A 56810-nucleotide genomic window follows, 5' to 3' on the forward strand; every position below is an offset into this window, starting at 1 on the left:
GCGGTCACGTGGGTACACCGGCGGCCGCCGGGGGTCACCGCGTCCGGTGGGCATGGTCGACCTGGAACTCGTCCGCCCTGAGCTGCCGGCCCTGACTCTGGCCCTGGGTCGGACTCTGGCCCTGACTCTGGCTGTGGCTGTGGCCCGGACTCCGGCCCTGGCCCTGCTGATGGTTCGGCTGGGCGTGGGCCCGCCGGTCCGCGCCGGAGAGGTGGTGGCTGCGGGACACCGCCGCCATTGCGTCCGCCAGTCGGTCGAGTACCGCGGTGACCTGCTCATCGGTGATCGTCAGGGGCGGAAGCAGTCGTACGACGCTGGCGTGGCGTCCGCCGAGTTCGACGATCAGGCCCCGTCGCAGACACTCTCGTCGGACGGCGGCGGCCAGCACGGGAGCGGCGGGGCAGGGGGCGTGCCCGGGGGCCGAACGTGGCGGCCTGTGGGGCGTGGCCTCGAGGGCGTCGACACCGTCGGCCCACGACGCGCCTGGCCCGTCACCGGCACGGGCGGAGACGGGCGGGGCGTCGTTCCCGCCGACCGGGTTTTCCGCCTCGGGGTCCACCATCTCGACCCCGATCATCAGCCCGCGGCCCCGCACGTCCCCCATGCACGGGAAGTCCTCGGCGAGACGGCGGAGTTGGCCGAGCATGCGGCCTCCCAGGGCGGCCGAGCGTTCGGCGAGGCCGTTCTCGCGGACGTAGGCGAGGGTGGCCGTGCCGGCGGCCATGGCGAGTTGGTTGCCGCGGAACGTGCCCGCGTGGGCCCCGGGCTGCCAGACGTCGAGGGCGTCACGGTAGACGACGACAGCGAGCGGCAGGCTGCCTCCGATGGCCTTGGACAGGACCATCACGTCGGGGACGACCCCACTGTGCTCCACCGCCCAGAAGGCACCGGTCCGGCCCACGCCCGTCTGGACCTCGTCGGCGATCAGCGGGATCGAGCGCTCGGCCGTGATCTGCCGCATACGGCGCATCCAGGCGTCCGGCGCCGGGATGACTCCGCCCTCGCCCTGGACCGGCTCGAGGATCATCCCGGCGGGACGCCTCACCCCCGACTTGGGATCGTCGAGGACGGACTCGGTCCAGCGCGCGGCGAGTTCGGCGCCCCGTTCGCCGCCCATGCCGAACGGACAGCGGTAGTCCTGCGGATAGGGCAGCCGAGCCACCCGTACGTCGAAGGCGCCCCCGGAGGCTTCGAGCGATCCGGCGGTCATCCCGTGGTACGCACCCGTGAAGGCCAGCACACCCGTGCGGCCGGTGGCGGCCCGGACCAGCTTGAGGGCGGCCTCCACGGCGTCCGTACCGGCCGGTCCGCAGAACTGCACACGCGCGTGGTCGGCGAGACCGGGTGGCAGGGTGCGGAACAGTTCGGTGATGAAGGCATCCTTGACGGGAGTGGCGAGGTCGAGGACTTGCAGGGGCGCCCCCGAGTCGAGGACCTTGCGGATGGCCTCAAGGACGACGGGATGGTTGTGGCCGAGCGCGAGGGTGCCGGCGCCGGAGAGACAGTCGAGATAGCGGCGGCCGTCCGCGCCCTCGATGGTCAGCCCACGTGCCCGGACCGGCACGATCGGCAGGGCACGCGCGTATGTGCGGGCCGCAGACTCACGAGCCGACTGACGCCGCAGGATCCCCTCGTACGCGGTCCGGCCGCCCGTCCGGCTCGCCGCGTCGGCCGTTCCGGCACCGTGGAATCCCGCGTCGGAAGGCGCGCCGCCGGAGGCTTCGTGGGAGCGAGTTGCGGCGGCATGCCCGGAGGACGTCTCCTCGGGTACTGGCTCGGTCGCGGCCACGGATACCCCTGTCCTCCCGCCGGTCGGAGGGGGCGTACACACCACAGCCCCCATCGCTACCAACACCGGACGGCCGTGCCGGTTACGGGTCGTCACGAGATTGCCCGTGCGCGGCGCTCCGCTCCCGGACCGCCGCCGTCCCGTCGCGCCGAAGGTCTGTGGCGGAACGGTTGCCATTTGGTCGGGAGTCCCCCGCCGCGACCGCATATCGTGTGGTGGCATCACACACGGCCGTGAGACCCGCTTGAACTCGGTGTGAGTTCACCCTGAGTTCCGTACCGCGGGGGCCGGCCGGTGCTTCAAGTTCGTTGACAGCAGGGGGAGTCAGACCATGCGATCCATACGTCCGTCGTTCACCGCTCGCCGGGGGAGGAACGCGCGCCGCAGAACCTCCCCCGTACTGGGCGCCATGGCCCTCGCCTCGGTGCTCGCGCTCACCGCGACCGCGTGTGACTCGGGCGACACCGATGCGGACAGCCAGGCCGGCGCGTCGGCGTCGACCGGCGCCGACGGCAAGATCACGATCCCGGACGACATCAAGGACAGGCTCAAAGAGCAGGGGATCGACCTCGACAAGTGGAAGAACGGCGCCTGGAAGAACTGGGACAAGGACGACTGGCTGCGTGAGGCGCAGGACTACATCAACCCGATCATCAAGGGGCTGTGGGACCCGGACCGGATGCGGGAGGCCGACGACCCGGACCGGAGCGTCGACGAGAACGACCTTTCCGGCGACCAGGGCGTGACCGATCCGACGCCGCAGGCGGTGGACGCGAAGGCCGTCCCGCCCTCGTACCACGCGAACGCCGCCGAGGCGGGCAAGGTGTTCTTCGACTCCCCCGAGGGCACGATGGTCTGCTCGGCGACGGTCGTGAAGGACCCGGCTCACCCCGGAAAGTCCAACCTGGTGTGGACGGCGGGCCACTGCGTGCACGCCGGCAAGGGCGGCGGCTGGTACCGCAACATCGCGTTCGTGCCGTCGTACAACGACTCGGGCAAGTCGGCCGAGCAGTTGGAGACGGCGACCAAGGAGGAGGCGGCTCCCTACGGCGTGTGGTGGGGTGACTGGACGAAGACCTCCGACCAGTGGATCGCGCAGGGCGGCCAGACCGGCGGCGACGGCGCCTCGTACGACTACGCCGTCATCCATGTGACGCCGGAGGAGGGCGGTTCGGGCAAGTCCCTCGAGGAGACGGTCGGTTCGGCTCTCCCCGTGGACTTCAACGCGCCGGCCGTGCCGAAGGTGAGCAGCATCACCGCGACCGGCTACCCGGCGGCGGCACCGTACGACGGGCAGAAGCTCTACCAGTGCGAGGACAAGCCGGGGCGGTTCTCGCTCAGTTCCTCGGACCCGACGATGTACCGCATCGGCTGCACGATGACCGGTGGTTCGTCCGGCGGCGGCTGGGTCGCGACGGGGTCGGGCGGTAAGCCGGCGCTGGTGTCCAACACCTCGATCGGCCCGGTGAACGCTGGTTGGCTCGCGGGACCGCGGCTGGGTGAGGTGGCCAAGGCTGTGTACGACTCGGTGAGCGACAAGTTCGCCGGTCAGTAGCCTGATCGGCGGTGGGGTGCCTGTCGGGAACCTTCACCATCCCACCGCCGTTCGTCCCGAATTCCAGGTGCATAGTGGGGTGTTGCCTGTCGGCGGTCATCGCGGGGATCCGACGGTTTACCTGTCAGGCGCATGACATTCCAGGTACGTCTCATGTTCAACGATCCACACGCTTCACGGGGGACATCGCACCATGCGTTTCACACGTACGCCCTTTGCGTACCCGCACGGCCGACGCCGCACCCTGCTCGCGGTCGCCGTCACCGCCCTGGCTCTGACGGCGACCGCCTGCAACGGCTCCGACGACACCAAGGCCGACGCCGCCGCCTCCCGCACCGCCACGGGTTCCGGTGACAGCAAGGTCCAGGTCCCGGCCGACATCGCCGACAAGCTCGAGGAGCACGGCGTCGACGTCGACAGGTGGGCCGACGGGGGCTGGCAGGACTGGGACAAGGACAAGTGGCTCAGCGCGGCCAAGGACTTCGTCAACCCGGTCATCGAGGGACTGTGGAAGCCCGGGCGGATGCAGGCGGCTAAGGAGGCGGACAAGACCGTCACGACGAAGGACGCCGCCGCCGACCAGGGCGTCAGCGACCCGGATCCGACGGCCGTGGAGGCGGAGGCCGAGAAGACGCCGTACCACGAGAACGCGGCCCCGGTCGGCAAGGTCTTCTTCGACTCGCCGGAGGGCACGATGGTCTGCTCCGGCACGGTCGTCAAGGACGTGAACCACCCGGGCAGGTCCAACCTCGTGTGGACGGCCGGGCACTGCGTGCACGCCGGTGGCAGCGGTGGCTGGTACCGCAACCTCGTCTTCGTCCCGGCCTACAACGACCTCGGCAGGACCGAGGCGCAGCTCGGCGATGCCACGGCATCGCAGATCGCCCCCTACGGCAACTGGTGGGCCGACTGGGCGTCGACGTCGGACGAGTGGATCGCCGGCGGGTCGCGGACGGGTGGCGCGGGCGCCGCATACGACTACGCCGTGCTGCACGTGACGCCGGAGCAGGGTTCCAAGTCGCTGGAGGAGACCGTCGGCGGGGCGCTGGACGTGGACTTCTCCGCACCGTCCGCCACCGAGGTCGCCGCGATGGGCGCCTGGGGCTATCCGGCGGCACCGCCCTACAACGGGCTGAAGATGTTCAAGTGCGTCGACCGGCCGGGGCGCTTCTCACTCGGCTCGTCACTGCCGACCATGTACCGCATCGGCTGCACGATGACCGGTGGTTCCTCCGGCGGCGGCTGGTTCCGGGTGGTGGGCGGAAAGACCGAGCTGGTCTCCAACACCTCGATCGGCCCGGCCGACAACAGCTGGCTGGCGGGACCCCGGCTCGGCCCGGAGGCCGAGGCGCTCTACGAGAACATGAGCAGGACGTACGGCGGTCGGTGAACCGCACCACGCCCGAAGGCCCGCCCCCTGCTTGCAGGGGGCGGGCCTTCGGGCGTTCAGCAGACGGTGCCGGCTCAGGCGAGCGGAGCCGGCACGTACGGCGCGAGGTCCGCCGCCAGCTCCTCGTGCACCCGCGCCTTCAGCAGGGTGCCCTCCGCCGTGTGCTCCGCGGAGATCACCTCGCCCTCGGTGTGGGCGCGGGCGACCAGACCGCCGTGGGTGTACGGCACGAGTGCCTCCACCTCGACCGACGGCCGCGGCAGCTCGTCGTCGATCAGCGCGAGCAGTTCGTCGATGCCCTGGCCGGTACGGGCCGAGACCGCGATGGAACGCTTCTCGATCCGCATGAGCCGCTGGAGCGTCAGCGGGTCGGCCGCGTCCGCCTTGTTGATCACGACGATCTCGGGCACGCCCGTGGCGCCGACGTCACGGACCACCTCGCGCACGGCGGCCAACTGCTCCTCCGGGTCGGGGTGCGAGCCGTCCACCACGTGCAGGATCAGGTCGGACTCGCCGACCTCTTCCATGGTGGAACGGAACGCCTCGACGAGGTGGTGCGGCAGGTGCCGGACGAAGCCGACCGTGTCCGCCAGGGTGTAGAGCCGGCCGCTCGGGGTCTCCGCCCGGCGCACGGTCGGGTCCAGGGTCGCGAACAGGGAGTTCTCGACCAGGACTCCGGCGCCCGTGAGGCGGTTGAGCAGGGACGACTTGCCGGCGTTGGTGTAGCCCGCGATGGCGACGGACGGCACCTTGTGGCGCTTGCGCTCCTGGCGCTTGATCTCGCGGCCGGTCTTCATCTCCGCGATCTCCCGGCGCATCTTCGCCATCTTCTCGCGGATCCGGCGCCGGTCCGTCTCGATCTTGGTCTCACCGGGGCCACGGGTGGCGAGGCCGCCGCCCTTGCCGCCGCCCATCTGCCGGGACAGCGACTGACCCCAGCCGCGCAGCCTCGGCAGCATGTACTGCATCTGCGCGAGCGCGACCTGCGCCTTGCCCTCTCGGGACTTGGCGTGCTGGGCGAAGATGTCGAGGATCAGGGCCGTACGGTCGATGACCTTGACCTTGACGACGTCCTCGAGGTGGATGAGCTGGCCCGGGCTGAGCTCACCGTCGCAGATGACGGTGTCCGCGCCCGTTTCGAGCACGATGTCGCGCAGCTCCTGGGCCTTGCCGGAGCCGATGTAGGTGGCCGCGTCGGGCTTGTCCCGGCGCTGGATCACGCCGTCGAGGACCAGCGCGCCGGCCGTTTCCGCGAGGGCGGCCAGCTCCGCCAGGGAGTTGTCCGCGTCCTGTGCCGTCCCGGTGGTCCAGACGCCGACGAGCACGACCCGCTCCAGGCGGAGCTGTCGGTACTCGACCTCGGTGACGTCCTCGAGCTCGGTGGAGAGACCCGCCACGCGGCGCAGGGCCGCGCGCTCGGAGCGATCGAACTGGTCGCCGTCCCTGTCTCCGTCGATCTCGTGGCTCCAGGCGACGTCCTCTTCCATCAGGGCATCGGCCCGGAGACCGTCGGGGTAGGCGTGCGCAACGCGCTGGGTGTCCTGGGAAGGGGAAGAAGAGGAGGTCATTGGGTCCTTACGTCGTTGGATGCCGATACGGCTGCCTTCATGGTGGACAACGCACGGGTACCCCGGGAGATTCCCGTGTCCCCTGCGGCGCCGACCTCACGATGGTCGCACGGTACGGCCCGTCTCGTCACGGCCTTATTTCGCGGGCCGCGGGGCCGTCGGGACGGCCTTCGGTTCGCCCTTCGCGACCGGTGACGCCTGCTTCCAGTCCGGGTGGCCGGGCATCGGCGGGGTCTTCTCGCCGTACAGCCAGTCCTTGAAGAACCGGGCCAGATCGCGCCCGGAGACCTCCTGGGCGAGGCGCTCGAAGTCGGCCGTGGTCGCCGTGGCGTCGCGGTGGTTGTGGACCCAGGCGCGCTCCAGGTGCTCGAACGCGGTCCGTCCGATCTCCTGGCGCAGGGCGTACAGGACGAGGGCCGCGCCGTCGTAGACGTTGGGCCGGAAGATGCTGATCTTCTGGCCGGGGTTGGGGGCCTCGGGCAGCGCCGGCGGGCCTCCCGAGCCGCGCCAGCGGTCGGAGGCCCCGTACGCCGCCTTCATGCGCGCCTCAAGCGTGTGCCCCGACTTCTCCTCGGCGTACAGCGCCTCGTACCAGGTGGCGTGTCCCTCGTTGAGCCACAGGTCGGACCAGGTGCGCGGGCTGACGCTGTCGCCGAACCACTGGTGGGACAGCTCGTGCACCATGATCGACTCGACGTACCACTTGGGATAGCCGGGCTCGGTGAAGAGGTCCCTCTCGAAGAGGGAGAGGGTCTGCGTCTCCAGTTCGAACCCGGTGGAGGCCTCGGCCATGAGCAGGCCGTACGTCTCGAAGGGGTAGGGGCCGACCTTCTCCTCCATCCAGGCGATCTGGTCGGGGGTCTTCTTCAACCAGGGTTCCAGGAGTTCGCGGTCCTTGGTGGGCACGACGTCCCGTACGGGCAGTGCGTGCGGTCCCTGGCGGTGCACGACCGTGGACCGGCCGATGGACACCTGGGCGAGTTCGGTGGCCATGGGGTGTTGGGTGCGATAGGTCCAGGTGGTCGACTCGCCGGCCCGTTCGACCCCGGTCGGCAGCCCGCCCGCGACGGCGGTGTAGCCGTTGGGCGCGGTGATCCGGATGGTGAACATCGCCTTGTCGGACGGGTGGTCGTTGCAGGGGAAGACCAGGTGCGCGGCGTCCGCCTGGTTGGCCATGGCGAGGCCGTCCGCGGTCCTCACCCAACCGCCGTCCCGGCCGTCGGTGCTCACGGGATCGCTGGTGTGCCGCACGGTGATCCGCACCCAGCTGCCCGCCGACAACGGCTTCTCCGGGGTGACCACCAGATCGTCGTCGACGCCGGCGAAGGCCGCGGACGCGCCGTCGACCTCGACGGATTCGACCTTGCCGTGGGCGAAGTCGAGGTTGATCCGGTCCAGGGCTGTGGTGGTCCAGGCGTCGATGGTGGTGACCGCCTGGAGGGGCTTGGTGTTGGAGCCGGGATAGGTGAGGGCCAGGTCGTACGAGGCGACGTCGTACCCGGGGTTGCCCAGGTACGGGAAGAGACGGTCGCCGAGGCCGAGCGGGGCCGCCGGGGCGCTCGCCGCGACGAGGCAGACGGACACTGCCGAGGCGAGGAGCGCGGATTTCAGCCGGGCGCGAGGGGTGAGCAGCATGGACCACCGCTACCAGCGCCCACCTCCCCCGCGTCGGCGACGCGCGCCCGGCCCACCCGAACGGGTTGCGCACGCGTGTGTGCGTGACGCCCGAAAGTACCCCGGCGCGCGATGCGCACGCGCGCGTGCCGGCGGCTACGCCGGCCCTGGGAAGGCCGGCTAGCCCGCACGCGGGGGTGCGTGACGCGCGAAGGAAACCCCCGCGCGCCTCACCCGCGCGTGGGCGGCGGCTACGCCGACCCAGGGGAAGCCGGGGCGTGATGCTGCGCGCGGCCCACGTCGTAGACGCCCGGCACGTTCCGCATGGCGCGCATGAGGGCGGGCAGGTGACCGGCGTCCGGGAGTTGCACGGTGTACGTGTGGCGGACCTGCTGCTGATTCGGCGGCTCGACGGTCGCGGAGACGATCTCGGCGCCTTCCAGGGCCATGGCCTCGGTGAGGTCGGCGAGCAGATGGGGGCGGCCGAACGATTCGGCGACCAGGGTGACGCGGCACCCCGTGGTGTCGCCCCAGCGCACGTCGACCTCCTCGCGCCCCGCGTCCGCCATGCGCGCCACGGCGGCGCACTCGGCGCGGTGCACGGTCACCACTCCCCCGCGCACCGCGAAACCGGTCACCTCGTCGAGGGGCACGGGCGTGCAGCACCCGGCGAGCCGGACGCTCGCGTCGGGCCGGCCGGCGACGGTGATCGCGGCGCCCGGCCGCGAGGCGGGCGCGCCCGTCGTGGACGGCTCGGCAGCGGACCGTGCGGTCTCCTCGGCGGCCTTGGCCGCCCCGGAGTCCTCCGCCGGCCCGGGGCCCTCGTGCTCGGCCGGGGCCGGGTGCGTCGCCAGCCACCGCTGGATGGCGATGCGCGCGGCGGGGGTGTGGGCGTGCTCCAGCCACTCCCTCGAAGGCTCCGAGGCGGGATCCTGGCCCATGAGGAGCTGAACGGTGTCGCCGTCCCGCAGAACGGTGCTCAGGGTCGCCAGGCGGCCGTTCACCCGAGCGCCGATGCAGGCGTGGGCGTCTTCGCCGTACTGCGCGTACGCGGCGTCGACGCAGGTGGCTCCCTCGGGCAGGCCGAGCGTGCCGCCGTCGGGGCGGAAGACGGTGATCTCGCGGTCCTGGGCGAGGTCCTCGCGCAGGGTGGACCAGAACGTGTCGGGGTCGGGCGCGGCTTCCTGCCAGTCCAGGAGGCGGGAGAGCCAGCCGGGCCGGGTGGGGTCGACGCGCTCCTCGTCGGCCGAGGCTCTCCCTCGTGCCTGGTCCTCCGCGGGACCCGTGTAGGGGTTTCCTAGGGCGATGACGCCGGCCTCGGCGACCTTGTGCATCTGGTGCGTGCGGATGAGGACTTCGGCGACCTGGCCGTCCTCACGGGCCACGGCGGTGTGCAGCGACTGGTACAGGTTGAACTTGGGGACGGCGATGAAGTCCTTGAACTCCGAGACGACCGGCGTCATACAGGTGTGCAGTTCGCCCAGGACGGCGTAACAGTCCGCGTCCTCGTTCACCAGCACCAGCAGACGGCCGAAGTCGGCGCCCCGCATCCGGCCGCGCTTGCGGGAGGCGCGGTGCACGGAGACGAAGTGCCGCGGCCTGATGAGGACTTCGGCCTGGATGTCGGCGTCGCGCAGGACCGTGCGCATCGCCTCGGCGAACTCCGCGAGGGGGTCGTCCGCGCGGGAGGCGTTGTCGACGATCAGCTCGCGGGTGTGCTCGTACTCCTCGGGGTGGAGGATCGCGAAGACGAGATCTTCCAGTTCGGTCTTGAGGGCCTGGACACCGAGGCGTTCGGCGAGCGGGATGAGGACGTCACGCGTGACCTTGGCGATGCGTTCCTGCTTCTCGGGGCGCATCACCCCGAGGGTGCGCATGTTGTGCAGCCGGTCGGCGAGTTTGATCGACATCACGCGGACGTCGTTGCCGGTGGCGACCAGCATCTTGCGGAAGGTCTCGGGCTCGGCCGCCGCGCCGTAGTCGACCTTCTCCAACTTCGTGACGCCGTCGACGAGATAGCGCACCTCCGCGCCGAACTCCTCGCCGACCTGATCGAGCGTCACATCGGTGTCCTCGACCGTGTCGTGCAGCAGCGAGGCCGTCAACGCCGTGGTCTCCGCGCCGAGTTCGGCAAGGATCAGGGTCACGGCGAGCGGGTGGGTGATGTAGGGCTCCCCGCTCTTGCGCATCTGGCCGCGGTGCGAGGACTCGGCGAGCACATAGGCCCGGTGCAGCGGTTCCAGGTCGGCGTCGGGGTGGTGGGCGCGATGGGCCTCGACCACATGGCCGATCGCGTCGGGCAGCCGGCCGCGCGAGGCCGGGCCGAGCAGCGCGGCCCGGCCCAGGCGGCGCAGATCGATCCGGGGGCGACTGCGCCTGCGGGGCGCTGAAGGCACTACCGGGCCTGGGGTCGCGGGGTTCGTGGCCTCCGCACTCATGGGCACCTCCGGCTGCGTGGACCGGCGGACGGGGTGTCCCAAGGCGGACACGGCTCAGGGGACTGGCGAACGGTTCCCCGTCCGGGCCGGTGCTTGATGCTACCGAGCCCATCACGTGCGACTGACCGCCTCTCGCCGAGCGTGAAACGGATCACCCATTCGAGCGACGGATCCAAGGGTTTACGGTTTTGAGACGCCTGAACCGAGGCCGATCGTGAATCCGAACCCACGACCGGCTCCCGAGCACCACTCCTTCGCGGTGCCAGGCCGCTCCCGCCTCCGATGCCAAGCCCCGACGGGGTCAGCGGGCGAATGTTTCCAGCCATCCGGATTCGATCTCGCCTGTGGCCACGATCACTGCGGGTCCGGTCATCTCGATCTCGCCGTCGGGCCGCTCGGTGATGACAAGGCGTCCGCCGGGGACGTCCACCACATAGGTCGCGGGCAGTCCGGTCACCGTCGGGTCGGCGCCGTCCCGGCGCGCTGCCGCAACGGCCACGGCGCACGCGCCCGTGCCGCACGAGCGGGTCTCACCGGACCCTCGCTCGTGCACGCGCAGGGCCACGTGCCGCGGGCCCCGGTCCACGACGAACTCGACGTTCACCCCGTCCGGGTAGGCCGAGGCGGGACCGACCGGCGGCGGCACGAACAGGTCGCCCGCGTGCGCGAGGTCCGCCACGAAGGCGACGGCGTGCGGGTTGCCCATGTTCACGTTCCGCGCGGGCCAGCTGCGCTCGCCGACCCTCACCGTGACCTCTCCTTCGGGCAGGCGGGCACTGCCCATGCCGACGGTGACGTCACCCTCCTTGGACAGGTGCACGCTCTTCACGCCCCCGCGCGTGGCGACCGCGAGGTCGCCCTCGGTGACGAGCCCGGCGTGCTGGAGGTAGCGCGCGAACACACGGACGCCGTTGCCGCACATCTCCGCGACGGAGCCGTCGCCGTTGCGGTAGTCCATGAACCACTCCGCCTCGGCCGCCATGTCCTTCGCCTCGGGGTGGGCGGCGGACCGCACGACGTGCAGCAGACCGTCACCGCCGATGCCCGCGCGGCGGTCGCACAGGGCGGCGACGGCGGCCGGGGGGAGGTCGATGGCGTTCTCGGGGTCCGGGACGATCAGGAAGTCGTTCTCGGTGCCGTGCCCCTTGAGGAAGGCGATCCGCGTGCTCATTCCTCGATCGTACGGGGTGGGTACGACACCTCGTCCCGCACGCGCGTGTGCGGCTCAGCGCAGCCGGGCGACCCGCCAGACGGCCAGGGCCACCACCGCGGCGACCATCACGACGTACGCGAGAACGACCCGCCAGTCGGGACGGCGTCCGGAGCCGCGCTGGGGCAGGCCGGGCCACGTGTAACCGACGCGGCGCGCGGCCATCATCCCCCAGCCGGCCGCACAGGAGCAGATCAGCAGACCGAGCATGGCGATCATGGCGCCGCTGTCCCCGAAGTCGAAGGCGAGCGGGAAGGCGAACATCAGGGAGCCGCCCGCGGCCAGCGCCACGATGGGCGCCAGCTGCCAGATCCGGAGCCGACGCTGCGGGCGCAGCTCGACCTCGACCTCGGGGCCGCTCGCGAACATCTCCTCGGGCTCGGGCCCGTCGTCGCTCACGCCGCCCGGGGTGTCGTCGTCCGGCCCGTCGGGGCTCAGACGGCTCTCCTCGGGCTCCGGTTCACCACGCCCGGTGGTGAGGTGTTCGGTGCCTTCTGCGGTGTCGCGAGGGCCGGCCTCCATCGCCACGCGCCCTCCCAACTCGGACTCCACTTGGTCGATCGAAGCTCGATGATGGCACGGCACCGGATGCCCGGATGACGGCCTGGGCGTCCCGATGCCATGACGTGATCAGGCTGTGACCGGTCGCTCCACCAACGCCAGCGCGAGCTCCGGAAGTTCTGTGAGGTCGGCCGCGGCCCCACTCAACCAGTGCACCCGCGGATCGCGCCTGAACCACGAATCCTGGCGGCGCGCGAAGCGCTTGGTGGCACGGACCGTCTCGGCGCGCGCCTCGTCCTCGGTGCACTCGCCGACCAGCGCCGCGAGGACCTGCTGGTAGCCGAGCGCGCGAGCGGCCGTGCGCCCCTCGCGCAGGCCTCGCGCCTCCAGCTCGCGGACCTCGTCCACGAGCCCCGCGTCCCACATCCGGTCGACGCGGCGTGCGATGCGCTCGTCCAGTTCGGGGCGCGCCACGTCGACCCCGATCTGGACGGTGTCGTAGACCGAGTCGTGACCGGGCAGGTTGGCGGTGAAGGGCTTCCCGGTGATCTCGATCACCTCGAGGGCCCGGACGATACGGCGGCCGTTGCCGGGCAGGATCGCGTGCGCCGCCTCGGGGTCGGCGGCGGCCAGCCGCGCGTGCAGCGCACCCGAGCCGCGGAGCGTGAGCTCCTCCTCCAGCCGGGCGCGGACCTCGGGATCGGTGCCGGGGAACTCCAGGTTGTCGACGGCGCCACGGACGTACAGCCCGGAGCCGCCGACGAGAACCGGCCAACGGCCCTCGGCGAGCAGGGCGTCGATCCTTTCGCGGGCCAGCCTCTGGTACTCGGCGACGGAGGCGGTCTCCGTGACGTCCCAGACGTCCAAGAGGTGGTGGGGGACGCCGCCGCGTTCCTCGGGCGTCAGCTTGGCGGTGCCGATGTCCATCCCTCGGTAGAGCTGCATGGAGTCGGCGTTGACGACCTCGCCGCCGAGCCGCTGGGCCAGAAAGACGCCCAAATCGGACTTTCCGGCCGCGGTCGGTCCGACGACGGCGATGACGCGGGGGGCGGGGGGTGCGCTGCTCACAGCACCAGTCTCGCAAACCTCGGCCCCCGCCCTCGAACGAGTTACGTGACGACGCCGGTGCGACCTCGTTGCCCGTTGGAAGATTCCCGTCACCCTTCGCGGGGGCGGTGACCCCGGTGACGCAAACGGACGCACCGGCCGACGCGGGATTTCGCCCGCACGAGTACCGTAAGGAGCGGATATGGGCGTTTTGGCGCGACTTTTCCGGAGGTCGAAGGCAACCGAGGAGACGGTGGCGGAGGCGCAGGCCACGAGCGTCGACGAGGCACCGGCCGGCACACCGCCGGACGGAGCCGAGGCGGAGCCGACCGGCGCGCCCGCGTCGGCGCGGGAACCGGCCGAGACCGACGAGGCCGACGAGGCCGCCGGGCCGGAGACGGAGACGGCCGCGCAGGAGACGACGGAACCGGTCGCCGTAGCCGCCACCGACGGGGTCGAGATTCCCCGGCAGCAGTCCGCCGAGGAGGCGGCCGACAGCGAAGCGGGCGAGGGCGCCCGCGCGTAGAGGAACCCTCGAGGAAGGTGACCCATGGGTCTCTTGGGCAGTTTGAAGGCCAGACTCACCCCGGCCAAGGGCAAGGTCTCAGGCCTCGCGCAACAGCACGGGGACAAGGTCCAGCACGGTCTGGACAAGGCCGCGAAAGTCGTCGACGAGAAGACCAAGGGCAAGTACAGCGACAGGATCCAGTCGGGCACCGGTAAGGCCAAGGGCGCCATGGACCGGCTCGCGCACAAGGACGAACCCGCCGGGGGCGGAGACACCTTCACCCCGCCGAACACTCCCCCGCCCGCCTCCTGAACACTTCCTCGCGCCGGCCCATCGATCGGCGGACGGCCGCGCAGCGGAAACGCTCGCGGCCGTCCGCCGTTCCACCGGCCGGTGCCGCTCCTCGGCGGCCGGTACGACGGCGCCGTCCGGCCGTCTAGGACCAGGTCGCGACCACGTACCCCACCCCGTAGGGCGCGTCTTCGTACAGCAGCGCGCCCGTCAGGCCGGCGTGCTCGGCAGCGCCCGCGAGCACCTGCCAGGGGGCCCGGCCCGACGCCTTGAGTTCGTACGCCAGTTCGGCGTCCAGTGCCTTGAGGGCGGCGATGTCCGCCGCACCGAGCGCCCGTGCGATCTCGGCGTCGAAGGGTGCCGCGCGCTCGTCGAGATAGCCCGGCGCCTTCAGCGTCCGGCACGCGCTGGCGTCGCCCATCACCAGCAGCGCGACCCGCTCCGCCGCCGTGCCGATGCCCCGGCCGACTTCGACGCAGCGATCGGCCTCGAGCGGTTCGCCCACGCCGAGTCCCTCGACCGGGGCGGCCGACCACCCGGTCCGCTCCAGCAGCCAGGCGGCGACGGCGAGGGACGGTGGCAGTTCGCGCGCGGACGGCGTGTCCGCGCCGTTTCGGCCCAGCCGTACGTCGAGATCCACTCCGAAGCCGCGGAACGACCCGTGTCCGCCCTCCGAGTGAGGGCCGCGCCCGGACTGCTCGGCCGGTCCGACGACCACGAGCCGGTCCGGCCGGGCGGCCGCCAGCACGGCCAGCGCGTCCGAGCAGGCGGCACGCGCGCCGTCCAGCTCGGACGCGGCACCCGCGGCGACCTCGGGCACCAGGAGGGGCGGACAGGGGCAGACTGCGGCGGCGACAAGCATGATCGGCAGGGTAGCCCCGTACGCGATCCGCCGGGCCGCCGGCCGGGTGTCGCGCCGGCCGTCAGTCGCAGCCGCAGCCGCTGCCCGTGGCCACCGGCAGCGGCGCGGGCACGCCGACCCTGGGCAGACCGAGCAGGACGCCGGCCGGCTTCGCCGCCTTCTCGGCGGTGCGCTTCTCCCAGGCGTCTCCCGCGCGCGTGCGGCGCACCTCCAGGACGGGGCCCTCGGCCAGCAGGTGGTGCGGCGCCGCGTACGTCACCTCGACGGTCACGACGTCACCGGGGCGCACCTCCCGCTCCGGCTTGGTGAAGTGGACCAGGCGGTTGTCGGGGGCGCGACCGGAGAGACGGTGGGTGGCACCGTCCTTGCGGCCCTCGCCCTCGGCCACCATCAGCTCCAGGGTGCGGCCGACCTGCTTCTTGTTCTCCGCCCAGGAGATCTCCTCCTGGAGGGCGACGAGACGCTCGTAGCGCGCCTGCACGACCTCCTTGGGGATCTGGTTCTCCATGGTCGCGGCCGGGGTGCCGGGACGCTTGGAGTACTGGAACGTGAACGCCTGCGCGAACCGGGCCTCGGCAACCGCGTGCAGGGTCTGCTCGAAGTCCTCCTCGGTCTCGCCGGGGAAGCCCACGATGATGTCGGTGGTGATCGCCGCGTGCGGGATGGCGGCACGGACCTTCTCGATGATCCCGAGGTAACGCTCCTGCCGGTACGACCGGCGCATCGCCTTCAGGACCGTGTCCGAGCCGGACTGCATGGGCATGTGCAGCTGCGGCATCACGTTGGGCGTCTCGGCCATGGCCGCGATGACGTCGTCGGTGAAGTCGCGCGGGTGCGGGGAGGTGAAGCGGACGCGCTCCAGGCCCTCGATCGCGCCACACGCGCGCAGCAGCTTGCTGAAGGCCTCGCGGTCGCCGATGTCGGAGCCGTAGGCGTTGACGTTCTGGCCGAGCAGGGTGATCTCGCAGACGCCCTCGGCGACCAGCGCCTCGATCTCGGCGAGGATGTCGCCGGTGCGGCGGTCCTTCTCCTTGCCGCGCAGGGCCGGGACGATGCAGAAGGTACAGGTGTTGTTGCAGCCGACGGAGATCGAGACCCAGGCCGCGTAGGCGCTCTCGCGCCGTGTCGGCAGGGTCGAGGGGAAGGCCTCGAGCGACTCGGCGATCTCGACCTGGGCCTCTTCCTGCACCCGCGCGCGTTCCAGGAGCACCGGCAGCTTGCCGATGTTGTGCGTGCCGAAGACGACGTCCACCCAGGGCGCCTTCTTCACGATGGTGTCGCGGTCCTTCTGCGCGAGGCAGCCGCCGACCGCGATCTGCATCCCGGGCCGGCTCGCCTTCCGCGGCGCGAGTCGGCCGAGGTTGCCGTAGAGCCGGTTGTCGGCGTTCTCACGCACCGCGCAGGTGTTGAAGACGACGACGTCCGCGTCGCCGTCCGACCCCTCGGGGGCGCGCACGTACCCGGCCTCTTCGAGCAGCCCGGACAATCGCTCGGAGTCATGGACGTTCATCTGGCACCCGTAGGTGCGGATCTCGTAGCTCTTGGGGGTTTGAACGTCCACTGCGAGGCTCCGGTCGCTGCTGCTGGTCATGGCTCAAGGGTAGGCGCTCCCCGAAGAACACCCGTCTGCCGCCCGTACGCCCCTCCGTCCCGGACGGATGCCACCGCCGACGGGCTCGCGGCCGCACGGCGGCGGCTCCTTCGGCACCTCGGGCGCGGACGCGCTCTTCGGCACGGCGATCGACGAGTGCCGCGCACCCCTGCCAGGGCAGTGCGTCAGGGGTCGATGAGGCCGGCGCGGATCGCGTAGCGGGTGAGCTCCAGGCGGTCCCGCATGCCCAGCTTCTGCAGGAGATTGGCGCGGTGCCGTTCCACCGTCTTGGCGCTGATGAACAGCAGTGCGCCGATCTCCCGGGAGGTGTGCCCCTCGGCGACGAGCTTGAGGATCTCCTCCTCGCGCTCCGTGATGGGCCGTTCGGGCAGGCCGTCGACGCCGCGGTGCAGCCGGTCCAGGTAGGAGCGGACGAGGGCCCGCTCCGCGCCCGGGTAGATGAACGGCTCGTCCCGCACCACGGCGCGACACGCCTCGACCAGGTCCCGGTCGGCGACCGACTTCAGGACATAGCCGCCGGCTCCGGCCTTGAGCGCCTCGAAGAAGTACTGCTCGTTGTCGTACATGGTCAGGATGAGGATGCGCAGGGCCGGGAGGCGGCGGGAGAGTTCACGGGCCGCCTGGAGCCCCGTCATCCTGGGCATGGCCACATCCAGGACGGCCAGGTCGATGTCCCCGGTCCGGGCGCGCTCGACCGCCTCGGCCCCGTCCCCGGCCTCGGCGACCACCGTCAGACCGGGCTCGCCGTCCAGGATGAGCCGAACTCCCCGGCGGACGAGTGTGTGGTCGTCGGCGAGCAGGACGCGGGTCGGTGAGGGCGCCGACGCGGTCGAGACCGAGACACCTCGTATGTCCGGTACCGTGCCGTCCGCCATCAGTGGCCCCCGAGTGAGGCCACGGCGTCCGCCCGGCCGACTTCCGCACCGGCACCGGTTCCGACTCCGGTTCCAGCACCGGCTCCGGCTCCGACTTCCGCACCGGCGCCAGCTGCCGCACCCGCGCCCGCCCGCAGTCGTATCTCCGTCCCGTGACCACCACCATCGCCGTCGCTGGTCCCCGAGGACACCGTGAGGATCGCGCCGATCAACAGGGCCCGCTCCCGCATCCCCCGGATGCCTGCGCCTTCCCCGGCCGCCGCGTCCAGACCCCTGCCGTTGTCCCGTACGAGGAGTTCGACGCCGTCGGTGACCGGGCGCAGGCGGAGTTCCGCACGGTCGGCGCCGGCGTGCCGGGCGGTGTTGGTGAGGGCTTCCTGGGCCACGCGATAGAGCACGAGTTCCGTCTCCTCGGTCAGCGAGGGCAGACCGGTGCGGAGGTCGTGGCGCACCGTCAGTCCATGGGTGGTGAACTCGGCCGCGAGCGAGCGCAGCGCGCTGAGCAGTCCGAGCTCGTCGAGTACGCCGGGGCGCAGCCGCCGGGCGATTCGGCGGATCTCGTCGAGGCCGGACCGGGTGGCCTCCTGCGCCTGGCCCAGTTCCTCTCGCAGGTCCTTCGGGGCCCGGTCGGCGACGCGCTTGAGCTGGAGCAGCACGGCGGTCAGGGTCTGGCCGACCTCGTCGTGGAGTTCACGGGCGATGCGGTGGCGCTCGCGTTCCTGGGCGGACAGCGCTCCGGCCGCGCTGGCGGCCCGCTCTGCCTCCAGCCGGTCCAGCATGGCGTTGTACGTCGTGATCAGCTCGGCCGTCTCGACCGGCCCCGAGACCACGGCACGGCCCCCGGGGTGCAGCAGGTCGGCGTCGGCCATGGCACGTCCCAACCGCCCCAGCGGGGCCAGTCCGACGCGGAGCACGACCGCGTTGACGGTCAGCAGCGCGGCCAGACCCGCGACCACGACGAGCACCTCGCCCGGCAGTATGGGCGTGGATACGGTGACCGGGCCCAGCAGCAGTGCGGCCGCCGCGACCAGACCGACGGCGTCGAGCACGAAGATCCGCCAGAACAGCGACATGTGCGTGACTCCTCCTCGTCCGTCCCGTCCGTCTCGTCCGTCTGGTCTGCCTGGTCCGACTCGTGCCGCTCGTACTGCGCGTGCTGCTTTCCCGGCCTCTCCGGCCGCGCCTGCTCCTCCGGCCCCTCCCGCTGCTCCGGCCGCTCCGGTCCCCGCACCTTGCCGGCCTCCGGCACGGCCCCGGCCCTCTTTCCATGGCACCGCCGTGACCAGCCTCTCCGCCCAGCGTCGGCCCTGTCCATCCGTCACGACACCCATGTCTTCACCGTACGGGGGGATGGCAGCATGGCGGCTTTGGGCACTCGTCCCAGACGTCACAGCTACGACGACCGGCAGCGACCGGCTACGACCAGCAAGGGGAAGAAACGTGTCTGCTCCACGCCTCCGGACGACACCGCTGCCAGGCATCGGAGTCCAGTACGACCTCGTGACGCGGGAGCAGCGCCACCTGTCCGTGGTCGCCCATCGCGACGGCACCCGTACGGTCAACCTGTACCGGGCCGACGACCCCGACTCCTGCGCCCAGTCCCTGCGGCTGACCGGCGCCGAGGCGGGCTCGCTGATCGACGCGCTGATGCCGTCCCACCACAGCGCGAGCCTGCTCTACACGACGGACCTGGGGCTGGTCGCCGAGCGCGTCGAGGTGGCGGCCACCTCGCGCTGGAACGGGCGGCTGCTGGGCGACACACGGATGCGCACGGAGACCGGTTCCTCCATCGTGGCAGTGCTGCGGCGGGCCGAGGCGATCCCGTCCCCGGCGCCGGACTTCCGTCTCGCGGGCGGCGACACCCTCATCGTCATCGGCACCCGCGAAGGTGTGGACGCGGCCGCGGCCATACTCGGGCGGGAGTGATCGAGTGCACTCCGCAGTCCTGCTGATCGAGTTCGGTTCCATCATCCTCGGCCTCGGCCTGCTCGGCCGGTTCGCCGCCCGTTTCCGGTTCTCGCCGATCCCGCTCTACCTGCTGTCCGGTCTGGCCTTCGGCGAGGGCGGACTGCTGCCGCTCGGCGCGAGCGAGGAGTTCGTCGCCACCGGCGCCGAGATCGGCGTCATCCTGTTGCTGCTGATGCTCGGCCTGGAGTACACGGCGAGCGATCTGGTCTCCAACCTCAAGGCCCACTATCCGGCCGGTCTCGTCGACTGCGCCCTCAACGCCCTGCCGGGCGCGGCCGCCGCGCTGCTGCTGGGCTGGGGGCCGGTGGCGGCCGTGGTATTGGCGGGCGTCACCTGGATCTCGTCTTCCGGGGTGATCGCCAAGGTGCTGGGCGACCTGGGCCGGGTCGGCAACCGGGAGACCCCGGTGATCCTCAGCGTGCTGGTCCTCGAGGACCTGGCCATGGCGGTCTACCTGCCCATCGTCACCGCCCTGGTGGCCGGGGTCGGGCTGGCCGCCGGCAGCGTGACCCTGGCGATCGCGCTCGGCGTGGCGGGGCTCGTGCTGTTCGCGGCGGTGCGCTACGGGCGGGTCATCTCCCGGTTCGTGTCGAGCGACGACCCGGAGAAGCTGCTCCTCGTGGTGCTGGGGCTCACGATCCTGGTCGCCGGCGTGGCCCAGCAACTCCAGGTGTCGGCGGCCGTGGGGGCGTTCCTGGTGGGCATCGCGCTGTCCGGTGAGGTCGCCGAGGGCGCGCACACGCTGCTGAGCCCGCTGCGGGACCTGTTCGCCGCCGTCTTCTTCGTCTTCTTCGGGCTGCACACCGATCCCGCGAGCATCCCTCCCGTCCTGCTGCCCGCCCTCGCGCTGGCGGTCGTCACCGCCGCGACGAAGATCGCCACCGGCTACTGGGCGGCCCGACGGGCCGGGATCTCGCTCAAGGGGCGCTGGCGCGCGGGCGGTGCGCTGGTGGCGCGCGGGGAGTTCTCGATCGTCATCGCAGGACTGGCGGTCACCGCAGGAATCGAGCCGTCCCTGGGGCCGCTGGCCACGGCCTACGTCCTGATCCTGGTCATCCTGGGACCGCTCACCGCCCGCTACACGGAGCCACTGGCGACTTGGTGGGCACGACGCAGGGCGCCCCGAAACCCCGGCACTGCTGAACGGCTGCCAGAAGCCCGCACGCAGACGCCGGTGCGCGACTGAGGCTCAGCGGTGGGCCCGCCCGCGGGCTCTCGCCGTACCCCGGCGCGGACGATGGCGGCTGCCGGTCCGTCCGACGGCAGGGCCACGGGCCCCAGTGCGCGGGGACGGCGGCGGACGGTCGCGGCTGCCGGGTCCGTCCGACGGCAAGGCGACGGGCCCCAGTGCGCGGGGACGGCGGCGGCCGATGCGCGTCCGGGTGAAGCCCTGACCGCACACCGGACCGCACATCGGCCCCTCGTCGTCCCCTCGTCGGGTCGGCGCCGCGCGGTCCGGCCCGAGGGGACGTGCCCCGCGGGCCGGATCGCGCTTTTGCACCGCTGCCCCACAGCGCCGACGGTGCCCCGCATGCGTCCCGGTGACGGCCTGGCCACACGCCTGCCCCTCGCCGCAACGAAACCGCGCGTCGCCCACCATGGCCCGCCCGCGTCCCCGGTGAGGGAGTGGACCACACGCGTGCCCCTCGCCGTACCCGTGACGGAACTGCCGGCGCCCTCCCAGGGGGGCCGACCGACCCCGCGTGGCCCCGGCGGCGGCCGCTGTCGCGTCATTCCGACGTCTCGCCCACCCGGTGGCGTACGTCACAGCGCGGGGTGTCCGGATCCTGGAGTGACGATGAGGCAGCCATGGCATGCTCATGGCTTGTTACCGGCCGGTAGGCACCAACTGCCAGGCCGGTCCTCCTCTTCTCTCACCCCCACCTCCAGGACTGACCTTGCGCAGACGCACGAGGCACCTCCGTGCCCTCATGCCCGCCTTAGCCGCATCCGCCCTCCTCCTCGCCGCAGGCTGCTCCTCCCCCTCCTCGCAGGCCGACCCCCCCTCGGCGGCAGGCCGCCAGGCCGACGCGGGGACCGCCGCCTCCACCGCCGACCGCTCGCTGGCGGTGGCCGCCGCTCCCACGGGCAGCACCGCGACCGCCGCGGCCCACCCCGGTGACTCCGCCGGGCAGGCCCATCGGACGAAGCTCAGCGTCAGCTCGTACGACAGCAAGACCCGACGGGCCGTCATCTCCTCCGCCATCCCGCCCGGCGGATCCAGTGCCTCCAGTGCCTCCAACGACGGTGCGGGCGGAACGAGTTCCCCCTCGGCTTCCCCCTCGGCTTCCCCCTCGGCTTCCCCCTCCGCGCCCGCTTCGTCGGGCTCGGCCCCGGCCTCAACCTCGCCGAGCGCGTCGCACGCTCCGCACCGGGCCGCCGTCGGCGACGTCATCGCCAGTGCCCCTGCGCCCGGTGCGCCGAACGGGCTCCTCGCCGAGGTCACGAAGGTGATCGGCGAAACCGACGAGGGCACCGAGGTGCAGACCGCACCGGCCCAGCTCAACGCCCTCCTCGGGGACGACACCGCGAAGGGCAGCGTGCCGGTCGACCCGGCCGCGTTCGACATCGACAAACTGCTGCCCGACGTCGACGTCTCCTGGTCGAGGACGACCGACGTGCACGTGGGTCCGGAGGGAGCCACGGTTCCGCTGGGCAGCCTGCGGCTCGACGTGCGGGCCGACCTGCCGACGGTCGGGAACGCCTCCGCGTCGGCGGCCGCCTCCGTCTCCGGCTTCGTGCAGGTCGCCCCTCAGGTCGACTTCCGCTACGGCGGCGAGGGCGCCGACGCCGCACCCGCTTCTGCGTACCTGGGCGTGTCCGGCGACTGGACCTCCGGCTGGTCGCTCAAGGGCCGTGCGGGCGGCTCCGCCACTCCGCTGCGGATCCCGTTCGCCACGCTGCACGCCGATCCGGTCCTCCAGGTCGGCCCCGTGCCCGTCGTGGTCAACCTGGACCTGACCTGCTACATCCAGATCAGCGGCGACGGCAAAATCACCGTCGACGTGGAGCAGAGCCTCGAGGGCGACTTCAAGGCGGGCGGCACCTTCGGCCTTGGCCAGGGCTGGGCGCCCGTCAGCTCCTCGGACATGAGGAGCACCCCGGTGCGCACCTCCGTCACCACCGCCGGCAGCGTGCAGGCGGCCCTCGGCGCCCAGGCCACGGTCGGCCTGTACGGCAGCGTCGGGGTCGTCGCCGATCTGGCGCCCTACGTCCGCGGCGAGGGCACCGGCACGGTCACCGGCACCGACTCGGTGTTCAGCGCCGACGGGTCCTGGGCCGTGTACGGCGGTGTCGACCTGAACGGCACCCTGCGGCTCCAGCTGACGATCTTCGGCACGCCCGTGTTCCAGCGGGACATCCCACTGGGCGCGCTGCACCGCGAGTGGAAGCTGGCGGGCGGCGCCTTGTAACCGGCCGTTCCGGCTTCAGGCCGCGCCGCCAGGGATCCATCCCTGGCGGCGCAGCACCGCGGACACGTCCGGCGCCTCGTAGTGCTCCCCCTTGAGGACCTTGCCGTCGGCACGGCGGGCGACCTGACCGCCGGGGCCCAGCTTGGTCATGTTGGACCGGTGGATCTCGGCGAGCACCGCGTCGAGGTCCATTCCGTGCACCAGAGCCGTGCCGTAGGCGACGTAGACGACATCGGCCAGCTCGTGCGCGAGCCTGTCCAGCGGGCCGCTCACCGACACCTCGGCGACCTCCGCGGCCTCCTCGGCGAGGAGCTCTCCGCGGTGCGCGGCGAGACGGGGCGACACCTCCGTCGGTGTGCTGCGGGCGTCGAGCCCGAAGGCGCGGTGGAACTCACGGACCAGTTCGGCGGGCGAGGAACTCATGCACCGACTGTAACGACGGCCACCGACACTCCGGTCCGTAGACCGGCCCTGTGAGCCCCGCCCTGGTCAGCACCGCGCACCGGCTGGCAGGATCGCGCCCATGTCCCCGTTGTTCTCCCGTATCGGCAGGCGTCGCGCCCTCCAGGGCACAGCCGTCGGTGTCGCCGTCCTCGGCCTGCTGCTGTGGTGGCTGCTGCCGCTGGGCGAGGACCCGCCGAGCGGGTCGATCACCTTCAGCACGGGGACCACGAGCGGCGTCTACTACGAGTACGGCACCCGGCTGCGCGCCGCGCTGGCCAAGGACATGCCCGACCTGGACGTGAACCTGACGACCAGCAACGGCTCGCAGGAGAACGTCTCGCTCGTGGCGACCGGCAAGGCCGACTTCACCATCGCCGCGGCCGACGCGGTGGAGACGTACGAGACGCAGCACCCCGGTTCGGCCGCCCGGCTGCGCGGGGTGGCCCGCCTGTACGACGACTACCTCCAGCTCGTGGTGCCTCGCGACTCGGACATCCGATCCCTCGCGGACCTGCGCGGCCGGACCGTGGCGACGGGACTGCCCCGCTCAGGGGTACGGCTGATCGCCGAGCGGGTGCTCACAGCGGCGGGCCTGGACCCGGCGACGGACATCAAGGCGGTGTCGGAGGGCATCGACACCGGCCCCGAGAAACTCAAACGGGGGAAGATCGACGCGTTCTTCTGGTCCGGCGGGGTGCCGACGGCCGGGCTGGAGGGGCTCGCCGACACCTTCACGTTCCGCTTCGTGCCGATCAGCCCCGAACTCGTCGCCAGGATGCACGACCAGGACGACTCCACCGGCTACTACCGGGCCGCGAACATGCCCGAATCGGCCTACCCCACCATCCAGAACGGCTCCACGGTGGCGACGATCGCGGTGTCCAATCTGCTGATGACCCGCACGGACATGGCCCCGCGGCTCACGGAGTGGCTGACCCGGACCGTGATCAGGAGCCGGGACAGGATCGGCGCCGACGTGCACTCCGCCCAGCTGGTCGACCTGCGCACGGCCATCTACACCGACCCGCTGAAGCTGCACGACGGCGCCCGGCGCTACTACCGCTCCGTGAAGCCGTAGGACCCCCGGCTACGACGCCGGCGACCGCGGCACCGACACCGTCGCCTTCAGTCCTCCGGGCTCGTGATGGTCGTACCCGAGGGAGCCGCCGCCCGCCGCGAGCAGGGCCCTGGAGATGGACAGGCCCAGACCCGAGCCCTTGATGTTCTGATGCCGTCCGCTGCGCCAGAAACGGTCACCCACGCGCGCGAGCTCCTCGTCGGTCAGCCCCGGCCCGTGGTCGGTGACGACGACGGTCGAGGTCTCGCCGTCGGCCGCGACCGTGACCTCGACGCTCTCCCCCTCCGGGGTGAACTTCACCGCGTTGTCGATCACGGCGTCCAGGGCGCTGGACAGCGTCACCGGGTCCGCCCACGCGGTGGTGGGCGGGCAGTCGCCCACCAGTCGGACGCCCTTGGCCGCGGCGGTGGGCGCCCAGGCGGCGACACGCTCGGCGGTCAGCGCGCCGATGTCGGTGACCCGCAGGTCGGCCTCGGCGTGCTCGGCCAGAGCCAGGTCGAGCAGGTCGTCCAGGACCTGGGCCAGGCGCTTGCCCTCGTTCTGGACGGAGGCGATCTCCTCGTTGCCCTCAGGGAGTTCGTAGGCGAGCAGTTCGATGCGCAGCAGCAGGGCGGCGAGCGGGTTGCGCAGTTGGTGCGAGGCGTCGGCCACGAAGGCGCGCTGCTGCTCCAGCACGTCCTCGACGTTGTCCGCCATCTCGTTGAACGCCCCGGCCAGCCGCCGGAGTTCCGGCGGTCCGCCGGCCACCGCGACCCGGGACTTCAGGCGACCGCTCGCGATCTCGTGGGTGGTGGCGTCCAGGACGCGCACCGGCCGCAGTACCCAGCCGGTCAGCCGCAGGGCTGCGCCGATGGCCAGCAGCATCGCGGCGACCTCTCCCGCGCCGACGACCAGCCAGCCGTGCAGGATCCGCGACCGCATAGGCCCGGTGGGCGAGTCGGTGACGACGACGGCGACGACATCGCCGTCCCGGATGACCGGCGACGCCACGACGAGCCGGTTGCGCTGCCACGGCCACACCTGCCGGGGGTCGTGGCTGCGACGGCTGAGCTTCGCCTCCTCGAAGGCTTCTCGCACCTCCCCCTTTTCGGGGAGGTACCAGTCCCTCGGCGCATGAGCCATGGGGGTGTCGGTGCTGTAGAAGACACCGGCGCGAATGCCGTAGACGTCGTAGTAGCTGTCGAGCTCCCGGCCGAGCGTCTGGCGTCGCTCGTTCGTGGACGCCGACGCGGAGTCGCCCGTGCCCGACAGGACGGTGACGAACTGGGCGAGCGCCGCGAACCGCGCGGTGTCGTCGATGCGGTCGACGACCACCTTCTGCTGCTGGGCGCCCGCCACGCTGACGGCCAGCGGCACCCCGAAGGCCAGCAGCACGGCCGCCATCAGGACGATGAGCAGCGGCAGGAGACGGGTACGCAAAACCGCGGTCCCGCTACGCGGCCGGGGCGACGAGCCGGTAACCGACTCCGCGTACGGTCTCGATCAGCGCGGGCATGCGCAGCTTGGCGCGCAGCGAGGCCACGTGCACCTCCAGGGTCCGCCCGGTCCCCTCCCAGCTGGTGCGCCACACCTCACTGATGATCTGTTCCCGGCGGAAGACCACACCGGGGCGCTGGGCGAGCAACGCCAGGAGGTCGAACTCCTTGCGGGTCAGCTGGACGACCGAACCGCCCACCGTGACTCGCCGGGTGGGCAGCTCGATGTGCACGGAGCCCAGTCGCAGCGCCTCCTCCCCGCCGGCGGCGGGGTCTTCGTGAACGGTGCGGCGGCTGACGGCGTGGATGCGGGCGAGCAGCTCTCCCGTGTCGTACGGCTTCACCACGTAGTCGTCGGCGCCCAGGTTGAGGCCGTGGATGCGGGAGCGCACGTCGGAACGGGCCGTCACCATGATCACCGGTGTCGCGGTGCGCTTGCGGATCTTGCCGCAGACCTCGTAGCCGTCCTGGTCGGGAAGGCCCAGGTCGAGCAGCACGACCCCGAAGCCGGGGCCCTCCGGAACGAGCGCCTGGAGCGCCTCCTCACCACTGCGCGCATGGGTGACGTCGAAACCGTGCCGCTTCAGCACCGCGGACAGGGCGGCGGCGACGTGGTTGTCGTCCTCGACGAGCAGCAGTCTCATGCCGGCCTCCTCCGGTTCATCGTGCATACGGTCCGACTCACTACGACGGGCGTCCGGTTCTCCCGGGGGAAGAACGCGGCACACGCGTGTGTGCATCATGGCAGTCACGCTGATGGACGAGGACGCCGTCAAGCGGGTTCCGGTTGCACCCGGCTTCCGTTATGGCCCCGATACGCCCGCAGGTCACAAGTGCTACGACACGTGTCCGATTGCTATCGGATCGTGATGCTCAGATTCCCCTCAGATGTAATGACGCTGGTCGCGGCAGGTCACTACTGTCCTCCGAAACCGAGGAGGACGGAGCCCGAGAGCGATGACCGAAGTATCGGTGACCAAGGAAGACGCGGTCGCGAGCGGTGAACTGGTCGTCCTGAAGAGCGTCAACAAGCACTTCGGCGCGTTGCACGTTCTCCAGGACATCGACCTCACGATCGACCGCGGCGAGGTCGTCGTGGTCATCGGACCCTCCGGGTCCGGTAAGTCGACCCTGTGCCGCACCATCAACCGCCTGGAGACGATCGACGAGGGCGCGATCACGATCGACGGAAAGCCGCTGCCCCAGGAGGGGAAGGCGCTGGCCAGGCTGCGCGCCGATGTGGGCATGGTGTTCCAGTCGTTCAACCTGTTCGCGCACAAGACCGTGCTCGAGAACGTGGTGCTCGGCCAGGTCAAGGTCCGCAAGGCCGACAAGAAGCAGGCCGAGGAGAAGGCCCGCGCCCTCCTGGACCGGGTCGGTGTGGGCACCCAGGCCGACAAGTACCCCGCGCAGCTCTCCGGCGGCCAGCAGCAGCGCGTCGCCATCGCACGGGCGCTGGCGATGGACCCGAAGGTCATGCTCTTCGACGAGCCGACGTCGGCTCTCGACCCCGAGATGATCAACGAGGTCCTCGAAGTCATGCAGCAGCTGGCCCGGGACGGCATGACCATGATCGTCGTCACCCACGAGATGGGTTTCGCACGATCGGCTGCAAACCGCGTGGTGTTCATGGCGGACGGACGCATCGTCGAAGAGGCTGCGCCCGACCAGTTCTTCAGCAATCCGCGCAGCGACCGTGCCAAGGACTTCCTGTCGAAGATCCTGCACCACTGACCTGCAGCACTGACGGAACCCGCACCGCACGCAGTACTTCATCACTCTTCAAAGGAAGTTCCTCTCATGAAGCTTCGCAAGGTCACCGCCGCCTCCGCCGTAGCCCTCGTCCTCGCCCTGACCGCCACCGCCTGCGGCGGCGACGACAACAAGGACGACACCGGCAGCAGCAACTCCAGCGGCGGCAGCGGGGGGAAGATCAAGGTCGGCATCAAGTACGACCAGCCCGGCCTCGGTCTGAAGAAGCCCGACGGATCCTTCGCCGGCTTCGACGTGGACGTCGCCAAGTACGTCGCCAAGCAGCTCGGCTACGAGCCGGACCAGATCGAGTTCGTCGAGACCAAGAGCGCCGACCGCGAGAACGCCCTCGCGCGCGGTGACGTGAAGTTCATCGCGGCCACCTACTCGATCAACGACAAGCGCAAGGAGAAGGTCGACTTCGCCGGCCCGTACCTTCTGGCCCACCAGGACCTGCTGCTCAAGAAGGACTCGAAGATCGCCAAGGCCGCGGACCTCAACGGGAAGAACCTGTGTTCCGTGGTCGGCTCCACCTCGGCGCAGAACATCCACGACACGATCGCCCCGAAGGCGAACCTCAAGGAGGTGAGCTCCTACTCGGAGTGCATCGCCGGCCTGCAGAGCGGCGCCGTGGACGCGGTCACCACCGACGACTCGATCCTCGCAGGCTTCGCCTCGCAGGAGCAGTACAAGGACAAGTTCAAGCTCGCGGGTCTGAAGCTGAGCAACGAGAACTACGGCATCGGCGTCAAGAAGGGCGACACGGCGACCGTCGACAAGATCAACAAGGCGCTGGAGATGATGGTCAGCGACGGCACGTGGGACAAGGCGGTCAAGGACAACTTCGGCCCGGCCGACTACAAGAACGAGCCCGCCCCGAAGATCGGCGTCATCGTTCCGAACGCCTCGTAACCACAGCTCAGCCAGCGGGATACCTGCGGTGCGCCGCCGTCCGTCGCGATCACGGCGGCGGCGCGCCCCGCCCTCCTCATACGCCACCCACCCGGAAGCGCGGGAGATCGTGTTCGACTTTCTTGATGGTTACGACGTCCTAGGGGCGTTCTGGATGACGGTGAAGCTCACCGCCCTCTCCGCCGTGGGCTCCCTGATCTGGGGCACGCTCCTGGCCGGGATGCGGGTCAGCCCGGTTCCGCTGATGCGCGGGTTCGGCACCGCCTACGTCAACATCGTCCGGAACATCCCCCTGACGGTCATCATCCTCTTCAGCTCGCTCGGCCTCGCCGACATCTTCGGCATGACCCTGGGCGCAGACGACTTCAAGGTCCAGGGCTTCCGGCTCGCCGTGCTCGGCCTGGCCGCCTACACCGCGGCCTTCGTCTGCGAGGCGATCCGCTCCGGCATCAACACGGTGCCCATGGGGCAGGCGGAGGCGGCCCGGGCCATCGGGTTGAGCTTCACCCAGACGCTGACGCTCATCGTGCTGCCGCAGGCCTTCCGTTCGGTCATCGGGCCGCTGGCCAACGTTCTGATCGCGCTGACCAAGAACACCACGGTGGCGGCCGCCATCGGCGTCGCCGAAGCCGCCTACCTGATGAAGACGATGATCGAGAACGAGGCGCAGACACTGCTCATCGGCGCGGTCTTCGCGTTCGGGTTCGTGGTGCTGACCCTGCCGACCGGCCTCATCCTGGGCTGGCTCAGCAAGCGACTGGCGGTGAAGCGATGAGCTCGGTCCTCTACGACACTCCCGGCCCCCGCGCCAAGCGGCGCAACGTACTTTTCTCGGTGGTCTTCTTCGTCCTCCTCGCCCTGCTCGTGTGGTGGGTGTGGCAGAAGATGGACGAGAAGAACCAACTCACCTCCGCCCTGTGGAAGCCGTTCACCGAGTCCGAGGCATGGACGACCTACCTGCTCCCCGGCCTCGCCAACACGCTGAAGGCGGCGGCACTCTCCATGGTGATCGCCCTTCCGCTGGGCGCGGTCTTCGGCATCGCACGCCTGTCCGACCACCGGTGGGTGCGGGCCGTGGCCGGTGCCGTCGTCGAGTTCTTCCGGTCGATCCCGGTACTGCTGCTGATGCTGTTCGCCAACGAGTTCTACGCCCGCTCCACGGACGTCACCAGCGATGACCGGCCTTTCTACGCCGTCGTCACCGGCCTGGTGCTCTACAACGCCTCGGTGCTCGCCGAGGTCGTCCGGGCCGGCATCCTCTCGCTGCCCAAGGGGCAGACGGAGGCCGCGTACGCGATCGGCCTGCGCAAGGGCCAGACGATGAGCAGCATCCTGCTTCCGCAGGCGGTCACGGCGATGCTGCCGGCGATCGTCAGCCAGCTGGTGGTCATCGTGAAGGACACCGCGCTCGGTGGTGTGATGATCGGCTTCACCGAGTTGCTCAACTCACGCGGCACACTGGCGGCCAATTACGCCAACGTGATCCCGAGCTTCATCGTGGTCGCCGCCATGTTCATCGTGCTGAACTTCATCCTGACCAGCTTCGCCAGCTGGTTGGAGCGCTACCTGCGGCGCAGCAAGCGCAGCACGGGCGCGGTCCTCGGCGTCGACAAGGTCGACGACCTGAACGCGGCCGAGGTCGGCGGCTCTTACGGCGCCGGTGCGGGCGGCGGCGGTATCTGACGCACAGTCAGTGAATGTGACCGGTACGGAGGCGGTGGCGTGCGCGCCACCGCCTTTCGTCGCTTGACGCAAACAGCGACAATGGGTTGCATACGTTCTGTGATCGTGCACCCTGCTCCAACCTGTTGTTCACTCACGTCCCTGAGGACACCGTCGCGGGCAGGGGGCGGCACGCCGTGGACCCGGTGATCATCGTCGGAGCGGGGCCCGTGGGGCTCACGCTCGCCCTGGCTCTGGCGCGCCAGCAGGTGCCGTCCGTGGTCCTCGACGAGGGCCCGGGCAAGGACGAACCACGGCTCGCGCGCACCGTCGTCCTGCGCGAGGACACCACCGCCCTCATCGAGCGGCTCACCGGAGTGTCCCTCGACGAGGCCGGGGTCCACTGGGCCGGATGGCGGTCGATGCGGCGCAAGCAGGTGACGCGCGAGGTCAGGTTCGACGACGCGACGGACCCCGCTCCCCTGCACATCGCCCAGCATGTGCTGACGGGCGTGCTGCGCGGTGCCCTCGCGGACCAGCGGCTGGTGAAGATCGCCGTGGACAGCCGCCTGGACTCCATCGAGCAGGAGCCTTCCGGTGTCACGGCCCACACCCGCGGCCCCCGGGGCACCTGGTGGCGCGGCAGCCACCTGGTCGGCTGCGACGGCCCGCGCTCCACGGTCCGCAAACTCCTCGACATCCGCTTCCCCGGCCGCACCGCGGTGGAACGACACGCCGTGGCCGCACTGCGCACGGAACTTCCGTGGGCGGACGAGGCGTTGCTCCATCGGACGCCGCCGTGGCGGGCGTCGGGTCCCTCCGCCGGGGAAGTCACCGGACGTCCGCTGCCGGAGGGTGTCTGGCGCCTGGACTGGCTGCTGCCGCCCGGCAAGGACCTCGTCACGCCCGAGCTGCTCGTGGGGCGCATCCGCGAGACCCTGGCGGGCTGGAGCGGCGGCTCCACGCCCGCCTACGAGCTGCTCGACACCGGTGTCCACACCGTGCACCACCGGCTGGCCCGCCGCTGGCGCGTGGGGCGGGTCTTCGTCGCCGGGGACGCCGCCCACCTGCTCGGCGCGTTCGGCACCCAGGGCCTCGACGAGGGCCTGCGGGACGCCGACAACCTGGCCTGGAAGCTGGCCCTGGCCTGGCACCACGGGTCGCACGAGGCCTTGCTCGACAGCTACCAGACGGAGCGGCGCGGTGCCGTCGCCGCCCGGCTGCGTGCCGCCGACCAGGCGCTGCCGGTGCTGCGCGGGGGCGCCGGCATAAGGGCGTACGTCCCGGGCGCGGGCCGCGGCCACGACGTGCTGCTCACCGACGGCCACCTGGGCCGAGGCCCGCTGGGCGCGCCGGGCACCTACGACGGCTCGCCGCTGTCGCCCCGGCACCTGGAGGCTGAGGTACCGGTGCACACGCCTCCCGGCGCACCCGTCGAGGACGTGCGCGTGACGGCGGAGGACGGCTCGTTCGTACGGCTGCGGGACCGGCTGGGGCGCGGCGCCCTGCTGGTCGTACTGATCGCGCCGGGCACGGGTGTGTGGGAGCGCAGGCACTGGGTGAGCGCCGGGATCATGCCTCGGCTCGCCGCCGCGGTGACGGCCATGCCGAGCCCGGCCGAGCTGCTGGTGGCGGAGAGCTATCCGGGCGCGGCCGCCCACACCGTGCTGCTGGTCCGGCCCGACGGCCATCTGGTGACCGCGCTCAGCGGAGTACGCGCGGCCGACCTCTACGCGGCGGCGGAGGCGACGATGGGCGGGCCGGCGGAATCACGGAAACCGTCCGAGGCGGAGGCAACGGCGGGCTCCGCGGCCAAGTGACGGGGCGGCCCCATCCGGCATACGCCCGCACGACGGCCGGTCGCTCGTCGTGCAGGCGGCCGGTCGGTCGTCGTGCAGGCAGTCGGTCGGTCGTCGTGGGTCGGCCGGCAACGCACGTCAACCGGCCGACAGACCGTCAAGCGCACTGGCTGTCACGGTGCGGTCCACATGGTGACAGTGAGTTGACCGGGGTGCACCGGCATGGTGTACTCCGGACCGTGACCGACACCGATGTGCGCCTGTGGCGGAGGGTCCATATGGACCTCGTCCGCTATGCGGGCTGCGTGTGTCGCCCGTCCTGCTGAATTCGCACCCCTTTCCCACCGGCGCGCGCCGCCGATGCGCACGTGCTTCCCGTGCGCGGCCGCGCTCTCCCGCGAACACTCAGGACGGTATCCGTGTCTGTCTCTTCCTCCGCGCCCACCACCGTCGCCGCGCCCACGCAGGCGGAACTCCTCGACTTCGTCCGGCGTACGGCCGCGGACGCCGAGCTGATCGCCTCGCTCCCCCTCGACCCGGAGGGCCGCACCTGGGTGCGCCTGGAGGGCCCCGGGGGCAGCGAGGCCTGGCTGATCGGCTGGCCGCCCGGCACCGGAACGGGCTGGCACGACCACGCCGACTCGGTCGGCGCCTTCCTGGTCGCGCAGGGGGAGCTGAAGGAGTACTCGCTCGCCGCGCGGTTGCCCACGGACGGCTGGAAGACCCTCGAGCTGGCGGACGGCGTGGACCGGGAACGCACTCTTCCGGCCGGCCGGGGCCGCTCCTTCGGACGTCACCACGTTCACGAGGTCCTCAACCGGTCCACCGAGGAACACGCCGTCTCCGTCCACGCGTACTACCCCCCGCTGCCGAGCATCCGCCGCTACAGCCGCGCGGGACACGTCCTGCGGCTGGAGCAGGTCGAGCGTCCGGAGGACTGGCAGTGAGCGGCCCGAACACACCTCAAGGGGGACGCCCGGGCGGCGAAGGTCCGACGGGCGTGGACGAGCTGCTCGAGCGGGTGCGCGCGGGGTACACGCGCGTGGAGGCGCGGGAGGCGTACGAGGCCGCCCGCGCGGGCGAGGCGCTGCTGATCGACATCCGGTACGCGGCCCTGCGCGAGCGGGACGGTCTGATCCCCGGTGCCCTGGTCGTCGAGCGCAACGAACTGGAGTGGCGCCTCGACCCCCAGGGCAGTCATCGCCTCCCCGAGGCCACGAATCATGACGTGCGAGCGGTCGTGATCTGCAACGAGGGCTACGCGTCGAGCCTGGCCGCCGCGTCCCTGCACGGACTCGGGCTGCACCGGAGCACCGACCTCGTCGGCGGTTTCCAGGCGTGGAAGGCGGCGGGACTCCCGGTGACGTCGTAACCGGTCCGTGGCGCGCCGGTCACGGTCCTCCGCTGGTCTCGGACCTCCTGCGGGCTCGATCCTCCGGCGGGCTGCACAGCGGGGCCGTGTTCGCCTTGACCCTGGTGACCAGGCGGACGGGGGTCTTGTCGATCCCGTCGACCCTCTTGTCCCTGTGGAACAGGGAGACGACGTTCCCCACCGCCGGTCCCCCGTCTCCGCGGCCGAGTTGGAGACGGTGGTGGCGAAGCCGCAGGCCTCGAGCGCGGCCAGCGCCTCGTCGGTTCCGACGACCGTCATGATCCTGACGTTCTCGGCTCCGGCCGCGTCGAAGGCCTCGCGGGCGGCGAACGCACCCTTCGGGGAGGCAAGGTAACCCTGCGCTCCCCGGGGGCTCGGAGATCACGCTTCCCGACACGGGGAAGCGTCGCTCACTCCTTCGCCGTCGCCACCGTAACCGCACGGACCCTCAGCGCCACCCGTCCGGGCACGGCGGTGGCGATCAGCGCGAGGAGCCCGGCTCCGGCGATCACCGTGGCATACGCGAGCGGTACGACCGCCGGGGCCGCCCGACCGGTCATGCCGATGCTGAACGCGGTCAGGACCGACAGGGCCACGGCACTGCCGAGGGCGCCGGCGAGCAGCAGGACCGACAGTGCCTCGGTACGCAGCATGCGCAGCACCTGTCGGCGGGTCGCCCCCGCGAGGCGCAACAGCGCGAACTCCCGGACACGCTCGGAGACCGACATGGCGAGCGTGTTGACCACGGCGATGGCCGTGAAGGCCAGAACGAGGCCCATGGCCAGGAGGTTGACCTCGGCGTTCGCCTGCTGCCGCTCGGCCTGCGCGGTATCGGCTACTGCCGGGGAAATCACCGACAGCCCCGGGAACTCACTCAGTGTAGTCGCGAGTTGTGTCTGTGTACGGGTCGTACTGACGAGGAGGGAGGAGGCGAGCGGGTTGTCCACGTGGTGTGCGACCAAGTCGTGCGCGAAGGTGAGGTCTCCGAAACCGAGACCCCTGGAGTAGACGGCGACGACGGTGAGCGTGGCGGGCGTGCCGTCGCCGAGCGTGAGCTTCAGGGTGCCTCCCGGCGCCAGGTGGAGCTGGTCCGCGGCCAGTTCACTGACGGCGACGGTGCGCTCGGTGAGTCCGGTGAGGGAGCCGGCGGTGACATCCGGGTCCCAGGTACGGCTGAGGGCGGCCGGGGTGACGCCCTGGGCCGCGTACTTGTCGAGGCCGACCCGGACGGTCGTACGGACCACTTCGCTGACGACGTCGTGCTGGGTGCGTAGTCGTCGTGCCGCCTCGCTCGGGACGCCGGGCCCCTGGGAGGCGACGACCCAGTCGGCCCTGACGCCCTCGCGGACCTGGGCGCGGGCCGCGTCGCCGAGGGTGGGCTGGACGAACAGCACCGTGCAGGTCATGCCGATGAGCAGGGTGAGGGGGGTGACCACGGAGGCCATGCGGACGGCGTTGCCGCGGAGGTTGGCGGTGGCGAGCCTGCCGCCGGGACCGGTGAGGCGCAGCGGACCGGCGAGGAGCAGAGCGGCCGCCTTGACGAGGAGGGGCCCGAGCAGAGCGACGGAGGTGGACAGCACGACGACGGCGAGGAACGTCACGGGCGTCGAGGCGGGCTCGGTGCGCAGGAAGCCGAGCAGGGCGACGAGCGCCGTACCGCCCGCGAGCAGCAGCAGGCCGGTGAGGACGCGCCCCCAGGCCGGCCGGGTGTGCTCGGTGCGGGCCTCGGCCAGCGCTTCGGCCGGGCGGATCCGGGCCACTCGGCGGGAGGCGATCCGTGCGGAGGCCCAGGCGCCGAACAGGGTCGCGACGACCGCGGCGAACGGCGGGACGACACTCACGGTGTGCTGGAGCGTGGCGGGCACGGCGCCCAGGGCGACGAATCTGTCGTGCAGCCAACCACCCAGCGGAAGCCCCAAGAGCGCTCCGGCCGTCCCCGCGGCCAGCGCGACGATCAGGGCTTCGCGCCCGAGGAGGCCGCGGATCTGCCCGGAGGTGGCGGCGACGGCACGCAGCAGGGCGAGTTCGCGGTGGCGCTGCTGGACGGAGAGCACGAAGGTCCCGACGACCACCAGGACCGCCACGAGCAGCGAGGTGCCACCCATCGCTCCGCCCATGCTGACCAGCTTGACGCGGGCCGCGGCGGCGTCCAGGAACTCCACGGGGCCCCGGTCGTCACCCACGCTGACCTGGGCATTGGTACCGTGCAGCGCCGTGGCCACAGCCTCGCGGAGCAGGCCCGGCTCGGTGCCCGCCTTCGGCAGCACACCGAAGGCGGTGACCTGCCCGGGGTGCGCGGCGAGACGGCGGGCCTCGGCGCTGGAGAAGAAGAGTGACGTCTGGTGGCGTACGGAGGTGGCGGGGGCGGCGACACCGGAGACGCGGTAGGTGCGCGGGAGCTGTGTCGACTGGACGGTGAGCCGGTCGCCGGGGGCGAGGTGGGCGCGAACGGCGAGCTCGCGGTCGACGACCACGTCACCGGCGGCTTCGGGAGCGGTGCCCGCGGTGAGCCTGTACGGCGTCAGCGCGGCGGAGTCCCAGGCATGTCCGTAGGCGGGCCTGCCGTCGGCGACCGGAGCACCGGCCGGCGTCAACGGCTCGGCGAGGAAGGTGAGTTCGGGGATCACCCGAGCCACACCCGGTGCGGTGGTGAGTCTGCGCTCGAGGTCGGCCGGGAGCCAGGCGCGTTCGGCGATGGGTTTGGCCTTGTGCTTGACCTTGGTCTTGCCCTTCTTGTGCTTGACGGTGGTCTGGTGCACGTTCTGGTCGGCGGAGACGAGGACCGGCGCCGCCGCATAGCGTTCGGTACGGATGGTGCCTCGCAGCCCCGTCTCCAGGAGGGTGCCGCACGCGCTGATCAGGGCGGCCGCGCACAACAGCGCGAGAAAGGCGCCCAGGAAGCCCGCTTTGCGGGCGCGGACTGTTCTCAGGGCGTAGCGCAGCATCATGAGTGATCGGCCTCTCGTCCGTTGCGTACGGGTTCGTGGTCCTGGCCCGGTCCGAGGCCGCCATCGCCATCGCCATCGCCGTCGCCGTCGCCGTCGCCTTCACCCTGACCGTCGCTGACGGAGGGGATGGGGGCGGGAACGGACGCAGGGAAGGCGAGAAAGCGGGTGAGGAGGGTGCGCGCGCCCGGCGGCGTCTCTGATGCGGGTCGCTTGTAGCGGTTGAGGAGAGCGATGTACTCCTCGAAGAAGTCCCGGAGTTCGGGCAGCGTGAGCCGGATGGTGCCGCGCGAGTAAGGGAACGCGTCCGCCCACGGGTCGCCGTCCTCCGCGTCCCGCTGGAGCCTCTCGAAGAGGTCGAGGTCGGCGGCGTAGGCATGGTGGTTCAGCTCGTCCATGACGAGCCGCATCTCGGGGCTCTGACGGCTGCGCGGCGGGAACCGGCGGTCGCCGGGGACCGCGCGCCACCAGCGCTCCCGGTGCGCGGACGGCTCCGCGCGCCTGCCTGTGGCCGGGTTCTCGCCCGTGTGCCCGGACGTCTCGCCGTCGGTCTTCTCGACGAAGCCGTACCTGGCCAGTTCACGCAGGTGGTAGCTGGTGGATCCGGTGTTCAGGCCGAGGGCGCGGGCTAGGGTCGACGAGGTGGCCGGGCCGTGCAGGGTGAGGTGTTCGAGCATCCGCTGACGTCGGGGCTGGGCGAGCGCTCTGAGCGCGGCGAGGTCGCCGAGTTCGACGGGGGCCACCGGAGCGTGTTCCGCCTGGGGCTCATTGACGCCGGGTTCCTGGGACATGTGTACACAGTCGCCTGTGCACAGATGCTTGTGCACTGCGGCAGCCCGGCATCCTCAGTGGGGGGTTGTCCCCACCCACCTGAGCCCAGCCACGTGAGAAGAAGGGGAGGGAGGAGGAAAGAACAGGGAAGGGCGCCGAGGGTGCGGAACCCTCGTTCAGAACCCCTCCTCCTCCAGGATCTCCGTGTTCTCGCCCTCCTCCTCGAGCGCCTGTCGGACCACCCGCAGAGCCATGCCCTCGGGATAGCCCTTGCGCGCCAGCATGCCGGCGAGGCGGCGCAACCGTTTGTCACGTTCGAGGCCACGGGTCGAGCGCAGCTTGCGGGCGACGAGCTCCCGCGCCGTCACCTCTTCCTGGTCGGAGTCGAGCTGGGCGACGGCTTCGCCGATCAGCGCCGGGTCGACCCCCTTGGTCCGCAGCTCCTGGGCGAGCGCGCGCCGGGCGAGTCCCCGGCCGTGGTGGCGCGACTCCACCCAGGCGTCCGCGAAGGCGCTGTCGTTGATCAGTCCGACCTCCTCGAACCGCGAGAGCACCTCCTCCGCCACATCGTCCGGGATCTCTCGCTTACGCAGGGCGTCGGCGAGTTGCTTGCGGGTGCGCGGGGTCCCGGTGAGCAGGCGCAGGCAGATCGCCCGTGCCCGCTCAGCCGGGTCCCCTGAAGGCTCCCCCCGCTCGGCCCTCGACGAGGAAGAGGCGCCTTCGTCCTCGGCGGACGGTTCCCCGAAGCCGCGCCGACGGCGCCCACGCCCTCGTGGACCTCCTCCGTCGTCGCGCCGCGCCCGGCCGCCACGGGGCCGGGCGTCGCCGTCCGTCCCCTCACTCCGGTACGAGCCGCTCTCCGCCCGGTCGTCATCGACCTGGGCGGGGCCGCCGTCGGCCCCGCCTCCCGCCTCTCGGGGGGTGTCGGGGTAGACGTACTCGGCCCAGTCCGTTCGTCGCGTCACGGTCAGCTCTTGGCAGCCGTGGCCTTGGTCTTGGCGGTCTTGGCCGCGGGAGCCACCGCCTTGGCGGCGTCGTCCGCGGGCGTGCCCGCGGCCACCGCGGCGGCCGTGGCCGGCTCGGCGGCGGGCTCCTCGGGACGCACGCCGACGCCCAGCTTCTCCTTGATCTTCTTCTCGATCTCGTTGGCGAGGTCGGGGTTGTCCTTCAGGAAGTTACGGGCGTTCTCCTTGCCCTGTCCCAGCTGGTCGCCCTCGTACGTGTACCAGGCGCCGGCCTTGCGGACGAAGCCGTTCTCCACGCCCATGTCGATCAGACCGCCCTCGCGGCTGATGCCCTGCCCGTAGAGGATGTCGAACTCGGCCTGCTTGAAGGGCGGCGCGACCTTGTTCTTGACGACCTTGACGCGGGTGCGGTTGCCGACCGCGTCCGTGCCGTCCTTGAGGGTCTCGATACGACGGATGTCGAGTCGCACCGAGGCGTAGAACTTCAGCGCCCGGCCACCGGTCGTGGTCTCCGGGGAGCCGAACATCACACCGATCTTCTCGCGGAGCTGGTTGATGAAGATCGCGGTGGTCTTGGACTGGTTGAGCGCGCTGGTGATCTTCCGCAGCGCCTGGCTCATCAGACGGGCCTGGAGGCCGACGTGACTGTCGCCCATCTCGCCCTCGATCTCCGCGCGCGGGACGAGCGCGGCGACGGAGTCGATGACGATGAGGTCGAGGGCTCCGGAGCGGACCAGCATGTCCACGATCTCGAGGGCCTGCTCGCCGTTGTCCGGCTGCGAGAGGATCAGGTTGTCGATGTCGACGCCGAGCTTCTTCGCGTACTCGGGGTCGAGGGCGTGCTCCGCGTCCACGAAGGCGACCTGGCCCCCGGCCTTCTGCGCGTTCGCCACGGCATGCAGCGTCAGCGTCGTCTTACCGGAGGACTCCGGGCCGTACACCTCGACCACGCGGCCACGCGGCAGACCGCCGACACCGAGGGCGACGTCGAGTGCGGTCGACCCGGTGGGGATGACCTCGATGGGCTCGTTCGGCCGCTCGCCGAGACGCATCACGGCGCCCTTGCCGAACTGCCGTTCAATCTGTGCGAGTGCGGCATCCAATGCCTTCTCGCGGTCGGTTCCTGCCATGGGTTCCACCCGGTTTGCTTGAGTCGATCGCTTCACGTCAAAGACGCTAACGCCTGCCACTGACAATGCGCCCCGACGCCGGTCCGGCCTGTGGATAACTCGGGTGCTTCTCCATCCAAAACAGGACGGAACGCCCGACCAGAGTCTTACCGGAGCCTCCATAAGAATGGATGTTCGATTTTCGTGTCAAGCGCACCATGCGGCACTTCCGAGGCTACGTTCACGGGCGGACAACGCCCCGGATCCGCCCCTCGCGCGGCCCCGTCCCGCCGTGCTCGCGGCTGCTTCCCCGGGCGTACGGCGGGTGTCTTCGGACGTACCACGACGGCGTACGCCGCGACCGAGACGCTCGGTGCATGGACGAGCGGAAGACCGGACCGGCCCGCGGCAGGGCGGGACCGAGGCATCCGGCCCCCACTCCGGCGACCCCGGCGACCCCGGCGACCCTCGCAAACCCTGCGCCCCCGACAGCCGGTACCGCCCGTCCCGTCCGTACCGTCCGTACCGTCCGTACCGCCTCTATGAGGCGACGGCGTTCCTGCTGATCCTCTCCGGACTCGTCCACCTCGCGGTGTTCGCCGTCGACGGCGGCCCCTGGAACGGGCCCGTGTCCTGGCGCAAGCCGGTGACCTTCGGACTCTCCTTCGGGGTGACGCTTCTCGCGATCGTCAGGGTCACTCCGTACGTGCGTGTCGGACCACACCTGCGTACCGCGCTGCCAGGGGTCTTCACCGCCGACTGTGTCGTCGAGGTCGGGGGCATCACCCTCCAGGCGTGGCGGGGAGTGCCCTCGCACCTGGACGTGGAGACGCCCTTCGACACGGCGGTCTCCCTGACGCTCGCGGTCGGCGGCGGGGTGCTCGTGGTGCTGCTCACCGTGTTCGCCGTGGCGTCCTTCCGGCACCCGCCGACGGGCCCGGCCGGGATGGCCCTGGCGGTGCGCTCCGGTTTCGCGGTCCTGCTCGTCGCGCTCGCCTCGGGCGCGGCCATGATCGCGCGCGGTGTCGTGCTCACCCGCACCGGACACCAGGAGGCGGCCTACCACTCGACGGCCTCGCCCAAGCCTCTGCACGGGGTGAGTCTGCACGCCGTCCTGGTACTGCCCGCCCTGGCCTGGCTGCTGTCCCGCACACCCTGGAGCGAGACCGTGCGGTGGCGGATCGTGGCCGCGGCGGTGTGGTGTTACGCGGCCGCGGTCACTGCGGCCGGAGTGTGGGCGGGCCTCAGGTACTGACGTCCGCTCGCCCTCAGTCTCGGTCGGACCCCTCTCGCGATCCGCCCCGCCGGTCCCGCACCCGCCCCCACAGGTCCCTCGCACGCGTGAGGGGTCCAGGCCCCTCCCCGCGTCCTCGGTGTCCATGGACACGGGGGTCGTCCGTGACGTCGTAACGCTTCACGTAGGCGCCCAGGAACGCCTGGAGCGTCGCGACCGCCGGGATGGAGATCAGCGCGCCGACGGCGCCGAGGAGGGCGGTGCCCGCGATGACGGAGCCGAAGGCGACGGCGGGGTGGATGTCGACGGTCTTCGAGGTCAGCTTCGGCTGAAGCATGTAGTTCTCGAACTGCTGATAGACCACGACGAAGATGAGCACCCACAGTGCGTACAGGGGCGACACCGTGAAGGCGATCAGCATGGGCAGGGCGCCCGCGAGATAGGTGCCGATGGTGGGGATGAACTGCGACACCACACCCACCCAGACGGCGAGCACGGGCGCGTACGGGATGCCGAGAGCCTCGAGCAGGACGTAGTGCGCGACACCGGAGATCAACGCCATCAGCCCGCGCGAGTACAGATAGCCGCCGGTCTTGTCGACGGCGATCTCCCACGCCCGCAGCACCTCGGCCTGCCTGGCCGGCGGCAGCACGGAGCACAGCCCACGGCGCAGTCGCGGTCCGTCGGCGGCGAAGTAGAACGAGAACAGGCCGATGGTCAGCAGCTGGAAGAGACCGCCGAGAACCTGCGTCGAGACGTCCAGGACCCCGGCGGCGCTGTTCTGCGCGTACTTCCTCAGCCAGTCGGAATGGAGCAGCCCCTCCTGGATGTCCACCCGCCTGAGTTCGGTGTGGAACGTCGTGTTGACCCAGTTGATCACGGAGTCGAGGTACTCCGGGAAGCCCTCGATCATCTTGATGATCTGACCCGCGAGCATCGAGCCGAGCAGCGTGAAGAAGCCGGCCACCACGATCAGCAGACCGAAGAAGACCAGAAAGGTGGCGAGCCCCCTGCGCATGCCGCGGGCGGCCATCCGACTGACCGCCGGCTCTATGGCGAGGGCCAGGAAGAACGCGATCAGGATGTTGAGCAGCAGGCCGATGAGCTGGTGGAAGGCCCAGGTGCCCAGTTGGAAGGCACCGATCAGAGCGAGCGCGAGCACCATGGCACGCGGAAGCCAGCGCGGCATGCGTGCGCCCTGCTCGGCACCGCCGTCGGCCGGGGGCGGCGCGGTGGGCGGCGTCGCGCCGGGCGCGGATGCGTGCCGGGCGGTCTGCCCGGTCTCGTCAGTGGGGGCCACGGACCAAGTCTCGCCTACGGCACCGACAATCGGACAGCCGCCTGCGATCTTCGTGACGGGTCAGCGCATCTGCTGTGGAACGTTCATCACCGCGCACACCACGCGCCACACGTCCTTGGCCTCCCAGCCGTCCGCCAGCGCCTCGTGCACCGTGCGTCCGCCGAGTTCCGCCATCACGTGATCGCGCGCGAAGGTCTCGGCGTACCCCGTGCCGAAGTGCTCGTCCATTCGCTGCCAGAAGACCGTCAACCGCATGACACCAGTATCCCGCGCGCGGGGGTGCCACTCGCCGGGACCGCCTGCCGAGACCGCTTTCCGCCCTACGGTCTGACGCATGGCCGAAACCGGAGCATCCCCACTCCCCCCGACGCCCCCGTCGCGCTCTCCGCTCTTCCGCGCCGAGCACTTCGTCTGGCTCACCGCGCGCGTGCTGGAGCAGCGCGTCTTCGCGCACGACTTCCTGCACGGCGCCGCCGACCCCGTCGAGACCGCCCTCGACGCCTACCGCAATGAGGACGGCGGATACGGCCATGCCCTGGAGCCCGATCTGCGCGGCCCCGTGAGCCAGCCCCTGCACACCGCGCGCGCACTGCGCGTCCTGGACGCCATCGGGCGCCTCGGCGGGCGGCGCGTGGAGCAGGTGTGCCGCTACCTGACCTCGGTCTCCACGGGCGACGGCGCGCTGCCGGTGATCCACCCCAGCCAGCGCGGGTACCCGGCGGCCCCGTTCATTCCGATCGTGGACGACCCGCCCAGCGAACTCCTGTCCACCGGGCCGGTGGTGGGCCTCTTGCATCGCAACGAGGTGTGGCACGCCTGGCTGTTCAGGGCCACGGACTTCTGCTGGCAGGCGGTGGACTCCCTGGAGCGCTCCCATCCGTACGAGATCGAGGCCGCCGTGGCCTTCCTGGACTCCGCCGTCGACCGCCCGCGCGCGGAGGCGGCCGCCGACCGTCTCGGCCGCCTGGTGCGCGCGCACCGGCTCGCCGTACTGGATCCGGACCACCTGGACACGTATCCGGTCGCGCCCGGCTACGCCCCAGGCGAGCATCACTTCCCGTACGACTTCGCGCGGACACCGCACTCCCTCGCGCGGGCGTGGTTCACCGACGACGAGATGGCACGCTCCTTGGACCACCTCGCCGACGATCAGCAGAAGGACGGCGGCTGGCCGGTCCGATGGCGCCGCTGGGCACCCGGCACCGCCCTGGAAGCACGCCCCATGGTGACGATCGAGGCCCTGCGCACCCTCAGGGCCCACGGTCGCGCGATCGGCTGATCCCGGCCCCGCCCCCCGGCACTCACCGACGGCCTGCACGCGCCCTCCTCCACCGTCACCCACCCATGGCCCGCACCCCCGCCGTCACCACCACGGCCGCCGCGACGACCAGCAGGAAGGGAGCCCGCAGCATGAGGGCGACGAAGGCCGCGGCCAGCCCCGCGGCCCTCGCGTCCAGCACCAGTGCCTGGCCGTCCGCGAAGGTCTGCTGGGCGGTGAGGGCGGCGAGCAGGGCGACGGGGAGCAGGGCCGCGAACCGCCTGACGAGGGGCCGCTCGAGAAGACCGGCGGGGACGAGGAGGCCGGCGAGCTTGACCAGATAGCAGCCGACAGCGGTCGCACCGATCGCGATCCAGGTGTTCAACGTCCCTCCTCTTCCGTGTCGGCCTGAGCGACCTGTCCGGCACGGCCGGCCCGGCGCCGGCCCTCGAGGTACAGGACGGCCGGCGCGGCGAGCGCGGCCGTCAGCACAGGCACTCCGGCGGGCAGCACGGGCAGCAGGCCGAGCCCCAGGAGCACCGCGAGTCCGGCGACGGCCCGCTCGGCGGTGGTCTTCAGCATGGGCGCGAGCAGCGCCAGGAAGACGGCGGGCCCGGCCGCGTCCAGCCCCCACGTGTCCGTGTCCCCGATGGCCTCGGCGCCCAGGGCGCCCAGCAGCGTGGTGACGTTCCACAGCAGATACAGGGTCAGCCCGGTGACGGCGAAGCCGAGGCGCGCGGCGCGCCGCCCGGGCTGGGCAAGCGAGACCGCAGCCGTCTCGTCGATGACCCATTGGGCGGCGAACGGGCGCACCGTGCGCGGGAGTGCCAGCGACTGCGACAGGCGCAGGCCGTAGAAGGCGTTGCGGACGCCCAGGAAGAAGGCGCCCGCGGCCGCCGTGAGGGGATTGCCACCCGCCGCCAGCGCCCCGACGAGCGCGAACTGGGACGCGCCCGTGAACACGAGGAGGCTGAGCGCGCAGGTCTGCCACACCGAGAGCCCGCTGCCCGCCGAGGTCACCCCGAAGGCGAACCCTGAGAGTCCTACGGCGACTCCGACGCCGAGGGCGTCCCGTACGACGGCGGCGTCGGGCCGTCCCCCGCCGTCGGGCCGTATGTCTGTGAGAGCTGTCTGTTCTGCCACGCCCACGACGGTAGTAGCAGCCCTCCGCGCGGGTCTTGTACGTTCTTGCGCTCGCGCTGGTAGGCCCCCGGAGGGACTCCGACGATCCGGGCGAAGTGGCGGTTGAGGTGCGGCTGGTCGGTGAACCCCACGGCGATGGCGGCCTCTGCGGGGGCGGTCCCCGCGTCCAGCAGCCGCCGCGCCCGCCGCACGCGGGCGTCGGTGAGCCAGGCGTGGGGCGGCAGCCCGTACACGTCCCGGAAAGCCCGCAGCAGCGCGAACGAGCTGGTCCCCAGATCTCCGGCCAGCTGCTCCAGGGTCGGCGGATCGGCCAGTCGGTCCTCCAGCACGGCACGCGCGCGTGCGGCGATCCGCTCCCCCGCCGACCGCACCTCCCGCCGCGGCAGCGGTCCACCGTTGAGCCGCAGCAGCCGCGTCACGGCCACCCGCAGCAGCGTGTCGGCGGCCAGCCCATTGCCCTCCTCAGCGGCTCGGAGGACTTGATGCACCAGGCCGACGGCGTACGGATCGTGCAGCACCGGACTGGCGAACCCGGGAGTGCCGCGCAGGGTGGTCGTCTCGGCCGCGATCCCTGCCACCACGTCGGGCGACGGATACACGGCACCGTAGCGCCATCCCTCCGGCACCCCGGCCCGCCCGGTGTGCGGGGTGTCCGGGTTGACCAGCGCGAGCGCCCCGGCCCCCGCATACTGATCGGCGCCACGGTGGTGGAAGACCTCCACGCCCTCGGCGATGGCGGCGATCACGAAATGCTCGTGGGTGTGGCGCACGAAGGTCTTGCGGACATACCGGGCTCGCAGCAGATCGACGCCGGGCAGCTCGGCGTACCGCCAGTGCCGCGCCAGCTCACCCGAACCCGAATTCACCACATACCCATTCTCCGCGACGCGCCGCCGGCCCTCCCACTCCCGACCTCCACTCCCACCCCCTCCCACCCGGCTCCCGCCCCCGGCTTCGCCCCGTCCCATCCCGCCCCGTCCCCTGCCGCTCGACGGACGCCGACCGGACCGGGCGCGGAAGGCTCGACATCACCGCAGGTCAGAGCAATTGTCAGTGGCCGGGTGCAGGATGGACGCATGGTCAGTTCCGCACACCGAGCCCTCGACGGCTTCTCCCCCGCGACCCGCGGCTGGTTCACGGGGGCGTTCTCCGCGCCCACCGCGGCCCAGGCGGGCGCGTGGCAGGCCATCGGCGAGGGCTCGGACGTGCTGGTGGTGGCCCCGACCGGTTCCGGAAAGACGCTGGCCGCCTTCCTCGCCGCCCTGGACCAGCTCGCCTCGACACCTCCACCCGCCGACCCGAAGAAGCGCTGCCGAGTCCTCTACGTCTCCCCCCTCAAGGCCCTCGCGGTCGACGTGGAGCGCAACCTGCGCAGCCCCCTGACCGGCATCCGCCAGGAATCCGTGCGTCTCGGCCGACCCGAGCCGGAGGTCAGGGTCGGCATCCGCTCCGGCGACACCCCGCCCGCCGAGCGCCGCGCCCTGTCCACGCGCCCTCCGGACATCCTGATCACGACGCCCGAGTCCCTGTTCCTGATGCTGACGTCGGCCGCGCGCGACGCGCTGACGGGCATCGAGACGGTGATCCTGGACGAGGTGCACGCGGTGGCGGGCACCAAGCGCGGCGCACATCTGGCGCTCTCCCTGGAGCGGCTGGACGAACTACTGCCGAAGCCGGCCCGCCGCATCGGCCTCTCGGCCACGGTCCGCCCGGTCGACGAGGTGGCGCGTTACCTCTCCCCGCAGCGCAAGGTGGAGATCGTCCAGCCGAAGTCCGACAAGGAGTTCGACCTCTCGGTCGTCGTCCCCGTGGAGGACCTGGGTGAGCTGGGCGGCTCCCCGGTCGCCGACGGCTCCGAAGGGGCGGAGCGTCCGTCGATCTGGCCGCATGTCGAGGAGCGCATCACCGACCTCGTCCAGGCCCACCGCTCCACGATCGTGTTCGCCAATTCGCGCCGGCTCGCCGAACGCCTGTGCAACCGGCTCAACGAGATCGCCTACGAGCGGGCCACCGGCGAGCCGCTGGACGAGCACCACTCCCCCGCTCAGCTCATGGGCGGCTCGGGCGCGACCCAAGGCGCCCCGCATGTCATCGCGCGCGCCCACCACGGCTCGGTCTCGAAGGAACAGCGCGCGCTCGTGGAGGAGGACCTCAAGGCGGGCCGACTGCCCGCCGTCGTGGCGACCTCGAGCCTCGAGCTCGGCATCGACATGGGGGCGGTGGATCTCGTCGTCCAGGTCGAGTCCCCGCCCTCGGTGGCCTCGGGCCTCCAGCGCGTCGGCCGCGCGGGACACCAGGTGGGCGCCGTGTCCACCGGTGTGGTCTTCCCGAAGTACCGCGGTGACCTCGTCCAGGCGGCGGTGGTCACCGAGCGGATGCGCACGGGCTCGATCGAGTCCCTGAAGGTCCCCGCCAACCCCTTGGACGTCCTGGCGCAGCAGCTCGTCGCCATGACCGCGCTCGACACCTGGCAGGTCGACGACCTGCTGACCACGGTCCGCCGTGCCGCCCCGTTCGCGTCACTCCCGGAGTCCGCGTTCACCGCGGTCCTGGACATGCTGGCCGGCCGCTACCCGTCCGACGCGTTCGCCGAGCTTCGTCCGCGCGTGGTGTGGGACCGCGTCGCCGGCACGGTCACCGGCCGTCCCGGAGCCCAGCGCCTGGCCGTCACCTCCGGCGGCACGATCCCCGACCGGGGCCTGTTCGGCGTCTTCCTGGCGGGCTCCGACCCCAAGAAGGGCGGGGGCCGGGTCGGCGAGCTCGACGAGGAGATGGTCTACGAGTCCCGCGTGGGCGATGTCTTCACCCTCGGCACCAGCTCCTGGCGCATCGAGGACATCACCCGCGACCGCGTCCTGGTCTCCCCGGCTCCCGGCGTCCCGGGCCGCCTGCCGTTCTGGAAGGGCGACCAGCTGGGCCGCCCGCTGGAGCTGGGCCGCGCAGTGGGCGCGTTCCTGCGCGAGGTCGGCTCCCTGTCCAAGGACGACGCCCGGCTCCGGCTGCTCACGGCGGGGCTGGACGCCTGGGCGGCCGACAACGTGCTCTCCTACCTGGACGAGCAGCGGCAGGCCTGCGGACATGTCCCGGACGACCGCACGATCGTCGTGGAGCGCTTCCGGGACGAGCTGGGTGACTGGCGGGTCGTCGTCCACTCCCCCTTCGGCGCCCAGGTCCACGCCCCCTGGGCCCTCGCCCTGGGCGCCAAGCTCTCCGAGCGGTACGGCATGGACGCGCAGGTCATGCACGCCGACGACGGCATCGTTCTGCGTCTGCCGGACGCCGACCTGATGAGCCTGGACCTGCTCGACCGGGAACCGACGAAGGGCGGCACCCCCTTCCATACGGCGACCGACGCCGAAGAGGCGCCGGTCGGCGCGGCGGACGTGGTCTTCGACAAGGGCGAGGTCGACCAGATCGTCACCGATCAGGTCGGCGGTTCAGCCCTGTTCGCGGCCCGCTTCCGCGAGTGTGCCGCCCGCGCGCTGCTGCTGCCGCGGCGCAGCCCCGGCAAGCGCACCCCGCTGTGGCAGCAGCGCCAGCGCGCCGCCCAACTGCTCCAGGTGGCGAGCGAGTTCGGCTCGTTCCCGATCGTCCTCGAAGCGGTCCGCGAGTGCCTCCAGGATGTCTTCGACGTCCCCGGACTCGTGGAGCTGATGGGCGACCTGGAGGCTCGGAAGGTGCGCCTGGTCGAGGTCACCACACCGGAGCCGTCCCCCTTCGCCCGCTCCCTGCTCTTCGGCTACGTCGCCCAGTTCCTCTACGAAGGTGACTCCCCGCTCGCCGAGCGCCGCGCCGCCGCCCTCTCCCTGGACTCACGCCTGCTCGCCGAACTGCTCGGCCAGGCGGAACTGCGCGAACTGCTCGACGCCGAGGTCCTCACGGAACTGGAACGGGAACTCCAGTGGCTCACCGAGGACCGCCGGGTGAAGGACCCCGAAGGTGTCGCGGACCTCCTGCGTCTCCTGGGCCCGCTCACCGACGCCGAGCTGGCCGAGCGCGGCGCCGAACCGCACTGGGCGCAGGAGCTGGGCGCCGCCCGCCGCGCCATCCGGGTCCGTATCGCCGGCGCCGAGCACTGGGCCGCGATCGAGGACGCGGGCCGCCTGCGCGACGCCCTCGGCACGGCGCTGCCGGTGGGCGTGCCGGAAGCCTTCACCGAGCCGGTCAAGGACCCGCTCGGCGACCTCCTCGCGCGCCACGCCCGCACCCACGGTCCGTTCACCTCCGCCGGCGCGGCCACCCGCTTCGGCCTCGGCGTGGCGGTGACCGAGGGCGCCCTCCAACGGCTCGCGGCCGGCGGTCGCGTCGTCCAGGGCGAGTTCCACCCCGCCGGCATCGGCCAGGAGTGGTGTGACGCAACGGTCCTGCGCAGGCTGCGCCGCCGCTCCCTGGCCGCCCTTCGGCACGAAGTGGAACCGGTTTCGCCGCCCGCGCTCGCGCAGTTCCTGCCCCAGTGGCAGCACATCGGCAAGGGCCACTCCCTGCGCGGCACCGACGGCCTGGTGCGCGCGCTCGAGCAGCTCCAGGGCGCCTCGGTACCCGCCTCGGCCCTGGAGAGGCTCGTCCTGCCGTCGCGCGTGAGGGACTACGCCCCGGCGATGCTCGACGAACTCACCGCGGCCGGAGAGGTCGTCTGGGCCGGAGCCGGAGCCCTCCCCGGCAAGGACGGCTGGATCTCCCTGTACGTGGCGGACGCGGCGCCCCTGCTCCTGCCGCCTCCTCACCCTCTGGAGCTGGCAGCACTGCACCAGTCGGTCCTGGACGCCCTCTCCGGTGGCTACGGGCTGTTCTTCCGCCAGATCGCCGATCAGGTCCGCGCCACCACGCACCCCGACGCCACCGACCCACAACTCGCCGACGTCGTCTGGGATCTGGCCTGGTCCGGCCGGCTCACCAACGACACGCTCAGCCCCCTACGGGCGCTGCTGGGCTCGGGGCGCACGGCCGGTTCCACGGCCCATCGCGCCAAGCGCACGGTCCCGCGCGGCCGCTACGGCTCGCTGACGACAGCGGCCCGCCCCGCCTCCCGCAGCGGCCCCCCGACCGTCGCCGGACGCTGGTCGCTCCTGCCGGCCCACGAGTCCGACCCCACGGTCCGCGCCCACGCCCTCGCCCGTACCCTCCTCGACCGGCACGGCGTGGTGACCCGGGGCGCGGTCGCCGCCGAGGGCGTCGAAGGCGGCTTCTCGGCGACGTACCGCATTCTGTCCGTCTTCGAGGAGAGCGGTCAGGCCCGTCGCGGGTATGTGGTCGAAGGCCTCGGCGCGGCGCAGTTCGCCATGGACGGCGCCGTGGACCGACTGCGCGCCGTGGCCAACGCCCGCGACCGCGGTGAGCCGCTGCCCGGCCCGAATCAGGCGACGAGCCCCTCGGACGGCTTCCCCTTCTCCGACGGCTTCCCGTCCGAGGACACCTGGGACGCCCCCGGCCTCGACGCCCTCCCGCCCTCCCCCTTCGACGCCCCGGCAGCCCCCGCCTCGCGGGACGAGTACGTATCCCCCCTGGACTTCGCCTCCCCGGGCGCGGGCGGCCCGCGAGGGGGCAGCGGGTTCCCGAACTCCTCGGGCTTCCCGAACGGCGGCGCGGGCATGCCGAACGGCCAGGGCTTCCCCGGCCACCACGAAACCCGGCGCCCGCAGAACCGCAACCGCTTCGGCACCACATCCGCCGCCTCACGCGCCGTCGTCCTCGCCGCCGCCGACCCGGCGAACGCGTACGGCGCCGCCCTGGGCTGGCCCGAGCCGCCGACCGGCGCCGGGCACAAGCCGGGCCGCAAGGCCGGCTCCCTGGTGGTGCTCGTGGACGGCGAACTCACGCTCTACATGGAGCGCGGCGGCAAGACCCTCCTGGCCTGGCCCTCCACCCCGGACGGCGAGGGCGCCCCCACCGACGACCCCCGCCTGCACACCGCCGCCGAGGCCCTCGCGGAGGCCGCGCGCGCGGGCTCCCTCGGCACCGTCACGGTGGAGCGCGTCAACGGCGCCTCGGCACTCACCTCCCCGATCGGCAGCCTCCTGGAAGGAGCGGGCTTCATTGCCACCCCACGCGGCCTGCGCCTGCGCGCGTGACCACCACCCGCCCGCCCGCCCGCCCGCCACATCCCGCCCGCGGCGACCCGCATGCCACCCTTGACCCATGCCCGAAGGTGACACGGTCTGGCAAGCCGCGAGGCGACTGCATGACGCCCTCGCCGGCAAGGTGCTGATCCGTTCGGATCTCCGGGTCCCCAAGTACGCCACCGCCGACCTCACCGGCCGCACCGTCCTGGACGTCACTCCGCGTGGCAAGCACCTCCTCACCCGCGTCGAGGGCGGGCTGACGCTCCACTCGCACCTGCGCATGGACGGCTCCTGGAAGGTGTTCGCGAACGACCAGCGCTGGACCGGCGGCCCGGCACACCAGATCCGGGTCGTCCTCGGCACCCACGACCGCACCGCCGTCGGTTACCGCCTCCCCGTTCTGGAGCTGTTGCGCACAGCCGACGAACAACGAGCCGTCGGCCACCTCGGGCCCGACCTGCTGGGTCCCGACTGGAACCCCGAGCGAGCCCTCGCCAACCTCCTCGGCGACCCCGCCCGTTCCCTCGGCGAGGCTCTCCTCGACCAGCGCAACCTCGCCGGCATCGGCAATGTCTACAAGTGCGAACTCTGCTTCCTTCTGGGCGCGACCCCGTGGCTCCCCGTCGGCGCGCTCCCCGCCGACCGCGCCGGGAAGTTGCCCGCCCTCGCGAAGAAGCTCCTGGAGGTCAACCGCGACCGCCCTGTGCGCAGCACGACGGGCCGCCGCGGCCAGGACCTGTTCGTCTACGGCCGCGCGCCCCGCCCCTGCCTGCGCTGCGGAACGCAGGTCCGGGTGGCCGACCAGGGCGACGGCTCACGCGAGCGCCCGACCTATTGGTGCCCCAACTGCCAGACCGGCCCCGCACCGGCACCGGGCTCCCCGCCGACGCGCCGCCTCCGCCCACGCACCACCCGGTGACTGCCTGCAACACCCCACCCCCGCAACCCCGTTGCGAGGGCAGCGCCGGATCCCGAACCATGCGGGGGCAGCACCGGATCCCGGAACCGCCGCCACAATTGACGGACCGTCAGAAATGCTCGTACCGTCCTCACATGGCCGTAAAGGCGTACGACCTCACCGGACGCACCGCGTTCGTCACCGGTGCCGCGAGCGGAATCGGACGCGCCTGCGCCGTACTGCTCGCTCAGGCGGGGGCGACCGTGCACGGCGCCGACCGCGACGCACAGGGTCTGCACGAAACGGCGACGCTGATCAAGGACCTGGGCGGTGCGGCGCACACCCACCACCTCGACGTCACCGACCGCGTCCAGGTCCGGCAGGCCGTCGAGTCCTGCGAGCGGCTGGACGTCATGGCCGCCGTCGCCGGGATCATGCACAGCAGCCCGGTCCTGGAGACCAGGGACGAGGACCTCGACCGGGTCCTGGCCGTCAACTTCAAGGGGGTGCTGTACGCCTGCCAGGAGGCGGCCCGTCTGATGCTCGCGCGCGACACCGGGGGCAGCATCATCACCATGGCATCCGGCGCCGTGGACACCGGTGGCCCGGGCCTGCTCTGCTACGGAGTCGCCAAGGCGGCCGTGGTCCAGTTGACGAAGACGCTCGCGACGGAGGTCGGCCGGCACGGCATTCGCGTCAACGCCGTGGCCCCGGGCTGGATCCGCACGCCCATGACCGACCGCCACGACGCCGGCGCACAGGCGCACACCGAGGCGCTCATGGCCCGCATGTCGCCCCTGGGCCGGGTCGGCGAGCCCGAGGAGATCGCCCACGCCGTGCTCCACCTGGCCTCGGACGCGTCGGCGTTCACCACCGGCCAGATCCTCCGCCCGAACGGCGGAGTGGCGATGCCCTGGTAGACGCAAGCCACACGACCACCTGGACGGCCCAGCCCTTTCCCCGCCCAAAAGTCACCCCACAACCGCACACCTCGCACCCCACACTCGCCCCGCCCCGCCGCACCGGCCGCTCAGAGCTCACAGCACACCCTCAAAGCCAAAGCGCACCCTCTGACCCGCCGGCCCCCCGGCCCGCCGGCCCGCCGACCCGCCGACCCGTCAGGGTGTCCGGCGGGCCGCCCCTCCCCCCCCTCCCCCCCCCACGCACTCCGACACTCAACCCGCGACCTCCCCCGCAGCCCCGCCCCCGCCCGTGCTCCCCGCGCTCGAACCACCGTCTGTCCCGCTCGTCCCGTTCCTCCCGCCCCCACGCCAGGCAGCCCTCCATCGCCCCTCCCGGACCGCTCCCACCGCACGCGCCTTGGCCACGCAGTGCACCGGCAGCAGGCTCAGCCCCCACCCTCCGGCCGCGACCGCTCCCTCCAGCACCCCGGCGTCGGGCACCACGACGAGTCTGACCACGGCCCACCACCAGACGGCGCCCAGCGCCAGGCCGACACCCAGCACAGCCCCCTGCCCCACTATTCGCCCCGCCATGGCCGTCACCTCCAGCCCGAGCCTCATGGCACCCAGAAACCCTGACACCCCGGAAACCTCACCCGTCTCCGGAGAGGCCGACGCTAGACGTCCGTCCCCGCCCCCGGCAGGGCGCGCGGGCGGCACACCGGCGCATCCCCGGAGCCGCGCCCCCGTCTCACGCGTTCTCCGCCTGGAACATCCAGTGATGCTTCTCGAGGTCGGCGGTGATGCCGATGAAGATGTCCTGGCTCACAGGATCCGCGTCCCCCGTGGCCCCCACCCGTTCCCGCATCCGGGTGATGACCGCGCCCAGAGCGGCGACCAGGGCCCCCACCGCGTCCGAGTCCTTGATCCAGCCCGCCGACACCGCGCCGATGCTGCTGCCGGCCGCCACCGTCGCCGCACGTCCGTCCGGCGAGACGCCCAGCGCCGAGGCACGCTCCGCCACGGTGTCGGAGTGGGCGCGGGCGACGTCCACGACCTCGTCGAGCTGGAGGTGGACGGACCGGAAGCGGGGCCCGACGACATTCCAGTGGACCTGCTTGGCGACGAGCGACAGATCGACCAGATCGACGAGGGCGCCTTGCAACGCCTCCGAGACGGTCTTCAGATCGGCATCGGACAGGGGACTCTTCACGACGTACATCCGTACCTCCGGTGATCGGCCCCCGTCGTGCCCCTCCACGATGACCTCAGCACCCGGCACCGGCAAACGGACGACGGACGGACGGCAGACGCGAAAAACCCCGACCGCACCCTCTCCGGGTCTTCCCGGAGAAACCCCGGCCGGGGCCTCACACTTGCCTGTCGTACCTGTCCACGTGCCTGCTTCGCGTCACACGCCCACGCGTCGCACGCCCGCGAATGTCACGCGGCGACCACGTCCACCGCCTCGGCGGGCGCCTTGATGGTCACCCGCTCCGGTGGCACACCGGTCACCGATACGGAACCCAGCATCGGACGAACCGACGTCGGTACAGGCTCCCTGGGGGTGGCGGCAGCAGACTGAGCCAGCTCGGCGAGAGCGAGCTCGTCGCTCACTTCCCGCATGAGCTCGGACATCCGTACGTCCAGCGCGTCGCAGATGGCGGAGAGCAGCTCGGAGGAAGCCTCCTTCTGCCCCCGCTCCACCTCGGAGAGATAGCCGAGTGAGACTCGGGCGGACGAGGAGACTTCGCGCAGAGTACGGCCCTGGCGCTGGCGCTGCCGACGCAGCACGTCACCCAGCAGGCGACGGAGCAGAATCATCGGTGGCTCCCTCCTCGGACCGCGTAGCCGCATCCTTCACGCCCCACCGTACCGCCTCGCGCTGCGGCCGTGCGGGGAGCGATGTCGTGTTCACTCAGGGCTGCAAACATCAAAACCCCCCGTTCTGTTCCGTATCCTGTGCCCGCTCATTCCCGGTGTGTTCGCCCGCAAGCTCTGTCAGGAGCAGTGCGAGTACGCTCCGTACACTCTCTCTACGAATTTCCGCCCGGTCGCCGTTCAACCGCAGGGCCTCCACTTTTCCGCCAGCGGCAGAACCGGAATCCGCCCCGAAGGGTCCGTCCACCGCCACGTAGACCGTCCCCACGGGCTGTCCGTCCTGCGGGTCGGGGCCCGCGACGCCGGTGGTCGCGATGCCCCAGTCGGCACCCAGCGCTCTGCGCACTCCGGCGGCCATCTGGGCCGCGACCTGCGCGTCCACTGCGCCACGCGCGGCCAGCAGGTCCGCGTCCACACCGAGCAATTCGTGCTTGAGGTCGGTGGCGTAGGCGGTGACCGAACCACGCAAGACCTTGGACGCCCCGGGCACCGATGTGACGTCCGCCGCGACCAGGCCACCGGTCAGCGACTCGGCCACGGCAAGCGTCTCTTCCCTCACCGTGAGTAGTCGCACCACGTCGGTGGCCGGGGAATTCACGCTTGTGTCTCCTCCGACGCGGCCTTGCGCTCGGCGATTCCCTGCCTGCGCAGCACAATGGCCTGTCTTACGTAGTCGAGCCCGGTCACCACCGTCAGGACGACGGCCGCGGCCATCACCCACCACCTCAGGGTGGCCAGCCACCCCGTCAGTGCCAGGACGTACATCCCGACGGCCACGCCCTGGACGAGGGTCTTCAGCTTGCCGCCCCGGCTCGCCGGAATGACGCCGTACCGGATGACGAGAAAACGCATCAGCGTGATCCCGAGTTCCCGGCCGAGGATGACGATCGTCACCCACCACGGCAGGTCGCCGAGTGAGGAGAGACAGATCAGCGCCGCTCCCATGATCGCCTTGTCGGCGATGGGGTCGGCGATCTTCCCGAAGTCGGTGACGAGGTCGTACGTCCGTGCCAGGTGCCCGTCGAACAGGTCGGTGATCATGGCGATCGCGAAGGCCGCCCAGGCGAAGGCGCGCCACGCCGGGTCGTAGCCGCCGTCGGCCAGCATCAGGGCGACGAAGCCCGGCACCAGGACCAGCCGAAGCATCGTCAGCAGATTGGCGATGTTCCAGACGCTCGCCTGGTTGACGGCGGCGGCCGCCAGCTTCGCGCCGCGCGGCGGCCTGGCGGCACCCTCCGCGTCGGCGCTCAGGGCCGCTCCGGCAACGGCGGACACGCCCGAGGAAACCGGCCTGGCCTCCTGCGCCTGAGAACTCTGAGGAGCTTGGGAAGTCTGAGGCCCCGGTGGGGCCTGCGAAACCGGTGAAGCCTGCGAGGAGCCGCCCGCAGCCGATGCCGGAACACCCGTCATCTGCCCGCCTCCTCACTACACCCGACCGAGCCCGGCAGGGGCTCGGCCACCAGGTCGACACCTTCCGTACCGACCACCTTCGCCTCGACCATACGACCGACGCTCAAGTTTTCGCCCGAGGTGAGCAGCACCTGGCCGTCCGTCTCCGGAGCCTGGTGCGCCCCACGGCCGTGGACACCCTCCTCGTCCAGCGACTCCACGAGTACGTGCACGGTCTCGCCCACGCGCTCCTCGGCCCGCTGCGAGACGAGTTCCTCCGCGAGCCGGGAGACCCGGGCCAGGCGCTCGGCCACGACGTCCACGTCGAGCTTGTCGTCGTAGGTCGCGGCCTCGGTGCCGTCCTCGTCGGAGTAGCCGAAGACGCCGATCGCGTCCAGCCGCGCGCCGTTCAGGAAGCGCTCCAGCTCGGCCAGGTCGGCCTCGGACTCGCCGGGGAAGCCGACGATGAAGTTGGAGCGCACACCCGCCTGGGGCGCCTTGCTCCGGATGGTGTCGAGCAGCTCAAGGAAGCGGTCGGTGTCGCCGAAGCGGCGCATCGCGCGCAGCACCCCGGGCGCCGAATGCTGGAAGGACAGGTCGAAGTAGGGCGCGATCTTCGGCGTCGAGGTCAGCACGTCGATCAGACCGGGCCGCATCTCGGCCGGCTGGAGGTAGCTGACCCGCACCCGCTCGAGGCCGTCGACGTCCGCCAGTTCGGGAAGCAACGACTCCAGCAGCCGGATGTCGCCGAGGTCCTTGCCGTAGGAGGTGTTGTTCTCGGAGACCAGCATGATCTCCTTGACGCCCTGCTCGGCCAGCCACCGCGTCTCGTTCAGCACGTCGCTGGGCCGGCGCGAGATGAAGGAGCCGCGGAAGGACGGGATGGCGCAGAAGGAGCAGCGCCGGTCGCAGCCGGAGGCGAGCTTGACCGAGGCGACCGGGGCGCCGTCGAGGCGCCGGCGCAGGGGCGCGCGGGGGCCGGACTGCGGGGCGAGTCCCTCCGGCAGGTCCGTCGGCGCGCCGTGCCCCGGCAGGGCCACGTCCGACGCCGACTGCCGCTCCGCCGGGCTGATCGGCAGCAGCTTGCGTCGGTCACGCGGGGTGTGGGAGGCGTGGATCCCACCGTTCAGGATGGTCTGGAGGCGGTCGGAGATGTCGGCGTAGTCGTCGAAGCCGAGCACACCGTCGGCCTCGGGCAGGGCGTCGGCGAGTTCCTTGCCGTACCGCTCGGCCATGCAGCCCACCGCCACGACGGCCTGGGTTCTGCCATGTCCCTTGAGGTCGTTGGCCTCCAGTAGGGCGTCGACGGAGTCCTTCTTGGCGGCGTCGACGAAGCCGCAGGTGTTGACGACGGCGACGTCCGCGTCCTCGGCGTCCTCCACGAGGTGCCAGCCGTCCGCCTCCAAACGGCCTGCGAGCTCCTCCGAGTCCACCTCGTTACGGGCGCAGCCGAGAGTGACAAGTGCGACGGTACGGCGTTCAGGCATGGGCTCAAGACTACTTTGTCCCACCGACACCGGACGTCGACGGGGTTGGCGATCTTCGCCGGCCCCCGTCGACCCGAAGGCGCGCCCGGCTCATCCGACCTGCGGGTCGCCCTTCGTGTACGTCAGCCGCTCCACGGCGCCGGACCGGAAGTCGTCGTCGATCTTCTTGCCGTTGACGTACAGATCGATCGCGCCGGCGTCTCCGAGGACCAGGTTGATCTTCTCGCTGTCCTGGAAGGTCTCGGAGTCGCCCTTCTTGAGCAGGTCGTCGAAGAGCAGCCGGCCGTTGTGGTCCTTGGCGGAGATCCAACTGCGGCCGTCCACGGCGACGACC

At 71.6% G+C, this 56810-nt stretch carries 51 protein-coding genes (1 of these 51 cut by a window edge); 21 read left to right on the plus strand and 30 right to left on the minus strand.

Annotated elements, in window-relative coordinates:
• Positions 1-34 precede the first annotated feature (34 nt).
• Positions 35-1789, minus strand: a complete 1755-nt coding sequence (locus ACIPFH_RS26680) for a diaminobutyrate--2-oxoglutarate transaminase family protein (RefSeq protein ID WP_401830108.1) — start codon at positions 1787-1789, stop codon at positions 35-37.
• 331 nt (positions 1790-2120) lie between these two features.
• Between ACIPFH_RS26680 and ACIPFH_RS26685 the strand changes: the two genes are divergently transcribed.
• Both ACIPFH_RS26685 and ACIPFH_RS26690 read left to right on the plus strand, forming a co-directional pair.
• Positions 2121-3344 carry a trypsin-like serine peptidase gene (locus ACIPFH_RS26685; protein WP_401830109.1) on the plus strand — a complete coding sequence of 408 codons (1224 nt, stop codon included), beginning with the start codon at positions 2121-2123 and terminating at the stop codon, positions 3342-3344.
• Positions 3345-3537: 193 nt separating this feature from the next.
• Positions 3538-4734, plus strand: a complete 1197-nt coding sequence (locus ACIPFH_RS26690) for a trypsin-like serine peptidase (RefSeq protein WP_401830110.1) — start codon at positions 3538-3540, stop codon at positions 4732-4734.
• Between the two features lie 74 nt (positions 4735-4808).
• On the opposite strand, the gene hflX is transcribed toward ACIPFH_RS26690, so the two are convergent.
• From hflX to miaA, 6 genes are all read right to left on the minus strand, one after another.
• A complete protein-coding gene (gene hflX / locus ACIPFH_RS26695; protein WP_401830111.1) occupies positions 4809-6302 on the minus strand; it encodes a GTPase HflX in 1494 nt (497 codons plus the stop codon).
• Between the two features lie 135 nt (positions 6303-6437).
• On the minus strand, positions 6438-7937 hold the full coding sequence (locus tag ACIPFH_RS26700) for a M1 family metallopeptidase (RefSeq protein ID WP_401830112.1): 1500 nt from the start codon (positions 7935-7937) through the stop codon (positions 6438-6440).
• A 230-nt stretch (positions 7938-8167) separates the two neighbouring features.
• Positions 8168-10354, minus strand: coding sequence for a RelA/SpoT family protein (locus ACIPFH_RS26705; protein WP_401830113.1), 2187 nt, complete (start codon positions 10352-10354; stop codon positions 8168-8170).
• Between the two features lie 301 nt (positions 10355-10655).
• The gene (gene dapF, locus ACIPFH_RS26710) at positions 10656-11525 is read right to left on the minus strand and encodes a diaminopimelate epimerase (protein WP_401830115.1); all 870 of its coding nucleotides are present in this window, start codon (positions 11523-11525) and stop codon (positions 10656-10658) included.
• Between the two features lie 54 nt (positions 11526-11579).
• Positions 11580-12086 carry a hypothetical protein gene (locus ACIPFH_RS26715; RefSeq protein ID WP_401830244.1) on the minus strand — a complete coding sequence of 169 codons (507 nt, stop codon included), beginning with the start codon at positions 12084-12086 and terminating at the stop codon, positions 11580-11582.
• Between the two features lie 108 nt (positions 12087-12194).
• Positions 12195-13133 carry a tRNA (adenosine(37)-N6)-dimethylallyltransferase MiaA gene (gene miaA, locus ACIPFH_RS26720; RefSeq protein WP_401830117.1) on the minus strand — a complete coding sequence of 313 codons (939 nt, stop codon included), beginning with the start codon at positions 13131-13133 and terminating at the stop codon, positions 12195-12197.
• Positions 13134-13314: 181 nt separating this feature from the next.
• Here miaA and ACIPFH_RS26725 point away from each other — a divergent pair, with 181 nt between their 5' ends.
• Positions 13315-13638 (plus strand): hypothetical protein, encoded by a 324-nt coding sequence (locus ACIPFH_RS26725; RefSeq protein WP_401830119.1) that lies wholly within the window; start codon positions 13315-13317, stop codon positions 13636-13638.
• Positions 13639-13662: 24 nt separating this feature from the next.
• Positions 13663-13932, plus strand: coding sequence for an antitoxin (locus ACIPFH_RS26730; protein WP_401830120.1), 270 nt, complete (start codon positions 13663-13665; stop codon positions 13930-13932).
• A gap of 124 nt (positions 13933-14056) precedes the next feature.
• On the opposite strand, the gene ACIPFH_RS26735 is transcribed toward ACIPFH_RS26730, so the two are convergent.
• The 4 genes from ACIPFH_RS26735 to ACIPFH_RS26750 form a co-directional block, all read right to left on the minus strand.
• Positions 14057-14773: a class III extradiol dioxygenase subunit B-like domain-containing protein gene (locus ACIPFH_RS26735; protein ID WP_401830121.1), complete on the minus strand. Its 717-nt coding sequence runs from the start codon at positions 14771-14773 to the stop codon at positions 14057-14059.
• Positions 14774-14834: 61 nt separating this feature from the next.
• Complete coding sequence (miaB, locus tag ACIPFH_RS26740; protein ID WP_401830123.1) at positions 14835-16364, minus strand: tRNA (N6-isopentenyl adenosine(37)-C2)-methylthiotransferase MiaB; 1530 nt, start codon at positions 16362-16364, stop codon at positions 14835-14837.
• Positions 16365-16549: 185 nt separating this feature from the next.
• Positions 16550-17260 carry a response regulator gene (locus ACIPFH_RS26745; RefSeq protein ID WP_401830124.1) on the minus strand — a complete coding sequence of 237 codons (711 nt, stop codon included), beginning with the start codon at positions 17258-17260 and terminating at the stop codon, positions 16550-16552.
• A complete protein-coding gene (locus ACIPFH_RS26750) occupies positions 17260-18333 on the minus strand; it encodes a sensor histidine kinase (RefSeq protein WP_401830127.1) in 1074 nt (357 codons plus the stop codon). Before ACIPFH_RS26750 ends, ACIPFH_RS26745 begins: the two co-directional genes overlap by 1 nt.
• Positions 18334-18700: 367 nt before the next feature.
• On the opposite strand from ACIPFH_RS26750, the gene ACIPFH_RS26755 reads away from it, so the two are divergent.
• From ACIPFH_RS26755 to ACIPFH_RS26765, 3 genes are all read left to right on the plus strand, one after another.
• Positions 18701-19186 (plus strand): TrkA C-terminal domain-containing protein, encoded by a 486-nt coding sequence (locus ACIPFH_RS26755; protein ID WP_356249616.1) that lies wholly within the window; start codon positions 18701-18703, stop codon positions 19184-19186.
• Between the two features lie 4 nt (positions 19187-19190).
• Complete coding sequence (locus tag ACIPFH_RS26760) at positions 19191-20414, plus strand: cation:proton antiporter (RefSeq protein WP_401830130.1); 1224 nt, start codon at positions 19191-19193, stop codon at positions 20412-20414.
• Between the two features lie 745 nt (positions 20415-21159).
• The gene (locus ACIPFH_RS26765) at positions 21160-22641 is read left to right on the plus strand and encodes a hypothetical protein (protein ID WP_401830132.1); all 1482 of its coding nucleotides are present in this window, start codon (positions 21160-21162) and stop codon (positions 22639-22641) included.
• A gap of 15 nt (positions 22642-22656) precedes the next feature.
• On the opposite strand, the gene ACIPFH_RS26770 is transcribed toward ACIPFH_RS26765, so the two are convergent.
• Complete coding sequence (locus tag ACIPFH_RS26770) at positions 22657-23064, minus strand: MazG nucleotide pyrophosphohydrolase domain-containing protein (protein WP_359122633.1); 408 nt, start codon at positions 23062-23064, stop codon at positions 22657-22659.
• A gap of 100 nt (positions 23065-23164) precedes the next feature.
• Between ACIPFH_RS26770 and ACIPFH_RS26775 the strand changes: the two genes are divergently transcribed.
• Positions 23165-24163: a TAXI family TRAP transporter solute-binding subunit gene (locus ACIPFH_RS26775; RefSeq protein WP_401830134.1), complete on the plus strand. Its 999-nt coding sequence runs from the start codon at positions 23165-23167 to the stop codon at positions 24161-24163.
• A gap of 9 nt (positions 24164-24172) precedes the next feature.
• On the opposite strand, the gene ACIPFH_RS26780 is transcribed toward ACIPFH_RS26775, so the two are convergent.
• Both ACIPFH_RS26780 and ACIPFH_RS26785 read right to left on the minus strand, forming a co-directional pair.
• Positions 24173-25582 carry a HAMP domain-containing sensor histidine kinase gene (locus ACIPFH_RS26780; protein WP_356249626.1) on the minus strand — a complete coding sequence of 470 codons (1410 nt, stop codon included), beginning with the start codon at positions 25580-25582 and terminating at the stop codon, positions 24173-24175.
• Between the two features lie 13 nt (positions 25583-25595).
• Positions 25596-26282 carry a response regulator transcription factor gene (locus tag ACIPFH_RS26785; RefSeq protein ID WP_401830136.1) on the minus strand — a complete coding sequence of 229 codons (687 nt, stop codon included), beginning with the start codon at positions 26280-26282 and terminating at the stop codon, positions 25596-25598.
• Positions 26283-26595: 313 nt separating this feature from the next.
• On the opposite strand from ACIPFH_RS26785, the gene ACIPFH_RS26790 reads away from it, so the two are divergent.
• The 8 genes from ACIPFH_RS26790 (at position 26596) to ACIPFH_RS26825 (ending at position 33135) form a co-directional block, all read left to right on the plus strand.
• On the plus strand, positions 26596-27372 hold the full coding sequence (locus ACIPFH_RS26790) for an amino acid ABC transporter ATP-binding protein (protein WP_356249630.1): 777 nt from the start codon (positions 26596-26598) through the stop codon (positions 27370-27372).
• Between the two features lie 66 nt (positions 27373-27438).
• Positions 27439-28302, plus strand: a complete 864-nt coding sequence (locus ACIPFH_RS26795) for a glutamate ABC transporter substrate-binding protein (protein ID WP_401830139.1) — start codon at positions 27439-27441, stop codon at positions 28300-28302.
• 109 nt (positions 28303-28411) lie between these two features.
• Positions 28412-29077 carry an amino acid ABC transporter permease gene (locus tag ACIPFH_RS26800; protein ID WP_401830141.1) on the plus strand — a complete coding sequence of 222 codons (666 nt, stop codon included), beginning with the start codon at positions 28412-28414 and terminating at the stop codon, positions 29075-29077.
• Positions 29074-29985 carry an amino acid ABC transporter permease gene (locus ACIPFH_RS26805; RefSeq protein WP_401830143.1) on the plus strand — a complete coding sequence of 304 codons (912 nt, stop codon included), beginning with the start codon at positions 29074-29076 and terminating at the stop codon, positions 29983-29985. The genes ACIPFH_RS26800 and ACIPFH_RS26805 overlap by 4 nt, the downstream gene beginning before the upstream one ends.
• 176 nt (positions 29986-30161) lie before the next feature.
• Positions 30162-31784: an FAD-dependent monooxygenase gene (locus ACIPFH_RS26810; protein ID WP_401830144.1), complete on the plus strand. Its 1623-nt coding sequence runs from the start codon at positions 30162-30164 to the stop codon at positions 31782-31784.
• A 233-nt stretch (positions 31785-32017) separates the two neighbouring features.
• On the plus strand, positions 32018-32089 hold the full coding sequence (locus tag ACIPFH_RS26815) for a putative leader peptide (protein ID WP_309544753.1): 72 nt from the start codon (positions 32018-32020) through the stop codon (positions 32087-32089).
• 93 nt (positions 32090-32182) lie between these two features.
• Complete coding sequence (locus tag ACIPFH_RS26820; RefSeq protein ID WP_401830146.1) at positions 32183-32710, plus strand: cysteine dioxygenase; 528 nt, start codon at positions 32183-32185, stop codon at positions 32708-32710.
• Complete coding sequence (locus ACIPFH_RS26825; RefSeq protein WP_401830147.1) at positions 32707-33135, plus strand: rhodanese-like domain-containing protein; 429 nt, start codon at positions 32707-32709, stop codon at positions 33133-33135. The genes ACIPFH_RS26820 and ACIPFH_RS26825 overlap by 4 nt, the downstream gene beginning before the upstream one ends.
• A gap of 410 nt (positions 33136-33545) precedes the next feature.
• On the opposite strand, the gene ACIPFH_RS26830 is transcribed toward ACIPFH_RS26825, so the two are convergent.
• From ACIPFH_RS26830 to recA, 4 genes are all read right to left on the minus strand, one after another.
• Positions 33546-36083 (minus strand): ABC transporter permease, encoded by a 2538-nt coding sequence (locus tag ACIPFH_RS26830; protein ID WP_401830149.1) that lies wholly within the window; start codon positions 36081-36083, stop codon positions 33546-33548.
• Positions 36080-36871, minus strand: a complete 792-nt coding sequence (locus ACIPFH_RS26835; RefSeq protein ID WP_401830152.1) for an ArsR/SmtB family transcription factor — start codon at positions 36869-36871, stop codon at positions 36080-36082. Before ACIPFH_RS26835 ends, ACIPFH_RS26830 begins: the two co-directional genes overlap by 4 nt.
• Positions 36872-37027: 156 nt before the next feature.
• Positions 37028-37816: a recombination regulator RecX gene (gene recX / locus ACIPFH_RS26840; protein WP_401830154.1), complete on the minus strand. Its 789-nt coding sequence runs from the start codon at positions 37814-37816 to the stop codon at positions 37028-37030.
• Positions 37817-37818: 2 nt separating this feature from the next.
• On the minus strand, positions 37819-38946 hold the full coding sequence (recA, locus tag ACIPFH_RS26845) for a recombinase RecA (RefSeq protein ID WP_401830157.1): 1128 nt from the start codon (positions 38944-38946) through the stop codon (positions 37819-37821).
• Between the two features lie 538 nt (positions 38947-39484).
• On the opposite strand from recA, the gene ACIPFH_RS26850 reads away from it, so the two are divergent.
• Complete coding sequence (locus tag ACIPFH_RS26850; protein ID WP_401830246.1) at positions 39485-40180, plus strand: hypothetical protein; 696 nt, start codon at positions 39485-39487, stop codon at positions 40178-40180.
• A gap of 13 nt (positions 40181-40193) precedes the next feature.
• Here the strand turns inward: ACIPFH_RS26850 and ACIPFH_RS26855 are convergent, their stop codons facing one another.
• Positions 40194-41459, minus strand: a complete 1266-nt coding sequence (locus ACIPFH_RS26855; RefSeq protein WP_401830160.1) for an AI-2E family transporter — start codon at positions 41457-41459, stop codon at positions 40194-40196.
• Between the two features lie 60 nt (positions 41460-41519).
• Positions 41520-41714, minus strand: a complete 195-nt coding sequence (locus ACIPFH_RS26860; RefSeq protein ID WP_356249654.1) for a DUF3046 domain-containing protein — start codon at positions 41712-41714, stop codon at positions 41520-41522.
• Between the two features lie 79 nt (positions 41715-41793).
• Between ACIPFH_RS26860 and ACIPFH_RS26865 the strand changes: the two genes are divergently transcribed.
• A complete protein-coding gene (locus ACIPFH_RS26865) occupies positions 41794-42738 on the plus strand; it encodes a hypothetical protein (RefSeq protein WP_356249656.1) in 945 nt (314 codons plus the stop codon).
• A gap of 55 nt (positions 42739-42793) precedes the next feature.
• Here the strand turns inward: ACIPFH_RS26865 and ACIPFH_RS26870 are convergent, their stop codons facing one another.
• Genes ACIPFH_RS26870 through ACIPFH_RS26880 form a run of 3 tightly spaced genes read right to left on the minus strand, consistent with a single transcriptional unit; the run spans position 42794 to position 44729 of the window.
• Positions 42794-43102: an AzlD domain-containing protein gene (locus ACIPFH_RS26870; protein ID WP_401830162.1), complete on the minus strand. Its 309-nt coding sequence runs from the start codon at positions 43100-43102 to the stop codon at positions 42794-42796.
• Positions 43099-43860 carry an AzlC family ABC transporter permease gene (locus ACIPFH_RS26875; protein ID WP_401830163.1) on the minus strand — a complete coding sequence of 254 codons (762 nt, stop codon included), beginning with the start codon at positions 43858-43860 and terminating at the stop codon, positions 43099-43101. Before ACIPFH_RS26875 ends, ACIPFH_RS26870 begins: the two co-directional genes overlap by 4 nt.
• Complete coding sequence (locus ACIPFH_RS26880; RefSeq protein ID WP_401830166.1) at positions 43761-44729, minus strand: AraC family transcriptional regulator; 969 nt, start codon at positions 44727-44729, stop codon at positions 43761-43763. The genes ACIPFH_RS26875 and ACIPFH_RS26880 overlap by 100 nt, the downstream gene beginning before the upstream one ends.
• Before the next feature lie 207 nt (positions 44730-44936).
• Here ACIPFH_RS26880 and ACIPFH_RS26885 point away from each other — a divergent pair, with 207 nt between their 5' ends.
• From ACIPFH_RS26885 to ACIPFH_RS26895, 3 genes are all read left to right on the plus strand, one after another.
• On the plus strand, positions 44937-49928 hold the full coding sequence (locus tag ACIPFH_RS26885) for an ATP-dependent helicase (RefSeq protein WP_401830168.1): 4992 nt from the start codon (positions 44937-44939) through the stop codon (positions 49926-49928).
• A gap of 67 nt (positions 49929-49995) precedes the next feature.
• On the plus strand, positions 49996-50838 hold the full coding sequence (locus ACIPFH_RS26890; protein WP_401830169.1) for an Fpg/Nei family DNA glycosylase: 843 nt from the start codon (positions 49996-49998) through the stop codon (positions 50836-50838).
• A gap of 134 nt (positions 50839-50972) precedes the next feature.
• Positions 50973-51737: an SDR family NAD(P)-dependent oxidoreductase gene (locus ACIPFH_RS26895; RefSeq protein WP_401830172.1), complete on the plus strand. Its 765-nt coding sequence runs from the start codon at positions 50973-50975 to the stop codon at positions 51735-51737.
• A 255-nt stretch (positions 51738-51992) separates the two neighbouring features.
• On the opposite strand, the gene ACIPFH_RS26900 is transcribed toward ACIPFH_RS26895, so the two are convergent.
• From ACIPFH_RS26900 to ACIPFH_RS26930, 7 genes are all read right to left on the minus strand, one after another.
• Entirely contained in the window at positions 51993-52313 is a 321-nt protein-coding gene (locus ACIPFH_RS26900; protein ID WP_401830174.1) for a hypothetical protein, read from the minus strand.
• Between the two features lie 157 nt (positions 52314-52470).
• A complete protein-coding gene (locus tag ACIPFH_RS26905; RefSeq protein WP_401830176.1) occupies positions 52471-52941 on the minus strand; it encodes a Dps family protein in 471 nt (156 codons plus the stop codon).
• 221 nt (positions 52942-53162) lie between these two features.
• Positions 53163-53543, minus strand: coding sequence for a helix-turn-helix transcriptional regulator (locus tag ACIPFH_RS26910; protein WP_351766100.1), 381 nt, complete (start codon positions 53541-53543; stop codon positions 53163-53165).
• A 109-nt stretch (positions 53544-53652) separates the two neighbouring features.
• Complete coding sequence (locus tag ACIPFH_RS26915) at positions 53653-54198, minus strand: CinA family protein (RefSeq protein WP_401830179.1); 546 nt, start codon at positions 54196-54198, stop codon at positions 53653-53655.
• On the minus strand, positions 54195-55010 hold the full coding sequence (pgsA, locus tag ACIPFH_RS26920; protein WP_401830180.1) for a CDP-diacylglycerol--glycerol-3-phosphate 3-phosphatidyltransferase: 816 nt from the start codon (positions 55008-55010) through the stop codon (positions 54195-54197). Before pgsA ends, ACIPFH_RS26915 begins: the two co-directional genes overlap by 4 nt.
• Entirely contained in the window at positions 55007-56476 is a 1470-nt protein-coding gene (gene rimO, locus ACIPFH_RS26925; protein ID WP_401830182.1) for a 30S ribosomal protein S12 methylthiotransferase RimO, read from the minus strand. The genes pgsA and rimO overlap by 4 nt, the downstream gene beginning before the upstream one ends.
• A gap of 90 nt (positions 56477-56566) precedes the next feature.
• Positions 56567-56810, minus strand: the 3' portion of a protein-coding gene (locus tag ACIPFH_RS26930) for a helix-turn-helix domain-containing protein (protein ID WP_401830185.1). The gene runs 596 nt beyond the window's last position; only the last 244 of its 840 coding nucleotides appear in the window; its start codon lies beyond the right edge, outside the window; its stop codon occupies positions 56567-56569.

The sequence above is a fragment of the Streptomyces sp. NPDC088157 genome (assembly GCF_044741545.1).
Lineage (GTDB): Bacteria > Actinomycetota > Actinomycetes > Streptomycetales > Streptomycetaceae > Streptomyces.

What these genes read in the sequence shown, in the direction of transcription:
- ACIPFH_RS26685 (WP_401830109.1), top strand. Translation starts at nt 2,121, where the DNA reads ATGCGATCCATACGTCCGTCGTTCACCGCTCGCCGGGGGAGGAACGCG.
- ACIPFH_RS26690 (WP_401830110.1), top strand. Translation starts at nt 3,538, where the DNA reads ATGCGTTTCACACGTACGCCCTTTGCGTACCCGCACGGCCGACGCCGC.
- hflX (WP_401830111.1), bottom strand. Translation starts at nt 6,302, where the DNA reads ATGACCTCCTCTTCTTCCCCTTCCCAGGACACCCAGCGCGTTGCGCAC.
- ACIPFH_RS26700 (WP_401830112.1), bottom strand. Translation starts at nt 7,937, where the DNA reads ATGCTGCTCACCCCTCGCGCCCGGCTGAAATCCGCGCTCCTCGCCTCG.
- ACIPFH_RS26705 (WP_401830113.1), bottom strand. Translation starts at nt 10,354, where the DNA reads ATGAGTGCGGAGGCCACGAACCCCGCGACCCCAGGCCCGGTAGTGCCT.
- dapF (WP_401830115.1), bottom strand. Translation starts at nt 11,525, where the DNA reads ATGAGCACGCGGATCGCCTTCCTCAAGGGGCACGGCACCGAGAACGAC.
- ACIPFH_RS26715 (WP_401830244.1), bottom strand. Translation starts at nt 12,086, where the DNA reads ATGGAGGCCGGCCCTCGCGACACCGCAGAAGGCACCGAACACCTCACC.
- ACIPFH_RS26725 (WP_401830119.1), top strand. Translation starts at nt 13,315, where the DNA reads ATGGGCGTTTTGGCGCGACTTTTCCGGAGGTCGAAGGCAACCGAGGAG.
- ACIPFH_RS26730 (WP_401830120.1), top strand. Translation starts at nt 13,663, where the DNA reads ATGGGTCTCTTGGGCAGTTTGAAGGCCAGACTCACCCCGGCCAAGGGC.
- ACIPFH_RS26735 (WP_401830121.1), bottom strand. Translation starts at nt 14,773, where the DNA reads ATGCTTGTCGCCGCCGCAGTCTGCCCCTGTCCGCCCCTCCTGGTGCCC.
- miaB (WP_401830123.1), bottom strand. Translation starts at nt 16,364, where the DNA reads ATGACCAGCAGCAGCGACCGGAGCCTCGCAGTGGACGTTCAAACCCCC.
- ACIPFH_RS26745 (WP_401830124.1), bottom strand. Translation starts at nt 17,260, where the DNA reads ATGGCGGACGGCACGGTACCGGACATACGAGGTGTCTCGGTCTCGACC.
- ACIPFH_RS26750 (WP_401830127.1), bottom strand. Translation starts at nt 18,333, where the DNA reads ATGTCGCTGTTCTGGCGGATCTTCGTGCTCGACGCCGTCGGTCTGGTC.
- ACIPFH_RS26765 (WP_401830132.1), top strand. Translation starts at nt 21,160, where the DNA reads ATGCCCGCCTTAGCCGCATCCGCCCTCCTCCTCGCCGCAGGCTGCTCC.
- ACIPFH_RS26770 (WP_359122633.1), bottom strand. Translation starts at nt 23,064, where the DNA reads ATGAGTTCCTCGCCCGCCGAACTGGTCCGTGAGTTCCACCGCGCCTTC.
- ACIPFH_RS26775 (WP_401830134.1), top strand. Translation starts at nt 23,165, where the DNA reads ATGTCCCCGTTGTTCTCCCGTATCGGCAGGCGTCGCGCCCTCCAGGGC.
- ACIPFH_RS26785 (WP_401830136.1), bottom strand. Translation starts at nt 26,282, where the DNA reads ATGAGACTGCTGCTCGTCGAGGACGACAACCACGTCGCCGCCGCCCTG.
- ACIPFH_RS26790 (WP_356249630.1), top strand. Translation starts at nt 26,596, where the DNA reads ATGACCGAAGTATCGGTGACCAAGGAAGACGCGGTCGCGAGCGGTGAA.
- ACIPFH_RS26795 (WP_401830139.1), top strand. Translation starts at nt 27,439, where the DNA reads ATGAAGCTTCGCAAGGTCACCGCCGCCTCCGCCGTAGCCCTCGTCCTC.
- ACIPFH_RS26805 (WP_401830143.1), top strand. Translation starts at nt 29,074, where the DNA reads ATGAGCTCGGTCCTCTACGACACTCCCGGCCCCCGCGCCAAGCGGCGC.
- ACIPFH_RS26830 (WP_401830149.1), bottom strand. Translation starts at nt 36,083, where the DNA reads ATGATGCTGCGCTACGCCCTGAGAACAGTCCGCGCCCGCAAAGCGGGC.
- ACIPFH_RS26835 (WP_401830152.1), bottom strand. Translation starts at nt 36,871, where the DNA reads ATGTCCCAGGAACCCGGCGTCAATGAGCCCCAGGCGGAACACGCTCCG.
- recA (WP_401830157.1), bottom strand. Translation starts at nt 38,946, where the DNA reads ATGGCAGGAACCGACCGCGAGAAGGCATTGGATGCCGCACTCGCACAG.
- ACIPFH_RS26860 (WP_356249654.1), bottom strand. Translation starts at nt 41,714, where the DNA reads ATGCGGTTGACGGTCTTCTGGCAGCGAATGGACGAGCACTTCGGCACG.
- ACIPFH_RS26865 (WP_356249656.1), top strand. Translation starts at nt 41,794, where the DNA reads ATGGCCGAAACCGGAGCATCCCCACTCCCCCCGACGCCCCCGTCGCGC.
- ACIPFH_RS26885 (WP_401830168.1), top strand. Translation starts at nt 44,937, where the DNA reads ATGGTCAGTTCCGCACACCGAGCCCTCGACGGCTTCTCCCCCGCGACC.
- ACIPFH_RS26890 (WP_401830169.1), top strand. Translation starts at nt 49,996, where the DNA reads ATGCCCGAAGGTGACACGGTCTGGCAAGCCGCGAGGCGACTGCATGAC.
- ACIPFH_RS26895 (WP_401830172.1), top strand. Translation starts at nt 50,973, where the DNA reads ATGGCCGTAAAGGCGTACGACCTCACCGGACGCACCGCGTTCGTCACC.
- ACIPFH_RS26900 (WP_401830174.1), bottom strand. Translation starts at nt 52,313, where the DNA reads ATGGCGGGGCGAATAGTGGGGCAGGGGGCTGTGCTGGGTGTCGGCCTG.
- ACIPFH_RS26905 (WP_401830176.1), bottom strand. Translation starts at nt 52,941, where the DNA reads ATGTACGTCGTGAAGAGTCCCCTGTCCGATGCCGATCTGAAGACCGTC.
- ACIPFH_RS26910 (WP_351766100.1), bottom strand. Translation starts at nt 53,543, where the DNA reads ATGATTCTGCTCCGTCGCCTGCTGGGTGACGTGCTGCGTCGGCAGCGC.
- pgsA (WP_401830180.1), bottom strand. Translation starts at nt 55,010, where the DNA reads ATGACGGGTGTTCCGGCATCGGCTGCGGGCGGCTCCTCGCAGGCTTCA.
- rimO (WP_401830182.1), bottom strand. Translation starts at nt 56,476, where the DNA reads ATGCCTGAACGCCGTACCGTCGCACTTGTCACTCTCGGCTGCGCCCGT.